Genomic DNA, 57,671 nt, shown 5'->3' with positions numbered 1-57,671 from the left:
TGTGAACCCCCTCGTGATCCCATAGCCAAGCCGCGGGGTCACTCCTTTCAGCACCTGCCGGAACGTTCCGGCTAGGCGAAGTGGAGACAATCATGGACATGCTGCTGGCCTACGGAGGCATCGCCGCCTTCATGGCCCTGATCATCTGGGTCATGGAGCGGATGCGACGCCCAGATACCACGTTCAGCGACTACGCGACAGCGGGGCGTTCCTTTAACGCTACGTACGGAACGATGGCGTTTGTGAACACCTGGCTGCCGGGAACGGTGTTCATCTCGTTCGCTGGACTGGCCGCCAGCGGCGGTGTGATCGGCTTCTACCTCGTCGTGTACTCCATGGTGGCCATCGGCCTGATGTTCCTGCTGTCGCGCCCGGTGCATGACTGGGGCAAGAAGTTCGACCTGAGGACTCAGGCTGATCTGCTGGGAATGCGCTACGACTCCCGTGCCGTGCGGGTTGTGGCATCAGTGATCGGTATCGTCGCCACCATGCCGTGGATCGTCCTGGGCATGCAGTCGCTTGGACTGGTCTTCTCCTACTTGTCCTTCGGGCGGGTCGGACCGCTGCTGGCAGTGATCATCAGTGTCGGTGTCATCGCGTTCCGCCAGATCTGGACCGTCAAGTACGGCATGCGGGGCGTAATGATCAGCGATCTCGTGCAGGGAATCTTCGCCTACTTCATCGGAACCGTGATCGCGCTCGGCATGCTCACGTGGCTGCTGACCAGCGGACACGGCTTCGGCGATGTCCCGCCCGGGCACTTCAGCCTGCCTGGCCCTGGCAGTGAGCTCGGCCCCCTGTACGCCCTGTCGATCGTCCTGACCGGAGCCGCCGGCAGCTGGTGCTGGCCCGACATCTTCGTCCGGTTGTTCACCGCGAACAGCGTGAAGACGATCCGACGCACGGCCCTGCAGGCCGCACCCATCGTCTTCGTCTTCAGCACGGCGGTCTGCATGGTGGCGTTCCTCGCCAGCAGCGTCAAGGAGGTAGCCGCAGCACCCGACGACGTCTGGTTCATCCTTGCTGAGCGGGGCGGCCTGGTGGTGCTGACCCTCGCAGCAATCTGCGTGGTCGCCGCGACCCTCGGGAACGTCGGAGCGAACCTTCAGGCTCTGGGAGCCCAGACCGCCAACGACTTCATCGGAGTGGTCCAGCACCGGCGCATCGAGAATCCCGCCCTCGGGCGCTGGTCGGTGGCGGTCATCACCATCCTCTGCGCTGTTGCTGCGTTCTTCACCGCTTCGACCACCGGCCTGATCACCTGGGCGCTCGTCTCCTACCAGGGCATCGTTCAGCTCGCCCCGGCCCTGTTCTTCGGCATCTTCTGGAAGCGGGGCACCGCGAACGCGGCGGTCGCCGCGATGGCCAGCGGTTTCATCACCGCAGCCGTGCTGCAAGTGGTGTATCCGGTCTCGATTCTGTGGCTGGGGGGCATCACCTCCGGGGTCGCGGCACTCGTTGTGAACGTCGCCGTCTACGTCCTCGTCTCGTTGGCCAAGCCCCAGTCGCCTGCGGAGCGCGAGCGGGTAGAGGAGCTGTGGAAGGTGCACCAGGGTCAGACTGAGAGGACGCTCGAGCATGTCTGAGCCCATCACCTCGGGCGGCCGTGTGGCTGCGGCCGCCCGGAATCGGGGCACAACCGAAGCCCAATGCAGCTTCGGTGACCATGCGGAAGCCTCCAAAGAAGCGATCAGCGAACGCCTCCAACTGGCAGAAGGACTGGATGCAGTTACCGCCGACGTGCCGTGGGACTTGCCCCGAGCCGCTGGACCACTCGCACGCGTGCCATTCGCGGTCAAAGACAACATCGACCTCGCGGGCCTTCCCACGACAGCCGGCACCAGGTTTCTGGACCGCAACGTGCCACTCCAAAGCGCCCCGGTGGTACGCCGGCTGGTCGAGGCCGGGGCGGTCGCTGTAGCCAAGACGAACATGCATGAGCTGGCCCTGGGCGTCACCAGCAACAACGCCACCTTCGGGCCGGTCCGAAATCCCGCCTGTAGGGACCGGAGCGCTGGAGGATCCAGCGGCGGCAGCGCCGCCGCAGTGGCGGCCGGCGCCGTACCGTTCGCTCTCGGTACCGATACCGGCGGTTCATCCCGCATCCCGGCCTCCTTCTGCGGGATCGTCGGCTTCCGCCCCTCGACCGGCCGCTACCCCACCCAAGGGGTCGTCCGAGTCTCATGGACCCGGGACACCGTCGGGATCCTGGCTCAGTCTGTCCGCGATGTCCTCGTGGTCGACCACGCGATCCGTGGTGACGACAGCCACGATGCCAGAGCGTCCCCACGCCGACTCGGCGTCCCACTGGAACTGTGGCAGGACCTCGACCCCGTGGTCGAGCAGCAGGCGCGCGCGGCGCTGGAGGCCTTGGCCCGCCGCGGCATAGTGATGGTGCCCATCGAGCTCGGCGCACTCCGGGATGATGCGTTCGAAGCTGGCATTGCCATCCTGAACTACGAGAAGGCCCGCCTCCTTCCCGCGTACCTCAACCGGGTGCTGGAGCCAGGCAGCGGCCAACTCGACCTGGCGGGAGTCGCCGACCTGATTGCTTCGCCGGATGTCCGTGATCTCGTGTCCGATGCGGCGCAGTCACCCGTCTCTCCCGCCGAGTACCGGCGCGCGATGGGCATTTGCAAAGACCTCCGCTCACGCTTTAAGCGCGCCTTTGCGGCTACCGATATCGAAGCCTTGCTGTACCCCACTGTGGTCACCACCGCGCCAGTAATCGGCGAGGACCGCATACTCATGCACAACGGCAACAACAGGGATCTTCTTTCCACCATCGTCGCGAACACAACCCCCTCCACGCTCTTGGGCACACCATCCATTTCCATACCCATCCCGCCCTCAACTGCAGGGCTGCCGGTCGGAATGTCGCTGGAAGCCCTGCCAGGACGGGACGTTGAGCTGCTACGCACTGCGCTGTCGGTAGAGGCACTGCTCGCTGCGGAGGAAGCGCCGTAAGAATGGGGTGACCTCCAGAGTGTTTCCTTTGGATACCCCCAGCCCAATAAGGTGATCGCCTGCGCGAGGGGCACCCGAGCCGGCAAGGTGGGCCCTCATTCCCGGTGGCGCCAGGCACAAGCTCCTGGCATAGCGGCTTCGTAGACCTGGGCATGCAGGCGCGCGGCCTGTCCTGCGAAAGTGCCAACCTCGGTCCCAGCCACATAGCCGCGGGCTGCTGGGACGACACCAACTCCACGGTCAGCAACCCGCGCGGCTCAATCGGTCGACAACGAGGCCGCCGCACTCACACACAGGAGCATGGGGCCGAAGTCCGGTCGGGAACTATGTCACGAGCCTGGACACGGCGGTGCTTCACTCCCAGCGTGCCAGGCTGATGCCGAACTGTCGGCCCCGGCGGATGTACCAACACCTTGGTACTGCGCCGGGGCACCTGAACCGAGTTGGGGACGGGGCAGCGCGATTCCGAGGGCCGGGAGCCTTACCCCTGTATGAGCTCCCGGACCTCCCCCCTCGAATCCCTCCCCGTCCCCGGCTCACTCAAGCCTGCAACCATGCACCACCACGAGCGGAGAACCTACGGATACCGACCCAGTAGCTCGCCCGTGAGGTCTGCTGATCCTCTTCGAACGTACACAAGGACGCGGAAGTGCGCTTCTACCGACGCCTATGGGTGCACTGCGCCAGGGCCTCCGAAAAGCCAGTAACCGAACGGCGTCATCGACGCACGCCCTACCGCAACCGGACTAGCCCCGACGCCACCACGCCTACAAGCTCAGTAACACCATGAAGTAGGGGCCCTCCTGGACGTCGTGTCCGGAGCCGGAGTCGGCGCTCGGCTCGGTGCGAGAACCGTATCGGACGGGCTGTGGGAGCGCCTGGAGCCGCTTTTGCCCTGACGGGAGGGCTGCCTCCGCTCTCCGGTGCGCAAGCCGCTTCCGGCCTGGGAGGTGCTGAGCGGCATCCCTACGTGCTGCACGCCGGGATCCAGTGGGAGGGCCTGCCACGGGAGTCGGGCTTCGGGCATGACCTGCTGGCGCCGGCCGTGGGGCTGGAACGAGGCGGGGGTGTGGCTGCGGCGGCAGGGGGTCCTGCTCGCGGAGCTGAACGCGGCTTCCCGGCTGGTCTGGTCCAGGTGTGTGGTGAACTCTTCGCGCGTCAGGTCGTTACTGAGCTTGTAGGCGTGGTGTCGTCAGGGCCGGAGTCCGGTTGCGGTAAGGCATCCGTCAATGACGTCGCTGCGGTATTGGATCTGGCGAAGGCCGTGGCGTAGGACGCGGACGAGGTGGTCAGGTTCGGTGAAAGCCGTGTTGGCCTGGGAGCTTCGTCGTAGCAGGGACCAGATGCCCTCAACGGGGTTGAGATCGGGAGCATAGGGCGGCAGGTGGAAGGCGGTGATCCAGTCGTGTTCGGCGATGAAGTCGCGCATCCCGGCGGCGCGGTGGGTGTTGAGGTTGTCCCATACGAGTACGAGCGGGGCGCCGAGCTGCTGGTGGGCCACGATCAGCAGGTCGCGATAGTCGGTCCAGGCGAAGCTTCGCCGCTCTTTGGTCTTGTGGTCCTTGTGGAACATGGGCCGATAGATCAAGCGGGACCTCTCACCGTGCTTGTAGCAGCACAGGGCTGCCAGGGAGACCCTGCGGCTGGGAACGGCCACGGACCCGGACGACCGGCGTGCGACCGCGACGGGCCCAGGTGCGGCTGGTCGGCGGCGTCATCGAGAAGCCGGCCTCGTCCTCGAAGACGATGAAGGCCCCGAGCGCCGCCGCGGTCGTCACGCTCGGTCGCACGGCGGGCCGGGACCTGGTGGCTCCAGCCGTGCCGACGCAGCATCTGAGCGATACCGGACAGCGTGAAACTCTTGTGGAACCTGCGCCCGATGAGCGTCTTGATTCGCGCCAGGGTCCAGGTCTGGTCCGCCCAGCCATGCGCGACCGGCCCCTTGCCCAACTCCTCCTCCAGCACCGAGAACAGTGCCTCGCTCAGCTTCGGCCTGGATGCTGGACCTCTCGAGCGCAGGGCTTGCTGGCCGCGGTTCTCCCACGACCGGCGCCATCGCTGCACCGACCGGACGCTGACCCGTAACTCCTTTGCGATCACAGCATTGCCCTGCCCGTCGGCGAACATCTCGCCCGCTCGCATACGGATGCGCTCGCGAAACCCCTGCCGCTCAGCGGTCAAACCGCCACCCTGCGGATACCTCATACTTCCGGCCTACCGCGACGATCACCACTTGTCAGCCCTGACGACACCACGCCTACAAGCTCAGTAGAAGCGGGGATCGCGACGGCTGCGTCACCAGCAGCCCTGGGCCGGGCACGACTATCGCGTCACCTGATCACCGACGCGCACGGCACCCAGCTCAAGGTCCCGCTGACCGGCGGGAGCCGCAGCGACAGCACCCAGCTGCTGCCACCGCTCGACGCCATCTCTCCGGTCCGCGGCTTCGGCCGTCCGCGCCGGAGAACACTCGCTGTTCCCCCACCACGGCTACGACCACGACATCTACCGCGACCAGGTCCGCGCCCGTGGCATCGTGCCGGCCATCGCCCGCCGAGGTATCCGACACGGCCCGGACTGGGCATCTACCGCTGGGCCTTGTGGCCCGCCTTCGATTGGCTCGACGGATGACGCCTCCGAATCCGCTGGGAGCGGAGCCGACATCTACGAGTCCTTCCTCAAACTGGCCTGCAGCCTGATCACTCGCCAAGACTCAACTGATTGTGCAAGCCGCCTTAAGCTCCACCGGTCTCTCAGCAAGGGGACTCCCAGCTTGCGTTGAGGATGGACCGCTTCTGCAGCCCTGGAGCTCCCGCCCCGCGCGGGGGTCGACTCCGGCTTGACCGCCACCCCTTGGAACGGAAGCCCTTCCTTCAGCTGCGCCAGCGGTATCGCATCAACGGCGTATGGGCCGGTTCAGGTGCCGGCGGCGCCGATGACTCTCCATGTGGTGCCTTGTCCGAAGGATCCCCTTGACATGGTGACCTACGGGTGGCCAATATTGCCGGAACGTTCCGACACGGCATGGCCCCCGGCTTCAGCGGCGGCGTCACTGATTGCCTGACAGACCGCACGGGTGCATTGGGCACCGGGCGAGTCATACGAATCAACATCGTTTTCAAGCACTGATGAGGCACCTTTCCGTGTCGTTCGCCAAGGGTCCCGTGACAGAAGATGTGGAGAGCTCTCATGACTGAAGACGCCATGGATTCGCCGCCGTCGGCCGAGGTTTCGAAGTATCGGCTGAATCGGCGCCAGATGCTGAAGGCCGGGCTGGGAGTCGGGGCGGTGACGGTGCTCGGGGGCGCTCTCACCGCGTGTGGCAACGACGACGACCCGACTGGCTCGGGCGACATCAAGATCGGGTTCTTGTCGGCGTTCACCGGCACAGCGACGATTTTCGGCGAGACGCAGTTCCGCTGCTTCGAGCTTGCGGTCAACCAGATCAACGCAGCTGGCGGCATCGGCGGACGCAAGATATCGGTGGTCAAGGAGGACGACGCGACGAGTCCGAGCACCACGATCGCGAAGGCGAACAAGCTGGCCCTGCAGGACAGGGTCGTCGCGTGCGTCGGTCTGATTACCAGCCTGGAGCGGGAGGCTGCGCTGACGGTGCTACCGAAGCGCAAGGTACCCCTGCTCTACACGACCTACTACGAGGGGGCCGCCGCGGGTGCCAAGGCCTGCGATGAATACCTCGTGGCCACCGGACAGGTCCCGAACCAGCAGATCGAGCCGCTCGTGCCATGGCTGACCAAAAACGTGGGCAAGACCTATGCGGTCATCGGCTCGGACTACATTTGGCCGCGGGGGACTACGGAGGTCCTGGAGAAGCTCGTGGCCGTCCAAGGCGGCAAGGTCTTGTCGAAGGATTTCTACGCGTTCGGCACCAACGACTTCGGTCCCTTCTTCAAGAAGCTCCAGACGACGAAGCCCGACATCTGCTGGGTCACTCTCGCCGGCGGCGATTTCACTACATTCGTCAAGCAGTGGGAACAGTTCAAGCCGAAGGGCGTGCGGCTGGTGGCGATCGGGTTCGACGACCTGTATGCCCAGCAGAATCCTGGGCTCGGCGTCGGGGCGATCACGTCGCAGTCGTACTTCATGTCGATCGACCGCAAGCAGAACCAGGAGTTCCTCGCCGCCTACAAGAAGGCGTACGGAGGAGGACCAGTCAACGCGATAGCCGAAGCGGCCTACAGCGCGGTGTACCTGCTGAAGGGTGCCATCGATGCGGCCGGCGGCTCGACTGTTCCCCAGAAGTGGCTGCCGATGCTCGCGAAGGCCAAATTCGAGGCGCCTAGCGGTTCCATCGCCCTCGATCCGGCCAACCAGCACACCATTTCCAGCAACTACATCGCTGAAGTCCAGGCCGGTGGAAAGATCAAAATCATCACCAGCCAGGAGCGCGTCACCCCCCTCGTGCCCGGCTGCAGCCTCACCGCATAGCGCCCAGCGATGTCGGGGGCAGCGGCGGTCCGGGTAAACGGTCTTGCGTGGGAGTTCCGGTGTCCGATGTGAGACGGCGCATCATGCTGGCGATCGGCCGTCCCCGCCAGACCATCGGCGTTGACCGGTCTACGGACCGGTCAACGCCGAACAGGGCGCTCGGGTTGGCTAATGAACAGCGGACGACCCGACGCAAGAGGATCGGCCCCAACATCACAGGCGCCGCAAAAAAGGAACGAATCAAATATGGGCATACTCTCTTCCATTGTCCTGAACAGCGTGTATCTGGTCAGTATTCTCGCCCTGGTTGCACTTGGGCTGGGGGTGATCTATGGCCTGCTGGGCGTCATCAACATGGCCCATGGCGAACTCGTCGCGATTGGCGCCTACACGGCAGTTCTCCTTACGGAACTAGGTGTGCCGTACTGGGGTGCTCTACCGGTGGCGTGTTGCGTGGGCTTGGTGATCGGGATGCTGCTTGAGTGGACGTTGATCAGCCGACTCACCAAGCGTCCTCTTGACGCGATCTTGATTACGCTTGGCCTCGGGTTCGTTATTCAGGAGCTTCTGCGGCTGACTTTCGGCGTCGGCCCGAGATCGGTTGCCCCCCCGGTGCAGGGAACGGTAGATGTCTTCGGCTACACCTATCCGGTCTTTCGGCTGGTCGTGATCAGTATCGCTATTGTTACGATCTGTGCTGTGCTTGCGTACTTTTCTCGCGGCGCGTTCGGCACAGTCGTCCGAGCGATCCTGCAGAACCGCGAGTCCGCACTGACAAGCGGTGTTGATGCTGGCCGGTACAACCGCCTTGCGTTCGGCATAGGTGCCGCTATCGCCGCACTCGCCGGCTGCCTTATTGCACCTAGCGCCATCGTGCTGCCGCAGATGGGGACGTTCTACATCGGACCGGCATTCATTGCGGTCATCATCGGTGGGTCGGGACGACTGTTGGGCGCGATCGTGGGTGCGCTCTTCATGGGTGCATTTGAGACGGTCATGGTCGAGTACATTCCGCAGACCGTCGCCCGCGCTGGCGTGCTCGTGCTGGCCATCCTGCTCATCCGTCTTCGACCCGGCGGGCTCGTGTCCGAACCTAAGGTGCGTGTGGCATGAGGGCGTTGGGTGTGTTGACAAAATGGACGAGCCCAAAGACAGCAGCGAGCCGCAAGAAGGGCATGGTGCAGGCACTTGTCGGAATTGCTGTTCTGTCCGTCGGTCTGACTGTCCTGCCGCCGCTCATTGGTGCGTTCAACCTCATCCTGGCGACCCAGATTGTCGCCTATGCGTTGGTCGCAGTCAGCCTCCAGCTACTCTGGGGTCGGGCAGGACAGTTGAGCTTCGGTCAGGCCGCCTTCTTCGGAATCGGGGCCTATGCCTACGGGTATGTCAGCAGTCGAGACAGCGCGGGAGGTTGGCTGGCCATCTCACTCGCCGTATTGATTCCAGGCCTCATCGCCTTGTTGGTGGGCTACTTCCTGTTCTTCGGCGGAATCCGCGGCGCCTACTTCAGCATCGTCACGCTGGCGTTCGCGCTCATCACCTACCAGATCGCCATCTCCTGGCAGTCCGTCACCGGAGGCGACTCCGGACTGGCTGGTGTCAATGGCTTGGTTCTCCAATTCGGTGCATTCGCGATCGACTTCAGTACCGGGCACGGCGCCTACTATCTGGCGATGATCTCCCTCCTGCTCGGGCTGGCGATCGCGACAGCCGTACGATTCAGTTCATTCGGGCTGGTGTTGGAGGCCATTCGGGAAGACGAAAACCGAGCGAAACTCCTGGGCTACAACACGTCCCTGTACCTGATGGGAACCCTCGCTCTGTCCGCCGCACTGGCAGGGCTGGCCGGAGGCACGTTTGCAGCGGTTAGTTTCATCGCAGCGCCGGACATGGTCGGAGCCCTGTTGTCGCTCGAAATTCTCGCCTGGGTCGCCATCGGAGGCCGCAACTATGTTGCGGGAGCGCTCATCGGGGCGGCTTTCATGCGGGTCCTGAACGACCAGGTCTCCACCGTCTTTCAGACATCGTGGCCCCTCATTGTAGGACTCGTCTTCATTGCCGTCGTCCTCTTCTTCCCCATCGGGATCGCCGGCGGTATCAACAATGTGTGGCGTCGGATGACCTACTTGACCAAGCCGGAGGCGAGATGACTGCGGCACTATCGTCACTGAAACTGGATTCGGTGACGGTCCAGTTCGGTGGCCTGAAGGTACTCAACCAGCTGTCCCTCGAATTCGGTGACTCACCCATCAGCTCGCTAATCGGCCCCAACGGGGCGGGAAAGACTACGGTCTTCAACGCCTTCAGTGGAATAGTCAAGCCCTCGACGGGGCGACTTCTTTTCGAGGGCCGCGATATCACGGGATCATCTCCGGTCGCGATCGCCCGCCTGGGCATCGTCCGGAAGCTTCAGGTCCCCACAGTATTTCCTGGACTGAGCGTCAGCGACAACCTCAAGATCGCTGCGCAGGCACCTCGCCGAAGCCACGAGGCCAGCGGTGGCGGCGGGTGGAAGATCGACGATGTCACTGACTTGCTCCATCTTTCAGCCAAGAGAGGGAAGATTGCTGGTGAGCTCTCGCACGGAGAACGCCAATGGCTCGAGATCGGCATGGCGTTCGTGGGCAGACCGAAGGTCCTGCTGCTCGATGAACCTGCCGCCGGCCTCGGACCGGACGAGTCAGAACACACAGCGCGGCTGATTAAGGAGATTTCTCATCTCTGCCCGGCCGTGGTCATCGAGCACGACATGAACTTCATCCGTAGCCTCGGGGGCCGTGTCATCGTGCTCCACCAAGGCGCAGTGCTCCGGCAGGGGACCATGGAAGAGATCGAAAGCGACCCGGTCGTGCGGGATATCTATCTCGGAAGGCACTCCAATGCTTGATGTCCAGCATCTCGTCTCCGGATACGACAAGAGCAGAGTGCTCAACGGCATGGACTTGAGCATCAAAGGGGGCGAGCGAGTCGTGGTGCTCGGCCGGAACGGCATGGGAAAGACAACCCTGGCCAAGACGATCGTGGGGCTGCTACCCACCGCGTCCGGTTCGGTGTGTCTCAACGAAACGAACATCAGCTCCTGGCCGGCCTATCGCCGGACTTGGGCGGGTATCGGGTACGTGCCGCAGGGCAGAGGACTCTTCCCCCGCCTGACGGTGGACGAAAACCTCCGGATGGGGCTATACGGCATCCGGCCCAGGCCGAAGGTGATTCCCGACGACGTGTTCAACTACTTCCCCATCCTGCGTGAGCGTCGTCAGCAGGCAGCAGGGACCCTCTCCGGAGGTGAGCAACAGCAACTCTCGATCGCTCGGGCGCTTGTTGGCCAACCCTCGGTCCTGATCCTCGACGAACCTTCCGAAGGCATCCAGCCTAATCTCGTCGCCGGGATCGCTGACCGATTGAAGTCACTGGCTATCGACAACGGGATCGCCATTCTGCTCATCGAACAGAACCTCGATGCGGCCATGCGGTTCGCTGAGCGTTGCTTGTTCATGGAGAAGGGGTCGATAGTCCACTCCTGCGATTCCGCCGAACTGGCAGACACGGCGCAAGTGAGTCGGTTTCTCGGTGTCTAGAGCCTTCAGAGATTCTTGAACGCTGGCGATCAGCCTGCTGCGCCGGGTCGGGCTTCCGGCAAGGGCCCACCCGCCGTCGCGCCCGGCGAGGATCGCAGAGCAGGCAACTACCTTTATCGATCCGTCACTCGGGCGGCAACGATGAGCGCCGACCCGGTCTGACACTGGCTGATGGCACCGGCCAGTGGCAGGGTCCAGGCGATACGGAGACCCGGTGCGCACGGCAGCACCTGTCGGGTCCCGGGCCTTGTCGCCCCGGAGGCGGCGGAAAGGATATGGATGCTCATGTCCAACCAGTGCCGCCAATCGTATTGCTGGAATGCGCTCTCTCGGAGACTCCGAGCTCCAGGTGAGTGGTTGGTGCCGACCGTCCTCTGTCCGATGCGGAAGACCGAGTGCCTGGTGGATCAGCGGAGGGCCTGCGGCGCCTCTCGACTGCGGGTTGGCCGCCGTGTGGACGGCGCACGGCGGCCGGCCCGCGCCTTCGGTGGTGAAACGGATCGCCTACTGATGCCGGGCAGCGTGACCGACGTGAGCCGATGGTGCGTCACCGCAGGCCCGGCGGCCCGCCCGCCGAGACCGGAATGACGTGGTTGGGGGCCGCCCGGGCGCCGTCCCATCCGCCCTTTGACGGGGCCTTGGACAACAGCAGCGGTTGCGCCCGCTCCGGTGGCGAGGCCGGTAACGTCAAGCGGTGTTTGAGTAGTTGTGGAATCCCTGGCCTGCCTTCCGGCCGGTGTGCCCCGCCTGGACCATCCGCGACAGCAGCGGGGGAGGGGCGTGCAGAGGTTGCCTGAACTCGGCGTACAGCGACTCGGCAACCGCCAGGGTTGTGTCGAGACCGATGTGATCGGCCATCGTTGCCGCCGCCCGCCGGCTTGACCACGGTGGGACTGAGGCATCTCTGCTGCTCGCCCCCGCCAGCAGCCGCCTTCGCCACGCTCGCGCTGGGCTCCGCGCTCGCCCTGCTGACGTATCCGCACGTCCTCATGGCCAGCTTCGCCGCGAGCGGACCTGCCACTCTGCGCCGGGCGTCTGTGACCCTGCCTGGAGGCCGTGCTCGTTCTTGTTCGGCATTGCGGCGATAGCCGCTGGAATACGTACTCCAGCAGGGGGCGTCGGCTCTAGTAGGACTCCGTTAGGTCTGTCTTGATCTTGGTGGCCTCTTGTTGGGCAGGGGGCGGTGACAGGTGGTGCAGGTGCCGGTCCAGCAGTTCAGCAGGTCCTGGATGGTGTCGAGGATCTGGTAGAGGGTGAGTCCGCTGTATCGGCTTTTGGGGCCAGGCGCTGTTCGGTGAGGAACGCGTGGGCGGCGGTGACCAGGGTGACGTGGTGGTGCCAGCCGTTCCAGGAACGGCCCTCGAAGTGGTCCAGGCCGAGGCCGTGCTTGAGTTCCCGGTAGTCGTGCTCGATGCGCCAGCGGATCTTTGCGAGGCGGACCAGCTCGGCGAGGGAGTGTGTGTCGGGCAGATTGGACAGCCAGTAATCGGTGGGTGCCTCGGCGCCCGCGGGCCATTCGACCAGCAGCGTCACCTCGGGCAGGACGCCGTCCCAGCTGCCTGGGTCTGCGGCGGCGGCCCGGGCGAGGCGGCGGGATTTGATGCCGGCCGGCCGTACCTGCAGGGCCAGGAAATGCGAGCGCATCCGGCCTCGAGAGCCCTCCCGCCAGGTCACCTCGGTGAAAGCCTGTCGCCCGTGGCCGGCCGCGAGCGAGGCGACCGGGGACGGCTTGTCGCGGTAACGGGGCTGCGGCTTGCGTCCGTTGCCGGACCAGGGCGGGACCGCAGGCACCGCATCGTGCGGGTGAGCGGTCACATCTGAGCGGACCGCCACCACGTAGCCGATGCCCCGACGCTCCAGCCCGTCACGGAAGTCGGCGTTCTGCCCGTAGCCGGCGTCGGCCACCAGCACCGGCGGGACGAGGCCCCATTCGGCCAGCTCGTCGATGCTGTCCAGGGCCAGGCGCCACTTCTCCCGGTGCCCGATCTCCTCCGGGATCCCCGTCTTGCGCCGACGGACGGAATCCGCCGCCCATTCCTCAGGCACGAACAGACGCCACTGCAGCGGACACGACGCCGTGTCGGAGACCGCGTGCACGCTCACCGCGACCTGGCAGTTCGCCTGCTTGCCGAGCGCTCCGCAGTACTGGGGCGCGACCGCCACCGACATCCGGCCGTCCTTGGGGAACGACACGTCATCGATCGCCCAGGCGTCCGGGCCGACCTGCGTCACCATCCGCTGCGCGATCCGCCGACGCACCGGCACCGGATCCCACGTCGACTGGTTCACGAACTGCTGCAGGTTCTGCTCATTGCCGTCCGGCAGCCGCTCCGCCATCGGCTGGATCGACTTACGCCGCCCGTCCAGCATCAGACCCCGCAGATAGCAGTCACTCTTGGCCCGCTGGTCCTTCCGCGGTACCGAGGCGAACACATCAGCCACGAATAACGCCAACTTCGCCCGAGCACGGTTCACTTCATGTGCATCCACACCCCTACACATGCCCCCGACTAGGACCGACAGACGGACGTAACGGAGTCCTACTAGGGAAGGCGATCGCCCCGCGCGGGTGCTGGAGCGAGCCTGGTCGGCTGGAGCGACCTTAGGAAGACCTCTTGACTTCCGGTGTGAGGCGGGGAACGCTGGATATGTGCCGGAACGTTCCGACATCTGAGGGTCCGGTTCGAGAGGTCGCTTCGCTAGATCTAGCACCTCCCGCAGACGAGCAGATGTCATCAGAACAAGGATTTCCTGGTCCTGCTGGAACGTTCCGGCGCGAGGATCGGAGCTACGGATGGATATGCTGATCGCCTATGGGGGCGTCACCGCCTTCATGGTGCTGATCATTTGGGCCATGGAGCGGACCCGCCATCGAGACAGGACGTTCAGCGAGTACGCCACGGCCGGACGCTCGTTTGGGCCCCACTACGGAACGATGGCGTTCGTGAACACCTGGATGCCTGGCACGGTGTTCATCTCGTTCGCGGGGCTTGCTGCCGGCAGGGGCATCATCGGCTTCTACCTCGTCGTCTATTCCATGGCCGCCGTGGCCCTGATGTACCTGCTATCGCGGCCCGTTCATGACTGGGGCAAAAAGTTCGACCTTCGAACGCAGGCTGACCTTCTCGGGTTGCGGTACGGGTCTCGGGCTGTCCGTGTGGTCGCCTCGCTCATCGGGATCGTTGCCACGCTTCCCTGGGTCATCCTCGGTATGCAGTCACTCGGCCTGGTCTTCTCCTACCTGTCCTTCGGCCATATTGGCCCATTCTTGGCCGTGGTGATCAGCGTCGGTGTGATCGCGTTCCGGCAGATCTGGACCGTTAAGTACGGAATGCACGGCGTCATGATTAGTGACATGGTGCAGGGCATCTTCGCTTATCTGCTCGGCACCCTGATTGCGACCGGCATGATCGTGTGGCTACTGACCCAGGGCCACGGCTTCGGTGAGGTCTCCGCCGGCCACTACACACTGCCTGGCCCGAACAGTGAACTTGGCCCTCTGTACGCGCTCTCCATCGTGCTCACGGGCGCCGCGGGTAGCTGGTGCTGGCCGGACATCTTCGTCCGCCTGTTCACCGCCAACAGCGTCAGGACCATCCGCCGGACCGCCCTCCAGGCGACACCCATCATCTTCGTCTTCGGCAGTGCAATTTGCCTGGTGGCGTTCCTCGCCTCCAGCCTCCCCGAGGTTGCCGCCGCACCGGACAAGGTCTGGTTCATTGTCGCCGAACGCGGTGGCCTCGTGCTGGTCACGCTGGCTGCGATCTGCGTGGTCGGTGCGACGCTGGGGAACGTCGGGGCAAACCTGCAGGCCATGGGCGCCCAAGCCGCAAACGACTTCGTGGGGGTAATCCAGAACCGACGCATCGACAACCCTGCCGTGGGGCGCTGGGCCGTGGCGATCATCACCGTCGCTTGCGCAGTCGGGGCCTTCTTCACAGCCAGCATCACCTCCGGCCTCATCGCCCTGGCGCTGGTCTCCTATCAGGGCATCGTTCAACTGGCCCCAACCCTTTTCTTCGGCATCTTCTGGAAACGAGGAACCGCCTCCGCTGCGCTCGCTGCGATGACGAGCGGCTTCCTCACCGCAGCGGTACTGCAGGTGCTGTATCCGGTGTCCATCCCGTGGCTCGGGGGCCTGACCTCCGGGGTCGCCGCCCTCGCCGTGAACGTGGGCGCATACCTTGCCGTCACGCTGGCCAAACCGCACGCTCCGGCGGAGCAGGCACGGATCGACCAGTTGTGGCGAGTCCATCGGGCAGAGGGCCCAACTTCAATGGAGGAGGTGCATGTCTGAATGCGCCGTCTCCTTGAGGTGGCCAGCAGCATCCGCGGCCTCGCTGGCGACGCTACTCGAGTGGGCTCGCCACCTTGGCGCGTACATTGCGTCCGACTCCGGCTCGCGAACCACACGCCTGCCAACAGCCACGCCGCATGCACCCGTTCTTCGGCGCTTCGGCGACGCACCGTGCCGTCTCCCACACATCTTCGTGAGTAACGAATGCCTCGAAGACAGCGCCGCGCGGAGGGCACTACCACCAGGCCACGGTCATAGCGCGATCGGCCGCAGCCGCGGTCTCACGTCGGCCGAATTGGTCTTCAACACAACCACTGCTGGTCGATGGCCAGACGGCCGCCCTCCATCACGCCACCAACGTGCCGCTGACTCGCGCGCCTATCATCTGGCACGAGATGCGCGCCTAGGCCGTGTTTTAGAAGTCGCTGATCTGCCTGGTTGGCTGTCCGGAGAGGTTGCGGGCGGCCATCCAGATGGTGAGGTCGCTCGCGATCCGGTCGATGCTGGTTTCGGTGGTGACCTCGTGCTCGTGGCGGGTGCTGTCGCGGCGGACGACCTCGTAGCCGCCTTCGTCCAGGACGGCGACTGAGGCGAACCAGGCTGGGTCGTCCTCGTCGGGCTGGATGACGACGAAGGTGTTGTCCGTGTCGTTGAGGTCGTCGATCAGCATGAACAGTGCGTCTTCGGACGGGTCGTCGATGTGGTCGCCGTTCTCGCTGTCGGCGCAGTGGTACCGAGCCCCCATCGGACTGTCTCCCCTCAACATGCTGGGCTGTGACCGCCGTTCAGCATGGCATGCGGGGCCGACACCGTCGTCAGGTCACAGCCATTCGTTGATGGCGGCGATATGGACGGTGGCCTCGAAGCGAACGGCGAGCTTGTCGAACCGCATGGCCACCGCCCGATTGCGCTTGAGCCGGTTGATACCGCATTCGACCGCGTGCCGGGCCTTGTAATCCTCGTGATCGAAGACCGGGGGACGCCCGCCATTCGTCCCACGGCGCTTGCGGTGGCCTGCCTGGTCGGCCGGTTCCGGGATGGTGCAGCGGATCCCGCGCCGGCGGAGATAGGCACGGTTGGTGCGCGAGGAATAGGCCTTGTCGCCCCGCACCCGCAGCGGCCGACTGCGGGGACGCCCGAGCCCCAGCCGGGGTACCCGGATGGCTTCCAGGACAGCCACGAACTGTGGGCTGTCACCGCGCTGCCCGGCGGTGACCAGAAGCGATAACGGCCGCTGGCCCTGTTCACAGGCCAGATGAATCTTGGTGGTCCAGCCACCCCGGGACCGGCCCAGGCCGTGGTCGTCGGGCTCTGCCCGTATCCCGCCCGGCGGTTCCTTCTGGGCCTGCCCGTCCCGGCGGGCACCGGCCGCATGCTGATGAGCCCGGCAGATCGTGGAGTCGACGTTCACTTCCCACGTGATCAGCCCGGCCGCATCGGCCCGAGCCTGCAACCCGGTCAGTACCACCGACCAGACACCATCGCGCTGCCAGCGGCGAAAGAGCCCATAGACCGTCTGCCACGGCCCGTACTCCACAGGCAGATCCCGCCAAGGGGCACCAGTCCGCACCCGCCACCGGATCCCGTCGATCAACCTCCGCCGACACGCTGAAGGTCTGCCCACCCCCGCGACCGGCAACAACGGTTCCAACACTGCCCACTGGCCATCCGAGAGATCCCCACGCCCCACACCGAGAGCATCACGGCATGCGGAGTGGCTGGGAGCTCAGTTCTAAAACACGCCCTAGCTGTATTGATCACGAGCGTTGTTAACAGTCGTGGGTCTTGATCATGGCGAAGACCTCCGGTGTGGTGGAGGTGTCTAGGCTCCACACCACACACGGAGGTCTTCGTGTCCCACCGTAATGCCCGGCTGACTGTCTTCGGGAGGCGGCTCCTGGTCGAACGTGCCCTGGCTGGCAGTCCGGTTGCTCATGTGGCGGCCGAGATGGGGATCTCGCGGCCGACCGCTCACAAGTGGATGCGCCGGTGGCGGACGGAGGGCGATGCGGGTCTGCACGACCGCTCCAGCCGGCCGCACACGACCCCGCACCGCACAGCGCCCGAGGTGGAGGCCCGTGTCTGCGAGCTGCGGCAGGCCCGCAAGCTGGGCCCGGCCCGCATCGGCCCCATCCTCGGGCTGCCCGCCTCCACCGTGCACCGCATCCTGACCCGGCACGGCCTGCACCGGCTGGCCTGGCTGGACCGGCCGACCGGCGAGCCCATCCGGCGCTACGAACGAGCCCGGCCGGGTGAGCTGGTCCATGTCGACATCAAGAAGCTCGGCAACATCCCCGACGGCGGGGGGTGGCGCACGGTCGGCAGGGCGGCCGGTGACCGCAACCGGCAGGCCACCACCGACCAGCGCAAGAGCTGCAGGCCGGTGATCGGCTACAGCTACATCCACTCCGCCGTCGACGACCACTCCCGCCTGGCCTACAGCGAGATCCTGACCGACGAGCGCAAGGAGACCGCCGTGGCCTTCTGGCAGCGGGCACACGCCTTCTTCACCGGCCACGGCATCACCGTCGAACGCGTGCTGACCGACAACGGCGCCTGCTACAAGTCGTTTCTCTGGCGGGACACCCTGTCCGCAGCAGGGATCGCGCACAAGCGCATCCGGCCCTACCGGCCGCAGACCAATGGCAAGGTCGAACGCTTCAACCGCACCCTGCTCGACGAATGGGCCTACCTGCGGCCCTACACCAGCAACACCGAACGGGCCGCGGCCCTGGCAGACTTCCTCCACACCTACAACCACCACCGCTGCCACACCGCACTCGAAGGCAAGCCACCCATCAGCCGCGTAAACAACCCTGCAGGCCAATACACCTAGCCCGTGGCCTGGCCGTCCTTGGCCGCACCCTGCGGTGAGTGGACCGGCGCGATCATCACGCGATAACCACCGGAGGAGCTGGTCCCTGTGCCCCACGGGCTGAGATTACGTCGATCAAACCTGCCGTGCGTGCCTCGCGCCACGGGGAGGCCGACTCGCTGCTCGCACACCCGCCCGAATCGTGCCGCATCGTCACCACAGACGAGATGATGGCGCCAGATCCCCAGCGATGGGCCCAGCCTGCCCTCGAAGTCAGCGAGTTGGCCTGCCTGCAGTACACCTCGGGTGCTCCACGAGCACGCCGCTCGGCGTCACGGTCATCCGCCGCGTTCTCCGTCGCCGACGATGGCGAGGAGCACCTGGTTGTGGTGAATGAGCTCGCGCGGGTCACGGTTCGGGCTCGTCGACCCGGAAGAGGTCATCGAGGCGGTCCGACGGGGGTTCGTTCAAGAGCACCAGGTCGGGCCGGATGTGATCGTCCTGCTGCGCCCCGGTCAGCTTCCGCTGACCTCTAGTGGCAAGCTCCGCCAGCAGCACTGCAAGAAGCTTTACCTGACCGGCGATCTGCCCGGTGTCAACACCGTCTGGACGAACGAGCCCAGTTGGGGACAGCAGAACCGCCACCGTCTGCGAGTACCCCATGTCCCGCGAGGCCTTCGTCGAAAGGCTGGTCCTGCGGGTGGCCGAACTCAAGCGGCTTGATCCGACCGCCATCGCGGTGGATGCGCCGTTCGGCAGTTTCGGCCGCGACTCACCATCGCGGACCATCCCGGCACGGGCTGCACCGCTGCCGTAGAAGTGGCACCTATGCTGCGCGTCGGCGCCGCGTACATTGCGGACCATGCGGAGGGTCGGCTGCGATGACAGGAAAGCCAGCGAAATCTGCCGTCAACCGAATCACTGACGCGACCGGCGCCAGACGTGGTGAGTGAGGGCGATCCATACCACATCGCTTCCTCGTTCCTGTCGGTCTGTGCAAGAGTTGCTGGCGTCCGCCCGCGCCCTGCTGCCCACCACAGAGGCGCCGTACGTCACCTCACAGCTCGAGGTACCGGTGCCGGGGCCAGGCAAGGAGCTCGCCGGCGCCCGCGAATGACGCTCGTCAAGTACTGGACGGACTGCGCTGGTAAGTAGGGGAGTTCACTGGCGAGGTGCGTACGACCGCTACTGCGAACGTCACCGCCGCAACCACCCCAACGCTCCTGTCCCCACCCGCCCTGTGGTACATGGCGTGCTTCCCGGACAGTCGCGGCGTCTGCAATGTTCCACTCAGGCGTGTTCTGTCTTGCCGGAAGGTTCCGGCTGCGAGTAGCCTTGGTATAGCCGGAAGGTTCCGGCAAGGGAAATGGGTAAATGGGAGAAATGTTCGTGAACCGCAGGGCGACTCACGGCATCGGTTGGGGGAATGTCGTGGGCAACGAAAGCCTGGCCGACCTGCTCAAAAAGGAGTGGCGGTTCACTCGGCTGGCCGAACATGCCGCCAATGTGAAGGCGGAGGCGTACGAACAGGCGAAGGCTGGCAGGCTGGACTTCTCGGCCGAGCCGCCGCGGCGGCTGACCTGGGCCACCGAGCCGACCGAGATCCTGGACTGGTCGAACCCGCCGTTCGCCAAGTGGTTCGCCGACGGCACGCTGCCTGGGCAGCCGTGTCGAGGCGGGCCACGGCGACCGCGTCGCCATCCACTTCGAGGGCGAGCCGGGCGATCACCGGGCCCTCACCTACGCCGAGCTCAAGGACGAGGCATCCAGGGTGGCCAACGCCCTGACGGAGCTGGGCGTCACCAAGGGCGACCGGGCGGCCGTGTATCTGCCCGTGATCCCCGAGGCCGTCATCTTGATGCTGGCCTGCGCCGGGATCGGCGCTGGGCACCACACGCCGGAGGCGTTCGACGTCGAGCACCCGCTCTTCATCAGTGTGTCAGGTGCAGTACCCAGTGCAGTACCCCCTCTCCGCGCCATGGCTCGGCGGTCTCACGTCAGGGGTCGCCGCGCTGATCGTCAATAGCGTCGTCGGCGTGGCAACGGCCCCTCTGGTGCCTCACAGCACTGCCGAACGCGCCCGTGTCGACGGCCTCTTCACCGGCTCGACGACCGCAGGACCGATCGATGCACCTCGCCTGCTCCCCCTCCCGGCTTCCTTATCACAGGGCCTACGAGTCGCGTCGCGGTGACGGAAATCCCGCTTCTTCACGGAAATCAAACAGATCGAGGTGCCTCAATGCGGTTCCCTGAAAGACAGCTCGCCCTCAGGAATGTGGCGGTCGCCTCATCGATGGTGCTGCTGACTGCCGCCTGCGGGCCGAGTAGCGCCGACGACACGGGTTCAGGCTCAAATGGGCCGATTATCGTCGGCAGCATCCTCGACGCCACCGGGCCGCTCAACGTCTACGGCAAGCCTAAGATTGACGCTACCAACCTCGCGATCAAAGACATCAACGCCCACGGTGGTGTGCTTGGCCGAAAGCTCAAGCTCATCAGTTATGACTCGCAGTCCGACAACGCCAAGTACGTCCAGTACGCCAACAAGCTCACCCTTGAGGACAATGTCTCCGTCATCATGGGCGGCATCACCAGCGCCTCTCGTGAAGCGATCCGGCCCATCGTGGACCGCGCAAAAACGCTCTACTTCTACAACACTATTTACGAAGGCGGCGTCTGCGACAGGAACGTCTTCAGCACCGGCGCGGTTCCGTCCCAGCAGCTAGCGCCGCTGATCCCGTTCGCCGCCAAGAACTACGGCAAGAAGATCTACATAGTGGCGGCCGACTACAACTTCGGGGAGATCTCGGCCGACTGGGCCAAAAGGTACGCGGCGGAAGCCGACGCCTTGGTCGTCGGCCTGGACTTCGTCAAGCTGGAGAGTGCGGGTTTTGGCGCGGTGATTAACCGCCTCCAGGCCGCCAAGCCCGACGTCGTGGTTTCCCTGCTTGTCGGCGGCAACCATTACGCCTTCTACCGGGACTTCGCCTCGACCGGGCTCAACAAGAGCATGAAGATCGTCTCGTCGACGTTCGGTGTCGAAAATATGGTGCTGGCACCAAGGGAAAGCAAGGGCACCACGGTCGCCTACCCATACTTCCAGGAGCTCGACTCGCCGGCCAGCGCTGCCTTCCTTCGGGCCTGGCGGGAGGAGTACGGCAAGAACTACCAATACGTGCCCGACATTGCGGTGCTGGAGTGGAACGGCTGGCACCTTTGGGCCGCAGCGGTGAACAAGGCCAAAAGCCTCGACCGGGACAAGGTCATCGCTTCCCTCGAATCCGGACTATCGATCAATTCGCCGAGCGGAAAGGTCACAATGAACGGCGGCTCGCACCACGTGTCGCAGAACATCAGCATCGCCGAAGCCAATGGCAAGCACGGATACAAGGTCCTCACCACCGCGGCCGACGTGGCCCCAGCGTACGAGAACTCGGTGTGCGATCTGCGGAAGAACCCGACGACGAACGAGCAGTTCACTCCGTAGGCGTCGCGAACCATACAAAACGGCACCGGTCGGCCGTCCGCGCTCACCCGCGGAACTCTTGTGCGTCGCGGTCGCCCAGGCACTACTCAGCTTCACCTCTAGGCATTAGCTGCGCTGGCGCGCAAGCACCTGGCCGACCTGTCCCCTTCCCGGGCCACTGGCTACAACAAGCGGCTGCGGGCCGCGACATCGCCACATCCTCGCGATCCGTCGCATCACACATGAATGCGGGGCGCACGGACTTGACAGCTCTGGAGAACTCGAGCATGAACCGCAAGACTTTGGTGCTGCCGGCCGTCGCTGGTCTGCTCACCCCCGTCCTCGCTGCCTGCGGCGGGTCCAGCAGCGATGACGCCATCGTCGTCGGTACCACCGACCGGTTCACCGTCTCCAGCGACGCCCCCGCACCCGTCGACCCGGCGTACGCGTACGACGTGGGAACCTGGAACATCCTCCGGCAGACCGTGCAGACGCTGATGGTCCAGCCGCACGGTAACGGCGAGCCCGAACCAGAGGCCGCCGAGAGCTGTGGCTTCACCGACACCGGCAACGAGCGCTACGTGTGCAAGCTGCGCAAGGGTCTGTACTTCTCCAACGGTGACCCCGTGACCGCGGCCGATGTGAAGTTCTCCATCGACCGTGCCCGCGCCCTCAAGGCCGACAGCGGCATCTTCGCGCTGCTGTCCACCATCGACATCGTTGAGACGCAGGGCGACACGGTGATCTTCCACCTGAAGACCGCGGACGCCACCTTCCCGTTCAAGCTGTCGACGCCGGTCGCCGGCATCGTCAACCCCAAGAACTACCAAAAGAGCAAGCTGCGCGAGGGCTTCGAGGTCGAGGGCTCCGGGCCGTACACGATGCAGGCCGAGGTCAAGGGCAACGAGCTGGTGAAGGCCACCTTCACCAAGAACCCCAACTACAAGGGGCTGCTGACGCCGAAGAACGAGACCGTGGTGTTGGAGTCCTTCAAGGACGCCGACGCCATGGGCGCCGCGCTCGACAAGGGTGACATCGACGTCATGACCCGCACGATGTCACCCGACCAGATCCGCAAGCTCCAGAACAACAGCGACAGCAACGTGAACCTGATCGAGATGCCGGGGCTCGAGATCCGTTACCTCGGCTTCAACACGGACGCCCCGTCGGTAAAGAGCAAGGCCGTCCGTCAGGCAATGGCACAGATCATCGACCGCGGCGAGCTGGTCTCCAAGGTGTACGCCACCGAGGCCCAGCCCCTGTACTCGCTCGTCCCGGCCACCATCACCGGCCACTCCAACTCGTTCTTCAACAAGTACGGCGAACCGAGCGTCAGCAAGGCCAAGTCGCTGCTCGCCAAGGCCAACATCACCACCCCGGTGAAGCTCACGCTGCACTACACGACCGACCACTATGGTCCGGCCACCAAGGAAGAGTTCGACCTGCTGAAGCAGCAGTTGAACGACAGCGGCCTGTTCGACGTCAGCATCAAGGGCGACACCTGGGACAAGTTCGTCCCGGCCCAGAAGGCGGGCAAGTACGACGTCTTCGGCATGGGCTGGTTCCCGGACTTCCCCGACGCAGACAACTACCTCGCGCCGTTCCTCGACAAGGACAACTTCCTCCACTCGCCGTACTTGAACGGCGAGATCATCAACACCCTGATCCCGGAGTCCCGGCGCGAGGCCGATCGCATCAACGCGAAGGAGAGCCTCACCAGGATCCAGGACATCGTGTCCGACGACGTCCCCATGCTGCCGCTGTGGCAGGGCAAGCAGTACATTGCCGCCCGGGGCGACATCACGGGCGCCGAGTGGGCGGTCAATTCCTCCTCCACCCTTCAGTTGCGGGAGCTTGGCCGCGGCGTGCGCAGCTGACCGGCCATGTCTGAAGACCCCCGGGTATCCGCGCGGGGGCCTGTGCCCAGTTCGGGGTTCGATGCGGGAGCTTCCGCACGGCACCCGGAACACCTGGAATTCGGGGCCAATGAGAGAGACTGAAGCCGTACCTGGTGCGCACCCCGTCCGGGATGAGCGCCCGGGGGCCGAACGTCGGCACCGCGGCGACTGCGCTGCGGCACCGCTCCCGAGAACGACACACGGACTGCGTAGGAGCTGCCGCGACGGCGATGCTGGACGGGCTCGGCGGGGATCGTCCGGCTGTGAGCGACTGCCCGGCCGCCGAATCCCGGCCGGACGGCCCGCATGAGGGCGCGCTTCGGGCCGCGATGGGTGGCCCGGCGGATGACGGAAGTCTTAGGTCAGAAGCGGGCGTGGGCGGTGATGTCCGTGCCGAACTCCTCGATCATCGCTGGGGTCACGGTCGGGCGGCACTGGGCGATGGCCGCCAGATAGTCCTCGGTGTCCGCGCCGGGCGCCCCGCGCTCGCCCGTACCGATCGTCTCCAGGTCCCGCTCGAAGGCGGTCTGGGCGGCGATCCGGGCCGCGTGCTCGATGTCGGCGGGGGTGAACAGTTCGCTGGCGGCGACGAGGACCGACACATCCGCATCGGGCCGGCCGTCGGTGTAGCGGGACCAGATGGCGGCGCGCGCGGCCGTGTCGGGGGTGCCGATCGGGATCAGATAGTCGAATCTGCCGGGCCGCAGGAACGCCGGGTCGAGCGAGCGGATGGAGTTGGTGGCGCAGACGAGCAGCCGCTCGTCCCTCTCCCGGAAGCCGGGGATGAGCTTGAGCAGTTCATTGGTCACTCCGTGCATTCCGCCGCTCTGCGCGGGCTCGGTGCGCACCGGGGCGATCTCCTCGACCTCGTCGATGAAGACGAGGACGCGCTCCAGCTCGGCGATCCGGGCGAAGGCACTGCGCAGGGCGGCCGCCAGATTGCCCTCGTCGGCGAGCCGGGAGGGGAGCAGCTCGACGAAGGGCCAGCCGAGCTTGGAGGCGATGCCTCGCGCGAAGGTCGTCTTGCCGGTGCCGGGTGGGCCGAACAGCGCGATGGCCCGCGGCGGCCGGACCCCGTGCCGGGCGGCACGCTCGGGCTCCGCGAGCGGCAGCACGACGCGCCGCTCGATGAGGTCCTTCTCCGCCTCCATGCCCGCGACCTTGGCCCACAGGTCGTTCGGCAGGAAGCGTCCGCCGAGATCGTCCAGGAGGCCGGCGGCCGGGCCGTGGAGCGGCTCGACCTTCTCGAAGTAGGCCACGGCGGGCTGTCGGTTGTAGCCCGCGTTGAGCAGCCCCTCGCCGAGCAGCTCCTCCTCGGGCAGCACATAGGCGATACGGCCCACCCGGGCGGCGAGAAGCCGGCGCTCCAGTTCCACCAGGAGGGCGCTGGCCAGGCCCCGGCCGCGCCAGGCGGAGGAGATGGCGATACGCATCACCCAGGCACGCTCACCGGCCACGGTGGCGAGCGCCGCGCCGATCGGGACGCCCTGGTGGACGGCGACGACGGCGGGCTGCTGGGAGGTGAGCGCGCCGATGCACTCGGCGAGCGAGAAGACCGACTCCTGGCCGAGTTCGGCCGTGGTGTCGATCAGGTGGACCACTGCCGCGAGATCGCTCTCTCGGTAGTCGTGGATGAGCCAGTTCACCGGTACCGCCCCTCGTTCGTGCCGCTCCGGTGAGGCTAGGGGCGGCCGTGCGGCGGGTCCTGCTCCATATTGAACAACCCGGCGCCGCAACTGTGACGTTTGGTCGGCTTCAACTGGATGGCGACGCGAGCAGGGCCTCACGCCCCCGCGATCAGACGGTCGACCGCCGCCGTGCCCGAGCTGTAGCCGGGTGCCATCGGCTGAGACAGCTCCGCGGTCACCGGCGCGGCGCGCTGCTCGCGGGCCGAGACGAGCCCCCGCGCCAGCGCCAGTCGCCTCGCCCGGCGGGCCTCCCATCGCTGCCAGCGCGCCACCGGGCAGGACCCGGTTCGTCTGCCCTGGCCAGGTGCTGACGATCACCTGGCGGGGAAGTCATGATGTGTCGACACTGGCCTCTTGAACGGACGGCTGCATGTGAGCACTACCCCAACCGAACTCCTCACCGGGCGTACGCCGGGCCGTACTTGGACGGTGCGGCTGACCGGCCACGCCGACCGGACAGCAACCGTCTCCTGCTCCACGGGGGCCTGCACCATGCCACCGCGGTCCCGGGACGTCGCCGGACTGCGCCGCTTCGCCGCCCTGCACGCCGCCTCCCATGCCAAAGCCGCTCGTGTGCGGGAGAGGGCCTCCTGCCAGTGCTGGGCACAGAGTTGCGCGGCACATGAGGGCATGCGCGTTCACTGCTCCGGCAGCACCGTGCTCGTCCTGCGACACGACCCGGCCGTCGCATGCGTGTGGCACCTCGCCGAAGTCTGCGCCGCCTGCGCGAGAGTCATGGCCCATAGCCGCGTCGTCGGCCTGCCGGCATCCACCGCCCGGCCGGACACAGCGGCACCGGAGCGGCGACCAGAGCGCAGTGATGGGGCCGGGCAGCCCGCGCCGACACCCGCCGCAGCACCTGCTCCGGTGGCGGTCGGGTTCTCCTCCCCCACCCCCAGCGGCGGAGACGAGGCTCCGCGCCGTGCTCCGGGGCAGGCCAGGCGCGGACAGCGACGCGGCGCTCCGCGCGGCGGTCAACGCCGCTGACACCCAGAAGGGCCCAGGAGTGACGTGACTTCCGGGCCCTGTCGCTGGTGCGCGGGTTGAACGAGGCGCGGTCAGGAGGCTGCCGCGGTTGCCTCCCCGGCTGGCTCGGACGCGGCGGGTGCCGCATCAGGCTTGGCCGTGTAGTAGACGGTCGATCCCTGCTTGACCCGGTCGACGCGGCTTCGGGCCACCAGACGCTCGGTGGTGGTGCGCACGAGGTTGTCGTTGACGTTCCGGCCGGGGTTCGCGTCGGCGAGGGCCTTCGCGATCTCGCGTGCAGTGCGCGGCTCGCTCTGGCTGCTGAGGTGGGCATGGATCAGTTCGGTCAGCGCCGGCCCCTTGTCCGCACCGGTATTGGCTGCCTTCGCCCCGCCCGTTGTGGCCACGGTCTTCTTCGCGGCCACCGTCGTCGTGGCCGCATCCTTCTTCCCGCCAGCCTTCTTCGGCGCTACTGCGTCAGCGGTCTTCTTCGCGGCAGCCTTGTTCGCAACTGCAGCGGTCTTCTTCGCGGCGCGGCGGGGTGCGGGCACCGCGCCGGCGGTGTCGCCCAGGGCGGCGCTCACGCTCTCCAGCAGGGCGTGATCGGTCTCCAGGGTGGCGAGTTGGGCCTGCAAGGTTTCGATCTCCGCACGGATGCGGTCCTGCTCGGCGGTGTTCTCCGCGAGGTCGGCGGCAACCTTGCCGGCGTATGCGGCCTTGAGGGTGATGTTCTCTTGCGCGGTCATGTGAGGGCTCCCTGGTGTGCGCGGGGTGTTGGGTGGGGACTCTAGATCACATGTCTGTGCAGGTGCGAGGGTTCGGGCAACCCATCACCCCTGCAGACAGGTGATGCGCGTGTGGGCCCGGTGGTGCCACCCGGATATGTACAGCCGTGCCCCGGCGGACGCTCCGGCGCAGTACACAGACTCCCCAAGTCAGCTTGCAGTTGGGGTTCTTCACGGACTTCGCCACCGACGGCGTCCTCCTGCGCGAGAGAGGCGACAGCTGCGAAGGATCCCGGCTTTTCGTCATCGCCGAGGACGTAGGCCCGGCCCCAGGCCGTCGCGCTGTCGTCTCCTGGAATCAGCAGACGTGATCCCAACCACCCGGTGTGCCATGCTCAGAGACGGCGCTTTCCACGAATCGCGACCAGCCTCCGCAGCTTGACCTGGGCGGCCGGCAGGTCATCCAGCATCTACCGGGCGGATTCCTCGCCAGAGACATGTGGACCGCGACGTCGTAGTTGGCGATCTATTCGGCCAGGCCACGCGGACTCACTCCGTGCACGTTCTTCCGGTCGGGATCGGCTCCGGCCTCCAGCAGCACGCGAATCCGCACCACCGCTTGCAGGGGCAGGATCACGCTCCCGTTCACCCCGTCGGCGCAGCAACTTGGGCTGGGTTCCCGCCCATGTCCACGGGGCCATGCCACGTCCGGGTGGTCCCAGGACGGTGACCAACGAGCAGGTGGCCGCGGTGGTCACCCAGACGCTGGAATCCACTCCGAAGAACGCGACGCACTGGTCGACACGTCTGTGTCGGCCATGCGGGAAACGATCTCATCCGTGACCGACATCATCGCCTGCCAGCCGCCCGGGACGCGTTTCAGCGCCGGCCTGGGTCGCGGAGGTTGATGTCACAGGCAGCTGAGAGGATCGTCTGCATGCCCCTGCCGCCCCCCGCCGATCTGACTTCGCTGGTCCTGCGTACCGGCTTCGGTGACGACGGGTCCTGGGACGAGGTTCGAGCCGCGCTCGACGCTGCGGACCGATATCCCCACGCCACCTACGTCAGCGATCCGCGTTTCATCGGGGTGAGCGTCCAAGGGCTGATCGACGAGGAGGCCGCTGCGGATGATGATGACCAGATCGTCCACGTGTTCCTCGCTGACGCAACTACCATGGCGGACCCGGCGCACCCGCTCCTAGCCGTGGACCTGACGGAAGAGCCCGGGCGGACGTTCCGGGTTCCCGCTCAGTGGTTTCCCGACGTGTCGGCCAACCTCAGCATCGCCAACATGGGCTTCGCCGAGTTCGCCGACGCCGCTGACGACTCAGGGACGTTCCTCGGCTTCGGTGATGACTGATGCCTTGCCAGCAAGGCTGCCGCAGGTCAGCCCGCCTGTCTGCCGCGCTATGCCGCTTCGGCTGCCAGCGTGCCAGGCTAATAGTTGGGTCTTCTCCCTCAAGCGAATACTCCTCGCCACGTGATAGGCATCGTGGAAGTATCAGGTGCTTCGAATCCAACTGGCGATGCCACCGAGTGCCTGGAGGGACGGCTCATCTCAGCGCAACAACCACCGACCCCACGAACCATGGTGCTCGGTTTCGTCAGTGCACTCGACACCGCTAGCGCAACGCTGCGGGAGGCCCTGCCTCAAATGGAGCGTCTGGCGGACATGCTCGTGCTCGCGCGCTCGGGGCGGATCAGTCGCAGGGGCCAGGCTGGCGGCTACGAGTACGCGGTACACGGCGCGGGATGTCGGCTGATTGCATCAGACGGGGTCGAGATCGACGTGGACTTCGTCGACGGTGCCGAGGCATTCGACCTCTGGCGGCTTCGTCGATACGGGCAGAGCCTGTCGACACCCACTAACCCTCCGCCCGAGGAGCTCCTCGCGGCGATCAGCAACCTCAACGATCTACTGACTGAGGTGCGGCCGGGCTGGTTCGCGGTGTCCGATCGCTCTGGGACCACTGTCATCCAGGGCTGACCCAGCCATCCGACGCCCGGGGGTTTAGTGCCCTCCCAGCGGTGCACGGGCATAGGTCTCGCCCGAGGCCACCGCAGGGGAGTAGAGGATGATCCTCGGCTCGAGCGAGTCAGCGACCTTCAGTGGGCACCGTTACCGTCGTCGCATGACCACGCCCACCTCTGACAGTTCGGATTCCGCCTGGCTTCGGCAGGTCACGATCGCCTCAGCACCCGCTGGCCCGGCTCATGGGGAGCAGCAGTTGCAGCTGCTGCGCGATGTCGCTGGTTATGACCCCGCCTCGAGCACGTGGACCACGTTCCTCGGCATTTTCGACGCCCGGGCCCTGCACACCCTTCAATGCCTGTACGACGCCGCCTGGCGCTTCGGCACCCGGGTGTATCTCGAGCCCGTGGCGGTCCCCGCCTCTTGGACGGGACCGTCGTTCACCGGCCCGGAACTCGCCGCCCTGGCCGCCCTCACGCGCCGATGCCGGGCGTCCCCTCGGACAGCTGCCCCTCGCATAGCCCGCTGGGCCGCGCCCGGGAGAGCCGACGGCGGCCGACAGCTCGGTCGGTGGGCCGCTGCTGTGGCCCGCTGGCGAGGAGTGGCCGGTGTGCGTTCAGCCCCATGCCCGTTCGTGGGGCGTACTGCCCGACCACGCCCGCCGCAGGCGGCGCATTCTGGAAGCGGCGTGGCGGCGGCCGCGCCCCGGGGGGAACGGCGGCGGACTGACCTACGTCGGCGGTGAGAAGGCCGAGCTGGACGCCATGAAGGAGGGGCTGCACGAGCCGGAGTTGCCGGAGGACGCACCGCTGCCGCTGATGGCTCTGGCCCAGTTCTACGCCCACGACGTACCGGACTTGGCGCACTTCACGCCGCCTGGCACCGATCTGCTCCAAGTGCTGTGGTGCCCCTTCGATAACCATACGGACGAAGACGCCCCGGCGGTGCAACTGCGCTGGCGCCGCGCTGCGGAGATCGGCGAGGTGCTGCTCGTACAGCCGGAGCCGAGGGTGGTGGAGTACGAGGAGTACGTGCCCGAGCCTTGTGTGCTCCATCCGGAACAGATTGTCGAGTGCCCCTACCAGGACTACCTGCCCAGCGAACTCAACGCCCGGATCCAGGCATGGGAGCAGGACTCCGGGGACGGGCACGCCACCTACCAGTACGAACTGTCCATCGCCAATGGATGGAAGATCGGCGGCTGGGACACCTGGCATCTGACCGACCTGTGCCGGGTGTACTGCGACTGCGGCGAGGAGATGCGGCTCCTGCTGACCATCGATTCCCGCGAGTGGGAGGGCGGCCACAGCTGGAAGCCGCTGGAAGAGCCAGCCGACGACCCTGATCTGCCGCTCTTCCCGCTGGCTCATATGCCGACCCAGGTCACGGTGGGCCGTTGCGGTTCGTACCGAGCCTTCGTCTGCCCCGCCGACCCCCGCCACCCGCACCGGATGAGCCTTCAGTAGCCGCCCGTCCGGAGTTCACGCCACCGATGGGATGTCGGCGCCGCCCGATCGGGAACGGTGTCAAGGGGCTCACCACGACCGGCCCGGCCATGCCACGTCGTGGAACAGCCAGCATGCCTGGCTATGCCGCCTCCTGTGACCAGCACGAAGAGAGCACGAGCGATCGTGGCCGAGAGCCTGTGGTGATCGCAATAGCCGGCGCTGCCGTTACACCCGTCGGCTACCCAGGCGCGGTACTCCGCCTGGGCGGGGACGTTCAATGGCTGCGCAGGCGCGGTTCATCGCATCCCGTGCCCGAAGCATGCGGCGGTTGGTCCGCTGTCGAGCCCTGCTTCCCCGCCGACATCAACGGCTGACACCAACAGCAACGGATCAAGGCGGTACGAAGCGAACCTGCGCTGACCGCCGACAAGGAGCCTTCCGCGAGTAACCACGTTGGGGAATGCCTTCCGACCGGCCTGATATGGGCGAGGCCACCGGTTCAAGTCCTGCGGCCGGCCGGGGGCCCTCAGCCTGACGGTAGGGGATTGTGGCTTGACTCGACCATTTGAGCCTCCACCAACCTCAGCCCACTCCGCGTGCGATCGGCATGCCGCCCGAGTACCTTGAGCTGTCAGCCGAGGGGGAATCGTGAAGTACGCAGTCGTCGAACAGCAGGGCCAGGGAACCTACTGGCACGACCCCAGCCCATACGTTGCCAAGCTCCCCGAATTCCTGCCAGCACTCCCACCTGGAGCACGTGCCTTCGCCTCGCATCCGGAGCACTACGACTTTTCCGCACCTCGCTGCGTGAAGGACCTGAGGCCCCGGGCACTGCCTCCCACTGCCGATTCCCCAGAACAGTACGAGATCCGCTTCACCTGGCCAGGGTGTCGGGATGACGTGCTCACGATTCGGTACAGCGGGGTCAGAAGCGTTGAGGTCGCAGATGACAACGGGGGTCCGATCGAGCTGTCGGACTTCAACACCGTGCGCCTGGACGAAGTCCTGCCACATGAGGCCGGATGCAGTCACGAGCTGAGGCTGACGACCGGCACAGTGCGCATCGTGTGCGCGGACCTCACGGCTGAGTGGGCGCCCAGCGCCAACACCTGAGGCGTGCCCACAAGGTGGCAGGACTGACAACCCTCCTTGGGACAGCGCTCGTTGGGCCCTTTGCAGGGTGCAGTCTGGTCCGAGCGCGTCGATGAGGGCCGCGCGAAGTGGCCGGTCGCGGGGGTCCTGGCCAATGGGGGCGGCCAGCAGTGCAGCGTCTCGTACGACCCCTGTACGCAGCGGTGTCGGCGGGGCACGGCGGTCGGGTCCTGCACTGTCCCGTCCTCCTGGACGGACCAGGAGGCCGTCAGCCTGTGCAAGAGGGTCGTCCCCTCCGGGTACCTGGTAACGGGCCTCCAGTCGTCAGGACCGTCCCCCATGTCGACCCACATGCAGTTCTGTTCGTGCCGCCAGCCCCCTGACGCTCGTCGGCAGCCCGGCCAACGGTCGGGACTCACTCCGTCATAAGGCAAGCGTGAGGGATACGGGTATTGAGTGCGTGGGAGCGGTTCATGAAGAGACATTTGGGATGTTGAGTACCCAGGACGGCCAGCTGCGGTGTCGATTGGGCCTGCTCCCGGTCGATGGCCTGGGCGACGTCGACGATGCTCAAGTGCGCTGGCGCTCCTGGGATGCCTCTCTCAAGAACGTTGAGAAGCGCCCTGGTGAAGGATCCGCCTGCGGCTGGCTGTGAGTCATCGTACTCAAACGCGTATCCGAGCCTGCTGGAAGATGCGAGCGCGTAGACGTTCCGGGCCCGGGGGAGCGTGTCCAGGATGGAGCCGCTGTACGAGCTGTCAACGATGATCACGACGGCTCGTGCCCTGGTCGACATCACTTGAGCGAGGTCGTCGAACTTCAGAGAGGACCACGGTCGGTCCCGTTGGCTGTCCGTCATGGCCAGCATGTACCGCCCGTCTTCGTCCTTGAGGCCGATCCCGGAGAAGTAGAACAGCAGCACGTCTTCTGCGTTCCTCGCCGCGTCGCTGAGCGGGCCGAGGAGATGTTCCGGCCTCGGTGGATCAATGATCGAGTAACAGTTCGCGGCAGGGATGCCGCAGATCGTTGCGTTGGTGAGAGCAGCACCCATTTTTGCCACGTCAGTCACACTGCCGGGCAACTGCGCGAACTGCGCCTCCCGGTAGTTGGCGACGCCTACGAGCACGGCCTGGGACCGGCTGAGATCGAGCTTTGGGATCTGCTTCGCCTTACCAGGCGTGAAGGAGGCGTTCCTGACCAGAGCCAGCACGGCGGCGTTGTTGTGGTTGACCTGCTGCGGAAGCGGCCAGTCGGTCTTCCTCGTGCGGCGCAGGACCTCTCCGTAGAGATCGGACATGGGAAGCAGCTCGTCCGCGTCCTCGATTCCCTCGCGCATAACCTGCACGAGCAGTCCGGTGAAGGCCGTGTAGTCCTCGCCGATCGGAGCCTTCGCCTTCTTCGTCTTCGACGTGGCGGTCATGACATAGATCCCGTCTACCGCCAGCTCATCGGCGATTGACGAGCCCTCTTCACCCATGACATCCATCGAGGCCCGTCCGCTGTAACAGCAGTCGAGGAGGAGGATCTTCGTGGCTGCGGCACTCTCTTTGATCGTCCTCGCAAGGTATGCGAAGGGAAGAGCCGACCACGGCCTCTCGGTATCGCTGCGCGTGGTGGTCAAGTGCAGTGCGTTGTCGGGTCCCATCAGCAGCCCGTGTCCCGCGAAGTAGACCAGAAGAACGTCCGTGGCCTCCTGGGAAGACCGGACTATCGGGTCCATTACCTCGTCGATGGATTCCGGATCGAGCACCCGCGCAACGTGTGCCCCGTCGAATCCGCTCAGCACACTGTCGGTCAAGACTGAGCTCAGTGCCGCAATGTTCTGCCCGACTCCTGGCAGCTCGGGGAGGCGGTCTGAGGCATAGCGCTGGCAGCCGACGAGGACCGCCCGTGAAGCGGCGAAATCCGGGAGCCTGCTCGCACTCACGACTGATCGAGCTCACGGAGGATGCGCAGCGCGACTTGTTCCGGATCGGCAAGCTTAAACGCGACGATCTCAATCTCACGATCGTCCGTCCGAACCCGGATCGTGGTCTCACGTCCGCGGGTCCCAAGCCATGCCGCGACAGCTCCGACGACGGCGGTCATCAGCCCCGCCGGCTGCAGGACGAGCGCAATCGCGTCGGTCACCGGTCCCATCTCGGCCGGGTCCGGTGTCGCTTCCACCGTCGCGACGGTCGGCACGGACTCGTCGTCGCGAAGCCAGTCGGCAAGCGACCGAATCTGCGCCCCGTCCTCGTCGCCGACGATCCCCAGAAGAACCTTCACGCTTCCTCTTTTCATCCATCGCGAGCTTGAGACTCATGATTCAGCAAGCACGTCACATCCGCTGTGATTCCGGCCAGATGGGACGTCCCATGGCGTCGGCAGCGCGATCGAGTACCGCCACCACGCCAGCCGAGAAGGACAGTCAAGTCAAGGTCACAGCGTGGATCCTCGCGGAGATCGAGCAGGCGCAGCGCTTGGCCGACGCGCTCGGCTCAACCGCCCCCGTATGCGTCAAGATCGACCAGAACGGACTGGGACACGGCGCTGTCGGCATGCTCAAGGCCTGGGCCGAGAACGGCCGCCACCAGGCGCAGATCGTCGGCGTCATGGTGAATCACCCGGCCACGACGACCCGGGCGCCGTCATGCGGCCCTTCAAGAAGCGCGACGAGATGTGGCTCGCCACCCGCGCACTCGACCTCGTGGCGTGCAGCCGCCAGCTACGCGGGAGGCGCGAAAGGGGTCCCGTCGGACGTAGAGTGACCGTCCCGCAGCGCCCACGGTGGCGGGACAGGAGCCCAATCCGCTCCGCGGTGAGCCAGCCACCATCGTCCGATGGCGTGGAATTTCTCCTCGAACCCACGATCCCAGCAGAGGACCCCGGTAATGGGCGCCCGCAGGCGAGTGCGGCGACCAGTGGCCTCGTAAATCACGACCGCCCGCACCCCCATGGAAGACTCGGTGTGGACGCCTTGCACATCGGACCATGGGATGGTCCGTCGGCGCAGATTGTGCACGACGGCTGCCAACGGCGTGAGGGTTACCCCATGGCGCGGAAACACGATCATCGCCAACAATGGCATGGCGATCCACACCCAAAACGGGTTGGCAGGCCCAGCACTGAACGGCTCGCCTCGCACCCAGTCCATGACCTCGATGACCTCGATAACGACACCGAGGACAGCAAAGGGCACAAAGGGCAGCGCGCGCTGGAAGGGGCTCAGCCCGTAGCGGATGCGCTCCGGCAGCGAGGCCTCGGCCCGTGCTCGCATCACCAATCCCCACCCCACTGCACCGTGCAGCCGCGGCTGCACATGATCGCCGCTGCAGCATGTCGGAGCAGAGCCGCGCTGTCCAGATCCCCCGCGTACCTGGCACTACTGCGCCGAATGGCGGCTGGCGACTGGTAGCCGGTCAGCAGCAGGATCGGTCCCTTGTTCGTGAGGCTGAGTGATCGCTCCAAGGCCGGGCAGATTTCGACGCTGGGGTTCTCGGTGGCTACCCGTGTGTTCGCGGACGACGAGCTGAGGCGGCTGCGCGGCTTTCCGGAGTTCAACAAGGAAGAGCTGATCCGGTTCGTCATCCTGACGTCGGCGGACGTGGGGTTCATCGACCCGGGCCGCGGCCGTAGTCCGAAGGACCGGCTGGGGCGGGCGGTCCAGCTGTGCAACAGCCCTGGTCGGGTTCGTCCCGGACGGCGTCGCCTCGGCGCCACCGGCCGCTGTGGCAGTTCACCCTCGCCAACTCCCACCACACCATCCGGACCCGCGCGTTGCACTGCTCTCTGCGCTGGCGCTTCTACGGCCGTGAGCTCGCGGTCTCCGAGCGGAACCCGTGGCCGAGTTCCGGGCGCCGAGGCGCCCGAGACCGATCCCGACCCCACCCCGGTGGAGGAGGCGTCCGGTTCGCACGGGCCAACGGCAACCGGGAACCGTCACCGGAGTGCGCCGCAGCTGTCGATTCGGGGGAGTGCCGTCCTTTGGAAAGCGAGTGACTGTTCCGGGATGCCTTGTCTAACCAGGCGGTGTGGAGGTTACCTAGCCTCGGCGTTTCGGTTGGGGTGATGAGGCATCGCTGATCGTCAGCTGTCGGGTGGGCGAGGTGTTTTCGCTGCTTGGGCATGGTGGAGCCCCGGCGCGGTGGTCGGTTTCTCCGGGGTCCTTCGGGTTGTGGGCGGTCAGGGGTTTGCCGGTCAGGTGGCGGGACGGGGCAGTGCGGCGAGGCGGTGGAAGGCCGTTGCCAGCTCATGGCTCCAGGGCCAGGTCGCCGATATCCGCAATCGCAGGCGTCGGCCGCCGCGGGTGAGGCGTGCGGCGACGTGCAGCAGCCGATAGCGGAGCTTCTTCGGTTCGGCGGTGGCCAGCTCCCCGTCCAGGAGGAGGACGCGCATCCAGGCCAGCAGGTCGATCGCCGCGAGGCTGAGTTCGAGCCAGACGGTATTGACGCCGAAGTCGCGAGAGGGGAAGCGGCCGAAGCCGGTGGTCTTGCCGCACCGGATGTGGTCCTCGACGGCGGCATGCCCGCGGTGGCGGACCTCCAGGAACTGGGCGGAACCGCCACCGGAGTATGGGGTGTCGGTGAGGAGCACCTGATGCCGCAGGCCCTCCCCCTGCTGCTCACCAGCCGCCCCGCCGAATACGCCGCCGCGGTCGCCGAAACCGACGTACTGACCTCCGCCGCCGCGATCGAACTCACCGACCTCACACTCGACGACCTGGCCAACTACCTCCCTCGCACCACTCGCAAGCCCGGCCGCGCGGACCCCGCCGCGAACGCCTGGGACCCTGTACTGACCACACTGCGCGAGCAGCCGCCGGACCAGCCCGCATCTCCGCTCGCCGCAATCCTGGCCAACCCGCTGATGGTCGCGCTCGCCCGCACCATTTACAGCGACATTCCCGAACACGACCCGGCCGAGCTCCTCGACACCGCGCGATTCGGCAGCTCGCAGGAGCTGGAAGACCACCTCCTGGACCACTTCATCCCCACCGTCTACCGCCGCCGACCTCCGCAGGCTCCAGGCGCCCGGCCTCGCCCCGCCTTCGACCCGGAGCGCGCCCGACACTGGCTCGGCTACCTCGCTCACCACCTCAACCGGCTCGAAACCCCCGACCTGGCCTGGTGGCGACTCGGCAGCGGACTGCGCCGCTCCACCCGCACCCTGGTCACCGCACTGGTGACAGGACTGGCCATCGGCCTCGTCGACTGCGCCTCCTCCACCGCCGCAGGCAACCCGTTCCCGATCGTGGACGGGACGATTGTCGGACTCCTTTCCGGGCTCATGTTCGGGCTCGTGCACTGGCTCACGTTCGCGGTCAAGGACAAACCGCTGACACCGTCCGTCGTACGCCTGCAAAACCGCCGTAGGCCAGGGACCATCCAGTGGAAGACCGGCCCTCGACTGGTCATCGGGATGCTGGGCGGGTTGGTCTTCGGCTCCGGCTACGGATCCGTGGTCGGCGGGGTGACCAACAAGCTCGTCTGGAAGGCCGGGCTCTCGACCGCGCTGCACGACTGGCTGGTCGACGCGATCGTCTTCGGCCTCGTCTTCAGCGGCGGCGCCGGACTCACCTTCTGTCTCGTCGGCCTGCTGGAAAGCCCCCTCGACATCCGCTCCGCCGACGACCCACGAAGCCTCCTGAGTACCAACCGCTCCACCGTGACTACCCAACTACTCGTCTGGGCAGCGACCTTCGGGGCGGTGGTCGGATTCGGATCCGGAGCCGTCGTCGACCTCCTGCAGGAGCCAGTGGGTCCCCTCGTCTGGAGCCCCAGGGCCGGACTCGTACTCGGCACCATCAGCGGCCTCGGCAGCGCTCTCGGATACGCGCTCACCATGACCGCCTGGGGCCAGTGGCTCGTACTCTCCCGGATCTGGCTGCCCCTGACCGGACGCCTGCCCTGGGCCGTCGTCACCTTCCTCGACGACGCCTGCCAGCGAGGTGTGTTGCGCCAGGTGGGGGCGGTCTACCAATTCCGCCACGCTCGACTCCAGGGTCTTCTTGCAGGGCAATACAAATTTCCAGTGCAATTCGAAAAATATCGGAATGAGGAGGATGTGGAGAAAGATGGGTTGCCCTTCCTTAAAAGAATGCCCTCTTGGGTAATTCTGTCCGCTGTGGTCGCACTACTCTTGTTCCTCTCCTGGGTGGGTACTCGCGACATACTTGGAAAACTCCAAACTTCCGGTAATCTCGGTCCCTCTGATGCTCCTATAGTCGTCACCACAATCGTCTCTCTGTTTACCGCTATCGGCGCCTTGGTAGGAGGGACGCTTACGGGGATCTCGAAATACGTGCAGGCTCGAGGGCAGGCTGACGCAGAGCGGACACGGGCGGATGCAGACATGCTCCGCGCGCAAGCTGAAATAATTCGAGCTAAGGCGGGCTCGCTTCCGCTGGAAACTCGACTGGACGGAGAAGCTCTGCCACGTCAGCCAGACTCCTCAGAGTGAGCGTCGTGCAGGCAGCGGGGGTGCCGGTAACGCGACAGCCACCCGACAGTCGCTAGTAGCACCGCCTCCGGCACCCTGACCCTCTCGAAGTCCCACCCGATCTGGGCGCAGGCCAGGCGGGTCACCTTGAACGCTTCGGCATCTTCGGCTCGATCCGATTGTCCGCCCGGACATCGACGACTACGGCCGAGCCGTCGGCGCGCGTGCGGAGTAGTCCGGGGCGTGCCGGCGCTCTCGCGGGGATGGTCCCGAGCGCGTACTCGTTGAGCCCGTACATCTCCGCTGCTCCCCGCACCCGCGGGGATGGTCCCTGCCTCCTTACGCGGCCGCTCATCGTGCGCAACTGCTCCCCGCTCTCGCGCGGATGGTCCCGTGCCCGCCAGAACGGCAAGGGCGGCATCATCTGCTCCCCGCACCCGCGGGTCCCTCCTGCAGGCCGCCGTCGACCTTGCCCTGCGGAACGCCACGTAGTTCCCCATCAGCAGCGTCAGCTTCCCCGTTCAAAAGTTCGAGCACGGCGACGGGTGCCGTCCGTGCTCTCGCCGCTGTGACTGCTCCACGGCAGCCTCCGTATCGTGGCGTCATGACGGACGAGGAAGAGCCGAGGCTCTATGTGAACCGCTGGGGCGACACGTCGGATCCGGCCCCAGGTCGACGTGGGTCCTACAGGGACATCTGCTCGTGCTTCGACCAGGCCAGGCCTCATCCGCAAGCCCGAGTTGGCTTCCACGCCGAGCAGCAGGACACCTCTGCTCCGGGCTGGCAGCACCTGCTGGAGCTGGTCGACGAGGCCGCCGCCGACGAGCGCGAAGAGTTCCGCCCCCTGATCGAGCTGAGCCCGGAAGAGCGGCGGCAGGTCATAACCCTGCCGCCGAGCATCGCCAGGCTCACGGCGGTCAGGCACCTCGTGCTCTACGGCAGCAACCTGGTCCGGATCCCGCCCGAGATCGGGGCCATGACCAGCCTGGAGGAGTTCAGCCCCTACACCTCCTACCGGCTGCACTGGTTCCCTTACGAGATCACCCGATGCCGGAAGCTGACCCGCAGCACGGTGAGCACGCGCGCGTTGTTCGGCAACTACAAGATGCGACCGCCCTTCCCAAAGCTTCAGCCCTCCCCAGGCCCCGTCGCGGACCTCGATCCGGGAAGCCTGGACCCCCGGCGCTGGGGCTTCGCCACCATCCACAGCTGCAGCGTCTGCGACGGCCCGATTGAACAGAGCGGACTCCATCAGGTGTGGATCTCACTTCGTGTGGCCACTGACGTAATGCCGCTGCTGGTCAACGCCTGCTCATCCGCCTGTGTCACCGCGCTGCCTGACGGCGCCCGCGACTACATCGCTACACCGCATAAGGGCGGCCGAGTCGACCAGCCAGCGTCCGACTGGGACTGACGAACCGAACACCCCCTCGTCCGCCGGCCGCCGGAGAAACGACCACAGCCGCGTGACTGAGGCTCGAACGTCTGGGCGGGGAAGCTGACGCTGTCGATGGGGAATTACGTGACCGCCGACATGCCCCGTATCCTGCTCCCCGCACCCGCGGGGATGGTCCCCTCAAGGTGCTGCTGCTCGTCCAGAGCGTGCTCTGCTCCCCGCACCCGCGGGGATGGTCCCCCGCCGGGGAGCGGCGTCCCGTCCTCCTTGCGCTGCTCCCCGCACCCGTGGGGATGGTCCCTCCCAGGTAGTGATCGTGGACCCGGAGACGGCCTGCTCCCCGCACCCGCGGGGATGGTCCCGGCTTGGTCGGCGTGCCGTCGAGGCTGATCGACTGCTCCCCGCCACCTGCGGGGATGCCGACCTTCTCGCGCGTCACGGCCTTCTGTTCCCCGCACCTGCGGGGATGGTCCCGAGCTGGTTCCCCGGCGACTTCGCCCAGACCGCTGCTCCCCGCACCTGTTGGTCCCCGTCGCCGTAGTCACGCATGCCAACCCCGAGACTGCTCCCCGCACCTGCGGGGATTGTCCCAGCCGGCAGCCGTGATGCTCTGCCCAAGGGTCGACAGTAAAGAGAAGGCAAAGCGTCGCGGACGGTGTCTGAATCGGCGTTCCCGCCTGACTTGGTCCAGGTGAAGGGAGTTTTCCCGTACCCACCAGGAGGCCGCCGTGAACAGCATCCCCGTTTCCCGTAAGACCGCCGGGAGTCCGGCATGAACGCCGAACTGCCTAGCGCGCAACTGTTCTTCGACGCCGCGCACTGGATCGCTCGCTCCTCTCCCTACCTGGCTGCTCTCGTGCTGATCGCCGGTGTTATCTGGGCCCGGCGGGAGCGAAAGCGCGCCCGGCTCGTCCAGGAAGCCCTCTTCGACCGCGTAACGGTCGAGGTCGTCCCGACGTCCACTTTCGACCCGGGCGAGGGTGAGATCGGCCGCTGGGGTCGCCAGCTGGGGCGGGTGCACCACGCTGCTGGCGGAGTTCCGGCTCGCGGGTCTGCGGCCCGGCTGCGCTATAGCGCCGAAGACGGCAAGATGCGCTGCTTCCTTGAGGGCCCGGCCGCCGCGGCTGCGGTCCTTGCCATGCCGGGCTTCGCAGAGGTTGAGGTGCGTGCGCACCGCGCCCGGAAGAATGTCCAGCCGGTCCGCTTCCCGGTACCCGTTCAGCGGGAGGTAGCGAGGTGACCGCGACCGCCGATTTCGACTTCTCCAAGTCTACCGACGACGACGCTGGACATCGGACTGTCCGCCGCTACGTGGAGCGCGTTGAGCTGGTCCTGGCGTTGCCCGATCAGAAGCCGCTCGCCTCCCTCGGCCTGACACCCGACCCCCTTCAGCAACTGGCGGCTGCCTTGTCCTCGGTGCGCTCCGATGCCGGAGAGCGGGCCGACGTCGTGATCGACCTGGTCCCCATCCGCGAGCGCCGGCTCGCCAGCCGCCGGCGCCGGCTCCTCGCGCAGTCCAAGCGCCGCGGCCCCTCCGCGTACGGCGAGCGGCTGACCGGCGGGGTGTGGGGATCGGTCAGCGCAGCCTGGTCCGGCGGCAACACCGGCGGACACTCGTCCCGCCAGGACCGGCTGCCCAGGATGACCGACATCCGTGACGGTGTCGGCAAGTTCGCCCCGGCGGCTGGCGCCGTCTTCGCTGTGCAGCTCCTGCTCAGGACCGAGGCAGGGCATCCGCAGGCCGCCCTGGCACGGATGAACCAGCTGCTCGCCGCCTTCTCCGCCACCAGCGGGGAGAACTACCTCAAGCCCTGTCGGCCGCGCACCCGCTGGACCATCGCTTCCTTCGAAAAGCGGTTCGCCACTAGCGAGTTCCGCCCCCGCAAGCGGCAGTGGATGACTGTTCCCGAGCTCGCCGGTTTCCTCAAGCCTCCCACCGTCAGGTGCGTCGCCTCCAGCGTGGTGCGCTCCGGCGGCCTGGTGCCGCCAGCGCCGGCAGACCTGCCCGTCTACACCGGCCAGCCGGATCTGGTGCCGCTCGGCGCGGTCACCTACCCCGACGGGCGCGAGCGGATCGGCGCAGCCCGAGTACGCGATCTCTTGTTCGGCCTGCAGCTGGGCAAGTCCGGCCACGGCAAGACCGAGGCGGCACTGGTGCAGTGCATCGCCCTCGCGCACTCCGGCTTCGGCGTCTGGTTCCTGGACCCGCATGGCGAGGCGTGGGCACGCGCCAAGCCGTACCTGACCCACCCGCAGGTCGCCTCCCGCGTCTGGGAGATCAACCTCGCCAAGGCCGAGCCGGACCAGCGGGTCGTCTCCTGGAATCCGCTGTCCATGGAGGGCCGCAGCCTCAGCGACGTCCAGGACGTGGTGCGCTCGGTCGTCGAAGGCATCGCGGCCGCTCAGGACTGGGGCGACAGCGCGCCCCGCGCCCGTACGATCGTCGCCCGCTCCGCCCAGGCCCTGGCGCTGCTCAACCTGCAGGCCGTGCAGGCGGGCCGACCGGATGCGCAGTGCACGCTCTTCCAGCTGCGGTCGTGGCTGACGGATGAGGACTGGCGCGAGGCTCTGCTGCCCAAGCTGCCGCAGCGGGTGCGCGATTACTGGACGAAGACGTTCCCGTCACTGGCCAAGGACGCGGTGCCGACCGTCACCTATGTCATGGACCGTCTGGACACCTCGCAGTCGTTGCAGGCGTTCTTTGGCAGCCCGCGGTCCGCGTACGACATTCGTACGGCCATGGACACCAGCCGCGTGGTGTTCGTCTGCCCGTCCGGTTCCGAGAGCGACGCGCTGGTCAGCTGCCTGCTCATTCACGACCTGCACCGTGCTGGCCTCTCCCGTCAGGACACTCCGCGCGAGAAGCGGCGCACGTTCTGGGCCTGGGGCGATGAGCTCACCGCCCTGGACGCCTCCAGCAAGGGCTTCCTCGCCGCGATCGCTGAGCAGCTGCGTAAGTACGAGGTCAGGTTCATTGGGATGACGCAGATGGCGCTGCGGCTGTCCGCGATTACCCGGCAGGCGCTGCTGCAGAACCAGTCTCTGCTCTCCACTTGCGCGGCCGACTACGACGAAGCGGCGTTCGTCGCCCGGCGCTGGAACGGGCACGTCACGCCGGAGACCATCACTGAGCTCCCGAAATACAACTACGTGATGTCGATCAGCCTGAACGGCAGGCCCAGCAGGCCGTTCCGGGTGCGTGGTCTGCCTGTCGAGGAAATCTTCGCCCACTACGACAACCCGGCTGGTGTGCCCAAGCTGGACGCGGCGATCGACACCAACCTCAAGCGCCGGGCCGTCGGCGAGATTCTTGCTGAGCTTGAGGCCCTGGACGCCGTGATCCTCGCCCATTTCACCGGCCGCGGCCCCGGCTCGGGTGCTGCCGACGGTGACCCGACCACTCTCATCGACTAGAGCGGAGAGCCCCGTGCCGTACCCGCACACCGGCCCCACGGGCCTCGGCCAGATCGCCCAGCAGGCCGTCCAGGTCCTCTACCAGCACCGTCTGGTCTCCACCCGGCAGCTGCACCAGCTCATCACCCCGCACCACACACGCACCGAGTACCTGCGCCGCCAGCTCCACACCCTGCGCACGGCAGGCCTCGCCGAAACGGTCGGCCGCCGCTCCTCTGGGCAGACCGAGCTCCTGTGGTGGCTGACCGAGAAGGGCGCCCAGGCCGTCGAATCGGTCGGACTGCTGCCCCAGCGCCCGTACCGCATGAGCCCTGAGGCCGCCATTGGCCCGCTGCAGGAGCACACCCTGGCCACCGTCGAAACCGGCCTGGCCTTTGTCGACTGGGCCCGCCGCCTCGGCCACGAATGCGGCCCACTCGACTGGTCCCCGGAAACCGCGCACTACTACCGCGACGACAGCCGGCCCGGCGAGGACCTCACCCTCATCCCCGACGCAGTCCTCAGCTACGTCCACAGCGACAAGCTCGCCAAGCAGCGCACGCTGCTCACGTTCTTCATCGAGGTCGACCGCACCCAGATGACGATCGCGCGTCTCGCCCAGAAGCTCCACGCCTACGCCGCCTACGAGCAGTTCACCCCACAGATCACCACCGCCCGCGGCGCCCGCACCGTACGGCGGACCGCGTCCGCCCGGGCGTGGCGCAGCCGCTACGCCGTCTTCCCCCGCCTGCTCCTGGTGCTCACCGGCGCCTCCGAGTCCCGCCTGGAGCGCAGAATCGCCGACCTGCGCAGCCTCGCGGCCAGCGACCCCATGCTCGCCGCGACTGCCCTACGAGCCGGCGTCACCACCCTCGGCCAGCTGCGCGAGCAGGGCCCCTTCGCCCCGATCTTCACACGCGTCCTCGGCTCCGTCGATCGCACCGACGCCTGGCTGCGCCCGCAAGCCGTCGCCGCCTGACCGCCCCTCCCGGAAGGAACCTCCCGTGCTCTTCAGCTTCTTCAGTCGGCTCAGGAAGGCAGCCCCCGCCCTCGCCGTCGCAGAGATGCCACGCAGCATGGGCGGGCAGGCATACGGAGGTTGGGGATGGCGCAGCGGCGGAAGACACGTACCAGACCGCGACGCACGGAACGGTACGGTGGAGTAGGACGCCGACGGGTGCCAGTGGGTGACTGATCATCGGGTGCCCAAGCACGCGCAGACGTGCGCTCGCTGAGCTCGTCTTGGACCTCGGCTTTCGAACGGCGAGTCGCACAGGGTCACTCACCTGGTCATTCGTGGGACAGTCGTCGCCGCGTTCGTGGGGACCTCAGTGGGGCCAGCCTTGTCGATTGAGTTCTGCACCAAGTGGCGATCCGCGTGAACGTGCTCCAACCTGGGGACTCCTTCGGATGCCCGAACACCAGAAGTCCACCACCGAGCGGGCCTTTGGCATTCCCCCACGCGCGATGAACTGCATCTGAAAGCCTGATCCGATGCGCACCCTTACCACCGCGGCCGCACTCGCCGCCACCGCTGTTCTCGCCCTCACCGCCTGCGAGGACAGCACGTCCCCCGGTTCCACGTCCAGCGCCAGTGGATTGCCGACTGCCGCAACCTCGACAGGCGACAGCAAAGCCAGCAGTGACACCGCAACGCTCCCAAACCTCGTGGGCAAGGGCCTCCAGTCCGCGCAGGACGAGGCGCAGGTCGCTGGTTTCTACGCCCTCACATCGCACGACGCCGTCGGACGCGGCCGGAACCAAATCCTGGAATCCCAGGTCCCGGCATGAGTGGACTCCTCGAGGTGCGCACGGGCCTCGTCCAGGCGGCCGGCCATGTGGTCGGCGAAGCCGAGGTGCCGTAGGACGTAGGACTTCGTCAGCCGGTCGCTGGACCGTTTCGAGGTCGAGTGCACGCTCGAAGGCGGGCACGGCGGTCTCGGCGTCGTCGCGGATCACCTGGTGGAAGGCGCCGACCCAGAACACTGCCTCGCCCTCGCCCGCACGTCGCCGAGCCGCCTGTACAGCTCCCCTGCGTCCGCGAATAGGCCGCGTCCACTCATGGTCGAGCACTCTGGGCGTCGCCAAGAACCCCACCAGGGTCGTGATCGGGGTGTGCGAGGCCGATGATCTCGTCGCGGCCGTTCCGGTTCACGGTCACTTGGCCGCCGCTGGCGGAGGGTCTTTGGACCACTATCGGCGCGCTCATTCGTCCACGGGGATCTAGGACAGTGCTGTCGGGCGCCGTGGTGGTGGCACCGCTCGGAGAAGTTCCCACAGTGGCCGTCCGCTGGCGGCCCATTCTCCGAGCAGGTTGCGGTCGACCAGGTGGAGCTTCTGCGACTTGGCCAGTGGGGGACAGCCGGAGGTGAAGCGGCCGTTCGTCACGAGGACCACAACGTCTGCCCCGTGGAGCTGGCGGGCGGTGCCGTTGAGGACATGCAGGTCGGGGGTTCCCACCGGTGAGCCGGCCAGGCCGTTGCGGCGGTGCTTGCACTGGATGACCCAGCGCCGCCCGAATGGGTCGGTGGCCTTCACATCTGCTCCGTTGTCGCCTGCCCCGCCGACCTGTGCCGCATCAGCGCAGCCGTCCCGCTTCATCAGGTCTCGTATGGCGTGCTCGAATTCCCGATGATGGCGCGCGTCCAGCTCACTTATCGCGTATCGCAGGCCGCGAGCCCGGACCTGCTCCCACTGCGCCCGCTGCTGGCGCTGGTACAACCATCCGCCCACCACGGCCGCGCCGAGGACGAGAGCCACCAGGAGCACCCAGGGGTGGTCGTCGATCCACTTGACGACTGCGACGAACAGCGCGATGGCCGCGATAGTAACCTGGCTATAGGCGACGGCCTGTGCCTCTACCTGCTGCTTTCGCCTGCTCCTACGGGACGTGCGGCGCCGCGCCGGCGGCCGGCGCCGGGTCACTGCCCGTTCCCGCTGGTCTCGAACCGGATCGGGTACGACACGGACCGTTGTGGCATGGGCTTCCGCTCCACCTTGGGGAAGCGGATCGGGTATGTCACCGACTTCTGTGGACGAGGCTTCACCGCCCGGTCGCCGTCCGCGAACGTGATCGGGTACGTAGCTGTCTTCTGCGGCCTGGGTGCCTGGCCGCTCCCCGTGCCGGTGCTGATGTCGCCGTTGCCTATGCCGACGATCGCGACCGCGGCCACGGCTAACATCGCCATCTCGTGGCGCGCTCCTGCTGCCCATCGATAGTGCCCACGGACGTAGGTCCCGTCCGTCTTCGTGTAGGGCTGGATGTACGGCACTGCTGCCTCCCCCTCATGGTCTGGTCACCGAACGGCCCATGAAAGCAGGGGGTACTGACACTTGGTCAGAGGGCGATCACCTCAGGTGATGCGGGTGGTGCGTATGCGGCAGGAGAGGCCACCTGCGTGGCGGGACATCCCGGTTCGAGCCACCCAGCACTGGAGATTGTCACGTCATTGCACTGCACCGCGAGCTGCCGCCGGCCGAGTTCGTTCGGGCTGTCATGGACCACCCAGGCGCTTAGAAGGCGCTTGGATGCTCAAGTCAGCAAGGGTGTGTGACCTGCACGATCACGCCAAACGCGCCGCTGATCCGGCTTGCTTCGACACGCATTCGACAGACAGTGCAACGGGGCCCTATGGCTGCGGTCGTTGCGTCTTGCGCCTGCTGCGCCGATCGTCGTGCATCCGCCCTCCCGTACGGGCGAGCTCCGGGTCACCCGTTCGGCCCCGTCATGGGCTTGGCCCCGAGGCAAACGAGTTCATCCGGCGTGCTGGCGGGTCGAAGCCTGCGACACGTGCGACCCTCGATTCGCGTAGCGAATGCGCTCGATGAAGGACCGTTTTCGGTATCGAGAACCTGATTGCGAGATAGCCGATGGCGGTCGGAAAGCGAGCATTGGTGAGCGAGGAGGCGTGGGTATGAGGGTGCGGGGCAGTTCCGGGCCATTGCGAGTGCAGGCCATCGCCGGGACTCATGTGGTGGTATTGGGGTTCGACCACGATCGAGCTGCGATGAATGGCGTGCTCGGTTTCGGGGTCGAGCGGTTCGATCACACCGAAGGCGAGCATCGTTGGCTCGACAACCGCGTCCGGTTTCCACAGGCGAGGCGACGGTGGGGGTCGAATTGGAACCCGTTCCAGACCTTCGCCTGGGGTGACTACCGTGCCAAGCCAGGGCACGACTACACCTACCGCGTGCACACCATGACCGGGACTCCGGGGGAGGATCTCACCTCGGTCTCGACGGTCGAGCTGCGGGTGCAGACCGAGGAGCCGGGCGTGCACGGTGTCTGGTTCAACCGTGGCGTGTATGCCTCGCAGGCCTACGCCGAACGCTTCAGGAACCTCCACCCCCGCGAGGTCGCCAACCGTGAGGCCTGGCGATGGCTGTCGCGCGGTCTCGAGGAGGCGCTGCTCGCTTTCATCGGCACCGCCGCCGGCGGCCACGGGCAGCTCCACGCTGCGCTGTATGAGTTCGAGTACCTGCCCGTGCTCGAGGCGTTCCGCGTGGCCGCAGACACGGGTGTGGACGTCCAGCTCGTCGTGTTCGACCACGCGGACAACCGCAAAGCGGTGGCCGACGCCGGCATCGAGGACCTGGTCGTAGCCTGGCGGGCCCGGGCCCAGATCCCGCACAACAAGTTTGTGATCGCGAGCCGCGACGGTGCGCCCCGGGCCGTCTGGACCGGGTCGACCAACGTCACTGAGAACGGGATCTTCGGTCAGTCGAACGTCGGACACACCGTCACCGAGCCGACCGTCGCCCAGGAGTACCTCGATTACTGGGAGCAGCTCGTCGCAGACCCCACCCCTGGCACCCTCAATAACTGGGTGGACGCGAACAACCCGATGCCCGATCCCTGGCCCGCGGGAATCTCGGTTGTGTTCAGCCCGCACACGCGGACTACGGCGCAAGACCGCTACGCCGATCTCTTCGGGTCGGCCCAGGACCTGGTGTGCATCACGTTTCCGTTCAACCTCGATCCTCGATTCGCCAACCAGCTCCCGGGTGACCACGCCGCGCTCCGTTGGCTGCTGTTCGAGAACGCCAACATCGCTGACGCGCACCGGAACTTGGTCACCGATCCCGACACCGAGCTCGTGGCCTGCGGCCTCGTCGAAGAGGGCGGCCTCGCCGGCTGGGCGGCCGAGCACGACAACCCGTTCTCCAACAACATCGAGTACCTGCACACGAAGTACCTGCTGATCGACCCGCTCGGCGACGATCCGATCGTGGTCACCGGCTCAGCCAACTTCAGCAACCCCTCCGCGAACAAGAACGACGAGAACATGCTGGTGATCCGCGGCGACCACGGCCTTGCCGAGATCTACTTCACCGAGTTCTTCCGCCTGTTCAACCACCACCGCTTCCGCGACTCGCTCCGCCTGGCCGCGCACCAGCCCACGCCCGGCCCCGAGTCCGGAGTCGAAGCGCCGGTGACGCTCGCCCACCGCGACTGGTGGGACAAGTACTACGACGAACCAGCGCGGGACCACCAACGCCGGCTGCTGGCCGACTCCCTCTAGGCTTCGGCCCGGCTTGCCGCACCATTCGCCGGTCACCGGGAAGACGACGCCGTCAGTCGTCCGACTTGCTGTACCCCTCCAGGGCCCAGACGACCTTGGGAATCACGGGCGATGCCAAGCGTTTTGGGGCTCTGATCAGGCGGAACGGCCCGCGGGACTTGCGCGCTAGGTGTATTGACCTTCAGCGTTGTTTACGCGGCTGATCGGTGGCTTGCCTTCGAGTGCGGTGTGGCAGCGGTGGTGGTTGTAGGTGTGGAGGAAGTCTGCCAGTGCCGCGGTCCGTTCGGTGTTGCTGGTGTAGGGCCGCAGGTAGGCCCATTCGTCGAGCAGGGTGCGGTTGAAGCGTTCGACCTTGCCATTGGTCTGCGGCCGGTAGGGCCGGATGCGTTTGTGCGCGATCCCTGCTGCGGACAGGGTGTCCCGCCAGAGAAACGACTTGTAGCAGGCGCCGTTGTCGGTCAGCACGCGTTCGACGGTGATGCCGTGGCCGGTGAAGAAGGCGTGTGCCCGCTGCCAGAAGGCCACGGCGGTCTCCTTGCGCTCGTCGGTCAGGATCTCGCTGTAGGCCAGGCGGGAGTGGTCGTCGACGGCGGAGTGGATGTAGCTGTAGCCGATCACCGGCCTGCAGCTCTTGCGCTGGTCGGTGGTGGCCTGCCGGTTGCGGTCGCCGGCCGCCCTGCCGACCGTGCGCCACCCTCCGCCGTCGGGGATGTTGCCGAGCTTCTTGATGTCGACATGGACCAGCTCACCCGGCCGGGCTCGTTCGTAGCGGCGGATGGGCTCGCCGGTCGGCCGGTCCAGCCAGGCCAGCCGGTGCAGGCCGTGCCGGGTCAGGATGCGGTGCACGGTGGAGGCGGGCAGCCCGAGGATGGGGCCGATGCGGGCCGGGCCCAGCTTGCGGGCCTGCCGCAGCTCGCAGACACGGGCCTCCACCTCGGGCGCTGTGCGGTGCGGGGTCGTGTGCGGCCGGCTGGAGCGGTCGTGCAGACCCGCATCGCCATCCGTCCGCCACCGGCGCATCCACTTGTGAGCGGTCGGCCGCGAGACACCCATCTCGGCCGCCACATGAGCAACCGGACTGCCAGCCAGGGCACGTTCGACCAGGAGCCGCCTCCCAAAGACAGTCAGCCGGGACTACGGTGGGACACGAAGACCTCCGTGTGTGGTGTGGAGCCTAGACACCTCCACCACACCGGAGGTCTTCGCCATGATCAAGACCCACCACTGTTAACAACGCTCGTGCCTTTTTCCTCCGATTCGCCCGCGATGGCGGCACGGACCTGGCAGCCTATGAGCGGCAACGAAAGGACCTGAGATGCCCATTCTCTTCTTCGCCGCCGCTGGTGCCCTCTTTGGAGGCGGAGCCGGCGGAGGGTGGTACCTGTGGAGGCGTGGTCTGCAGGAAGCGGCCAAGCGGCTGCAGCATCAGGACGCCGAGGCCGCGAAGCAGGCGCTTAGAGATGCCATCGATCTTGCTGACCTGCGTAGCAAGGCGCAAGAGGCAGGCTTGGACCCGGATGAGGTCGTTGCCGGATACGAGAAGTTGCGAGACTCACAGTTGTCTCCTGAGGACGTACTCAAGAGGCTGGACCAGGCTGCCATCACCGGCTGAACAACTTTGCCACGCCGTACGGATCTCCCGCATCCGCAGTCCCTGAGTGGCGGTTGCTCACGCGACGAGCAGGCTCATCTGGGCCCGGCGGTCTCTTTAGCCAGCGGGCTGAAACCCAGAGGGTGTCTGCACACGGCTCCGGAGGGCTCTTCGTCGGATAGCGAAAGCGCTGGTCACGGCTTCGGGGGCGTCGTCTCTCGGTTTACCCGTCCACAGGTAGTCCGCAGCTGTGAGACACGAGGCTACGGCGTGGACGGGTACAAGGAAGCGGGCCGGGGGTGCGTGACCACGGCTTGGTCATCGTGAGTCGGCGGTCCACCGCCTCACAGATGCGGAGACATCGCTTGGCTGGCAGTAAAAGCCCTGGAGCCGTTCTGTGAGGCCGCCGGCATCGAAGAGCAGGTCTCCGCGGCCTCGGAGTGCTTCGGCGCCTGCCCGCCCGAGGATCGTCATGGAGTCCTGGGCGGCCTGCACCTTGAGCGCGACACGGGCTGTCAGGTTGGCCTTGATGTCTCCCGTGATGACCTGCACGCTTGGTCGTTGCGTCGCCAGTACTAGGTAGATGCCGAGCGCTCGAGCCATCTGGGCGAACCGCTTGATGTTCTGCAGGAACTGCTGGCGTGCAGCTCGCGGCAGGGAGTCGGCTAGGTCTGCGAACTCGTCGACCAGGACGACCATCTGTTGGAGGTCCTGGGACTGACCGCCCGCTGCGTAGAAGTCGAGAGCGTTGAACACCTCTGCGTCGCGGAGGATGGCACGGCGCTTTTGCAGTTCTTCCTCAAGGGTGGATGTGAGGATTTCGACTGCTTCGTGAGGATCCGTGATGATGCGTTTGTTCAGCAGGTGTGGCAGGCATTGGAAGGGCTCGAAATCTACGTGCTTTGGGTCAATGATCAGCAGACTCAAGTCCCGCGGCGCGCGGACGCGAATCAGTGAGCACAGGAGTGCCTGCAGCAGCACGCTCTTGCCGCTGCCTGTCGCTCCTGCGACCAGCAGGTGCGGCAGCCGTGCAAGGTCTGCCACACGTACTTCGCCGTCGGGGGCCACGCCCACCAAGAAGGGCAGTGCTCCCGGCTGAGACGGTGCGTCTAGGGCGTGCTCGTAGTCGACGTACCTGACAGTTTCAGGCTTGGACCTCGGGACGTCGAGGGTCACGTAGTAGGGCTCTTGGTCGATGAGTACGCCTTCGGCTACGCCCGCTTCTCTTCCTAGGTCGAGGGCGCGTCCTTGAAGCGCTGCGAGAGTCTGCTTGCCCAGCAAGCGGGTCCGCAACCGGATCACTCCAGGTCCGGCCTGGGCGAGATCGGGACGGAAGGGTTCGACCGCCAAGCCGTATTTCGCAGCGGCAGCATCCATCTCCCCTGCTACTCGCGCGATTTCCTCTTCGACGGTGGAGTCGGATGTGAACCGGGGCGTGCCGGACAAGTTTGAGATTTGTTGCGTTGGCTCTGGGGGTGCCTCCTTGGCCGGGCCGTCGGCTTCGTCTGAGATGTTGGGGCCAGTGTGCGAGGCCGGTCCGTCTTCGATAGGTGCGGGGAGCTCAGGGCCGCTGGGCGGTGCCGGTGGTTGCTGCGGGCCCTTCTTTTCCCGCGGCGGGGGCGGATAGGAGGAAGGCCAGGAGGGCCGCGTCCAGTCGTCGGGGACGCTGATGCCGTGTCCTCGGGCGAGGGCAGCCACTGCAGGTCGGCCGAGTCGGAAGTAGTCGAAGGGGAGGCCAGCTCCAGGGAGGGCACCCTGCCACGTGGCAGAGGTGTTCTGTCCCTCGACACTGATGAGAGCGCCCCTGCGGGGCGAGTCCCCCATCGTGTAGCTGAGGTCGAGGGAGAAGTCTCCGTCATACAGCGCGCGCAAGGCGGACTCTACTTCCGATGCGGGGATGTGTTCGCCGAGGCCGAATGCATTAGCTCGTGCGGTTGCAGACCGCAGCAGGTCGCTGAGGTCGCGAGCCCGGTATGGGCGTCCTGGGCCGCCCGTGTTGAAGATGCGTTCAAGCCATTGGACGGTTCGTTCCAGCTGAGTGCGGGCGTCGTCAAGGCCGGGGACGCCAGCCGAACGGTACTTGACTTCGATCAGCCGGGCGCTGATGCGCAGGTGATCCGCGCTGCCAAGCGGAAGCCAAACCTGCAGGAGATCGTCGCAAGCCGGTGCCGGCGGGCGGGGCAGACCTCTCCTGGGCAGTGCGGCAAACAGCTCGTCGAGAGGGACGAGCAGCCCTGCGGTGCGCACCCCGCCGTCTGCCAGCAGCCCGAGGGTTCTGTCACCGCTGTCGAGGAGCGCTACGGCAGCGATGGTCCCGACTCGCTCGGCCACATTGGCCGCACTGGCTCTGAGCAGGTCCAGAGACCACCTGCCGCTGGCCCCATTCAGCAGTCTGAGGAACTCGTCCAAGGCTGCCCCGGGTGGCTCCCCTATTCCGGTCAGTGCGCGGGCCACGGCTTGGCGGTATGGCTCGGTGCGCTTGGTCGCTGTGATGGCGTCGAGGCCAGGCGCTCCGGGGTCGGGTTCTTCGTGGTGGACGAGGTATTTGGCGCTGGAGCTTCCGACATGGCCGTTGAACGCCTCCAGGCCCAGAAGTTGGTCCAGGTGCACAACCCAGACGCTGCGGTCGTACACCGCGGCCATGAAGTCGCGCTCGACACGGGTTGTAGGCATGCTGGTCACCCCGGGCCGCATCAGGCCTCCGGACATGCCGCCCACTAGCTCCAACCCGCGTTGCATGAGGTTGAGCAGTACCTCGGCCGACGTCGGTTGGTCGGGCACGGTTACGGGCGTGGCGAAAGTCCCCCAGGAGAAGCTGCTCTCATTGGTCCCCGGATGAGCTAGCCGGGTGGGACTTGTAGCAATGCCCCGGGCCCACGTCGAAGGGGCGCGGTCATTCATATCCACCTGAGTGGGGGTGCGCTGCAGGTTGCTGCGCATAACGAATGTCAGGTGCGTGAATCCGTCTGCTTCGTCCGGTTTGACCAGGGTGATCCGAACGCGGGTACGGATGCATGTATCGAGTTCACTGCCATTGGCCAGCAGCGATTCCAGCCCGGGGCGCTGAACTGTTTTGTCGCTTACAAGGACGACATCCAGGTCAGGCTTGAGAGCCAGTGGTTCTTGCGGCGCGAGCTGTCCCCTGAAGAATTCACGCAGAGCCTGGTGGACTTGTCTTCCGTCACCCGGTTCCACGAAGGTGACAGAGATGCGCTGGCCCGGATGCCTGTAGTCGGGATACACCGTAAGGAAATGCTCGAGGCGGCGGCTGATGTGACGGTGGTCCGGGTCTGGTTGGACGTTCCCTGCTGGTGCCGCCTTGTAACGGCGCCACAGTAGGGGAGCCAATGTGGAGCACTCGTACCAGCTCCGGTCGACCGCTAGGACGGGCATGAGATGCCGCTGGGTGACTGCGCGAAGGTCGTCCGCGAGTACTTCGCTTGCTCTCGGCCGCCATTCTTCCAGCGTGTCCGACATCGCCAGCGCGAATGCCACGGTGACCGGGTTGGTTGGGGCGAGAAGGATTTCATCTGGCGTAGCACCGAAGACCGCGTCGCAGAGGGCAAGCCTGCTGTGCTCAGGCTGGATCTGCGAATCGCGCGGGAGCTGGTTCAGTATGGCGGCGAAGGCCGCGGTGTAGGCTTCCGCGCTTTCGCGATGGTCTCCTGCGACGACAGCGTGGACGCTTCCTTGGCCGCGAAGAGCTTCGAAGAACGCATGCCGGGCAGTGAGGAAGTTGCGGTAGGCCTCCGCGGGCAGAGCCGAAGTGTCGAGGCGTTCCAAGCGTGCGGCAGACAACGCGACAGAACCGTCAGCCGATACCGAGTCGATGCTGTAGGCAAGCCATTCGGGGTGACCGAGGATGGCGGATTCGAGGGCCAGGCCCTCCAAGGCGGGCGTGAGCCGCTGCGAAGCCAGCGGATAGTGGTCGGTTCCCACCTTCAGGCGGCCGACACCGTAACCAGTGGCACCCACGGCGGCCGTTCCGGCTGCCTTGGCTGCGTGCAGCGCCGCATGTGCAACGCTGGGCTGCGCAGGCAGCGATACCGAGGTTCCCAGCGCGCCGTCGAGCTCGTCATCGCTGCCCTCGTCCTCGAATTCCTCCTCATTCTCGGCTTGGCCGCCAGCGCGCCCCGTGTTTTCGTCCTCGGGCATGTCTGCGGGCCACTCATCGTTCGCTTCTCCAGGCACGTCGGCGTTCTCGCTGTAAAGCGGAATCGGGTGCCTGTCCGTGTAGAGGGAGCACTGCGCGATCCAGGAGCCTTCAGGGCCTGGCTCTTCCAAGTCGCACGCGCCGACAGGTGTGCCTCCGGAGCGGACGGCGAGCACGGCTGGGACGCCCTCGTATCGAAAGGCGGCGCTTGCCGACTCGATTTGGAGGTTTTTCTCGACGGGGAACCATTCGCCGTTGCCGGTGTACACGGCTACGGGTAGCTGGTCGCCACCTGGTGCGTGCACGACACCGAACGCCCATGTGGCGCCGGGCTCCACCGTCACGTGCACGAGCCGCTGCTCGCCGTCCACGTGACATGAGGAAACCGTGCCGTTGTGCCACTCCACCCGGCTTCTCGCGGCAGAGCCGGGCTCTCCAGCCAGCCGTACGGAAAACGTACCGCCGCCGGGCAGCCATACGACCGCTGTGCTGCTGCTGGTGACAACTGCACGGCCGCCGTCGATGCGGAGCGGGCGGGCAATTCCGAGTGGTGTTCTGGATGGCCGGCGCTCTGGAAGCTGGTCGAGCGGAATCTTGGACCAGTCCAGGCCTCCGTATGCGTCCCTGGCGGCGAGTACGACTTGGAGGGCAGGATGCTCTGGGTCCCTGGCCCAGCGACCCATTTCGGCGCGGAGATCCTTGTCCGGGGCGGTCCACTCCTCCAGACGCATCCGCCAGTCGATGTTCCGCTTGAGTCTGGCCGGATCCGCCGCATCCTGATGCCGGTCTGGGAGGTAGCAACCGAGCTGGTGCAAGGCGGCGCCAGCAGCGATCACGTCGTTGCACCTGGCCAGTAGGACAGCGGCCCCAGCGGTCTGCGGAACAGAGGGTAGAACGCGGTTCTCCTCGGCTGTCTCCACGGCTTGGCGGATGAGCCGCTCGGCGGCGGCTCCGCGGGCCGCTAGCTTGCACAAGCCGGTTGGCGACAGCGCTTCTTCGTTGGCCAAGTCCCGGCTCGCGGTGGTGACGGTATCGATGGGAGTATCCGACAGAATGAGAAGTACGCGTGTCCGTCCCCGCGTATCCAGCTGCACGTATTCGTCGCGCAACCAGGCGGCGAAGCCGTCGCTGCCTGCATTCTCTGATTCAGCACCTACGAGGTAGGGGATGATCAGCGGCAGAGGAGAAGAGCCGTCGGCCCCTGGTGTCGGCAGCGCTTCAATGCTCCTGACAGTCACAGATACCGGAGCTTGGAATGTGAGTGCGGGTCCGCTCGAGCTATGCCTCATCAAAGCTCGGTGCAGCTCTTGCGGGCTAACTCCCACAGCTGCGCTCACGTGCCATCGCGTGTCCTGTGTCTGCTTGGCAGCGAGCTCTCTCACGGCCTGAGCGGCGACTTCAGCCGACAGCTCCCGGATGTCGCGGGGTTCATCGGTTGTAGCGGACATAGGTTGCCTCCCCGGCGTCGCTGTAGCGGATAAGAAGGCCGAGCCGTTCTAGGGACTGGGTGAGCCGCTCCTGTTCCGGGGCATCCTGCGGTTGCAGCCCGTACTCAGCCAGGCCGGAGAGGAACAACTCAAAAGCCACAGGCTCGTCCCGGCAGATCAGGCGGACCAGCAGCGTGAGCAAGTCCTCGTCGACTTCATAGAACGTCATGGACGTGCCGTTGCGGCTCAGCAAGCCGCCCACCTGGTGGAGCATTAGTTGGTTGACTACGTCCCGGGACTGCTTGCGCAAGTCTGAGCGACGCAGTCGGGTCACGTCCTCCCTCAGAGCGAGCAGGCCGATGCGGCCACCGCGGACGTCGGCAGCCTGCAGAAGCTCGTCCAGTGATGGAGGCGGCATGCCTTTGGTCCGCCTGGTTGTTTGGGCCCAGTGGGCGTGATGGTGCAGGACAGTGACTGCGGCGGCACCAGCGTTGAAGCGTCGGCGCAGGTCAGCGTCGTGTGCCAGGCTGTCTGCGAGCTGTTCCAAGTCCGGCCTGTGCGCTGGCGGACCACCGAGGGACTCCCACACCCGCGCAGCTAGGTTCGCGGTGATGAGGGTGGCAGGGAGGGAGAGCAGGTGCTTGCCATCGACCCTCTGCCATGACGTGTGGCAGCCATCACGGCGTGAGACGGGCCGGTAGCCACCTGTGCCGGTCCTGAACATGAGCTGCCCGGCCAGAGGGCAGTTTTCAAGCCCTTCACACTTGTACGTGGCACCAGGGCTGGGTAGTTCATGGGCAGCAGCGACGGCACGGTCCAGGCGCGCGCTCTGCACGACGGCGACACGGTACATAAGGAGACTGGCGTGCAGACTGATCAGTACCGTGACCCAGCGGACGAAGTCAGGACGTGGGAGCTTTGTCGCTAGAAGTGTTCTGAGGTCGGTTTGGAACCGATCGAGTTGGGGCTGGCAGAACGAACCGTATGCGAAGTCTTCCTGGAGGCGCTCGCGGTTCCGTTCGACGAGCACGCTAGCCAGTGCCTTCTGGCCCTGTATGCCGCTGAGCTGGCGGGCTGCCTGGAGCAGCACACTGTCTAGCCGGGTGACTTGAGAGTCATCGTTCAGCTTGTCCAAGAGCTCCTGCAGCAGCGCCTCGTCGGTCTCGTTTCCCTTCCAGCAGAGGAACGGCAAGAGGTCGCCGGCGAACATCCGGTATCCGGTGGACGCCTTCGGCGTGGGGATGCCTCCCACGATGGATGTCTTGGTGTGGCTGAATCCGTAGGGGAGGTCCGTCTGCAGCGGCAGGAGGAACGGGGCTTTGTCGCGGGTGTAGTAGCGCTCCCGCAGGGCGCCGGCGAGCGCCTCCTGCCCGTCGGGGTCGCTCACCGGAAGGAGGTGCGGTAGCTTCTCGCGGAGCTCTGCGTCCAGTGCCGGCCCTTGCTGTCCCGAAGGCCGGGTTTCCTGCAGCATCCGCCACAGAAGGCGGTCGCGGGAGTCGCCGCGGGGAACGCTGGGCAATATGCCGGCAATGCCGAACAAAGCGCTGTCCTCACCGACCAGCCTGTCCGGGAGGTGCATTGGCCGACCATCAACGCGCAGCACTCCTTGGTCCCAGGACAGAGGCACCCCGGTGTCTTGGGATACGGCCGCAAGGGCATCCAGAACGCGGCCGGGATTTGCGTGCAGGGGGGTCGTCTTCATGTCAGCTGACCTCATAGACGTTGAGTGAATTGCCACCCCGCGTGCGGACGTTTGCTGCACACCAGTGCCGTCCGGCATCTGTGTCACTGATGAGCAGGGCGTTTGCAGGATTCAGCGACAGATCGAGAACGGCGGACTCGACGGCACGACGCAGGCCGTGGAAGCGCTCGAGATCGTTAGTACCAGGAAGTGTGCCCCCGGCAGCTGCTTGCAGTAGCCGCCATATGGGCAGGGTGATTTCCAGGTGGTGTCCGCCCAGGCGTACGGGAAGGGCGAGTGGCCGGTAACGCAGGAGACCCGCGCCGACTGGGTTGTCGTCCTTATGCGGATCAGCTGTGATCTCCAGGAGGCCCTGAGAGCTCAGGTTGGCCCCAACCAGTACGCCGTACTTGCGGCTTTGGCCCGGTTTGTCGACGGGGAGGAATGTATCAGCCCCGACCTTCCGTCCGAAGCCGCGAGCCAGTCCGATGGCAAGGGTCTCCATGATCCTCACGTCGGCCGCAGGGTCGGGGGGGCCGTCGAAGGCCGAGAGCGCCGCGCGGAAGTCCTCATCCGGGCTGGGGCCGGGTGTCAGCTCGGCCGCGAGCCAGCGGGCGCGAGCCCGGTATCTGCCGGTGAGCCCTGGGCCTGCGGCAGCATGTGTGGCAACCGTCCGCACTGCTAGCCGCTTTGTGCGGTCTGCTCCTCCTAGAAGAGTGAGAAGCCG

The 57,671-nt window shown here is 66.2% G+C and carries 43 protein-coding genes and 5 pseudogenes (1 of these 48 only partly in view); 30 read left to right on the top strand and 18 right to left on the bottom strand.

From position 1 onward, the window contains the following. Nucleotides 1-92 precede the first annotated feature (92 nt). The 3 genes and pseudogenes from OG905_RS00705 to OG905_RS00695 form a co-directional block, all read left to right on the top strand. Nucleotides 93-1,586: a sodium:solute symporter family protein gene (locus tag OG905_RS00705; protein ID WP_328665451.1), complete on the top strand. Its 1,494-nt coding sequence runs from the start codon at nt 93-95 to the stop codon at nt 1,584-1,586. Beyond that, on the top strand, nt 1,579-2,967 hold the full coding sequence (locus OG905_RS00700; protein ID WP_328665449.1) for an amidase family protein: 1,389 nt from the start codon (nt 1,579-1,581) through the stop codon (nt 2,965-2,967). The genes OG905_RS00705 and OG905_RS00700 overlap by 8 nt, the downstream gene beginning before the upstream one ends. An 803-nt stretch (nt 2,968-3,770) precedes the next feature. Beyond that, a pseudogene (locus tag OG905_RS00695) lies at nt 3,771-4,124 on the top strand (transposase); the annotation flags it as partial. Nucleotides 4,125-4,159: 35 nt separating this feature from the next. Here the strand turns inward: OG905_RS00695 and OG905_RS38975 are convergent. Next, nucleotides 4,160-5,172 (bottom strand): annotated as a pseudogene (locus OG905_RS38975) (IS630 family transposase). A 48-nt stretch (nt 5,173-5,220) separates the two neighbouring features. Here OG905_RS38975 and OG905_RS00680 point away from each other — a divergent pair. From OG905_RS00680 to OG905_RS00655, 6 genes and pseudogenes are all read left to right on the top strand, one after another. Continuing rightward, nucleotides 5,221-5,749: pseudogene (locus tag OG905_RS00680) on the top strand (hypothetical protein); the annotation flags it as partial. A 407-nt stretch (nt 5,750-6,156) separates the two neighbouring features. After that, a complete protein-coding gene (locus tag OG905_RS00675; protein WP_328665447.1) occupies nt 6,157-7,416 on the top strand; it encodes a substrate-binding protein in 1,260 nt (419 codons plus the stop codon). A 246-nt stretch (nt 7,417-7,662) separates the two neighbouring features. After that, nucleotides 7,663-8,529, top strand: a complete 867-nt coding sequence (locus tag OG905_RS00670; RefSeq protein WP_328665445.1) for a branched-chain amino acid ABC transporter permease — start codon at nt 7,663-7,665, stop codon at nt 8,527-8,529. After that, a complete protein-coding gene (locus tag OG905_RS00665) occupies nt 8,526-9,566 on the top strand; it encodes a branched-chain amino acid ABC transporter permease (protein WP_328665443.1) in 1,041 nt (346 codons plus the stop codon). Before OG905_RS00670 ends, OG905_RS00665 begins: the two co-directional genes overlap by 4 nt. A 32-nt stretch (nt 9,567-9,598) precedes the next feature. Then, the gene (locus OG905_RS00660; protein ID WP_328665441.1) at nt 9,599-10,303 is read left to right on the top strand and encodes an ATP-binding cassette domain-containing protein; all 705 of its coding nucleotides are present in this window, start codon (nt 9,599-9,601) and stop codon (nt 10,301-10,303) included. Continuing rightward, entirely contained in the window at nt 10,296-10,994 is a 699-nt protein-coding gene (locus tag OG905_RS00655; protein WP_328665439.1) for an ABC transporter ATP-binding protein, read from the top strand. The genes OG905_RS00660 and OG905_RS00655 overlap by 8 nt, the downstream gene beginning before the upstream one ends. A gap of 687 nt (nt 10,995-11,681) precedes the next feature. On the opposite strand, the pseudogene OG905_RS00650 reads toward OG905_RS00655, so the two are convergent. Together OG905_RS00650 and OG905_RS00640 are read right to left on the bottom strand one after the other, a co-directional pair. After that, a pseudogene (locus tag OG905_RS00650) lies at nt 11,682-11,852 on the bottom strand (3-hydroxyacyl-CoA dehydrogenase family protein); the annotation flags it as partial. 357 nt (nt 11,853-12,209) lie between these two features. After that, a complete protein-coding gene (locus OG905_RS00640; RefSeq protein WP_328665437.1) occupies nt 12,210-13,484 on the bottom strand; it encodes an IS701 family transposase in 1,275 nt (424 codons plus the stop codon). 304 nt (nt 13,485-13,788) lie between these two features. Here OG905_RS00640 and OG905_RS00635 point away from each other — a divergent pair, with 304 nt between their 5' ends. Next, on the top strand, nt 13,789-15,291 hold the full coding sequence (locus OG905_RS00635) for a sodium:solute symporter family protein (protein WP_328665433.1): 1,503 nt from the start codon (nt 13,789-13,791) through the stop codon (nt 15,289-15,291). A gap of 415 nt (nt 15,292-15,706) precedes the next feature. Here OG905_RS00635 and OG905_RS00630 read toward each other — a convergent pair whose 3' ends face one another. After that, the gene (locus OG905_RS00630) at nt 15,707-16,036 is read right to left on the bottom strand and encodes a hypothetical protein (RefSeq protein WP_328665431.1); all 330 of its coding nucleotides are present in this window, start codon (nt 16,034-16,036) and stop codon (nt 15,707-15,709) included. A gap of 75 nt (nt 16,037-16,111) precedes the next feature. After that, nucleotides 16,112-16,981 (bottom strand): IS5 family transposase, encoded by an 870-nt coding sequence (locus OG905_RS00625; protein WP_328665430.1) that lies wholly within the window; start codon nt 16,979-16,981, stop codon nt 16,112-16,114. 162 nt (nt 16,982-17,143) lie between these two features. Here OG905_RS00625 and OG905_RS00620 point away from each other — a divergent pair, with 162 nt between their 5' ends. Beyond that, nucleotides 17,144-18,127 carry an IS481 family transposase gene (locus OG905_RS00620; RefSeq protein WP_328665428.1) on the top strand — a complete coding sequence of 328 codons (984 nt, stop codon included), beginning with the start codon at nt 17,144-17,146 and terminating at the stop codon, nt 18,125-18,127. Between the two features lie 387 nt (nt 18,128-18,514). Here OG905_RS00620 and OG905_RS00615 read toward each other — a convergent pair whose 3' ends face one another. Next, nucleotides 18,515-18,970 (bottom strand): hypothetical protein, encoded by a 456-nt coding sequence (locus OG905_RS00615; RefSeq protein WP_328665426.1) that lies wholly within the window; start codon nt 18,968-18,970, stop codon nt 18,515-18,517. A 130-nt stretch (nt 18,971-19,100) separates the two neighbouring features. Here OG905_RS00615 and OG905_RS00610 point away from each other — a divergent pair, with 130 nt between their 5' ends. The 5 genes and pseudogenes from OG905_RS00610 (at nt 19,101) to OG905_RS00590 (ending at nt 23,449) form a co-directional block, all read left to right on the top strand. Continuing rightward, the gene (locus OG905_RS00610) at nt 19,101-19,223 is read left to right on the top strand and encodes a hypothetical protein (RefSeq protein ID WP_328665424.1); all 123 of its coding nucleotides are present in this window, start codon (nt 19,101-19,103) and stop codon (nt 19,221-19,223) included. A 27-nt stretch (nt 19,224-19,250) separates the two neighbouring features. Next, nucleotides 19,251-19,439 carry a CstA-like transporter-associated (seleno)protein gene (locus tag OG905_RS00605; RefSeq protein WP_328681970.1) on the top strand — a complete coding sequence of 63 codons (189 nt, stop codon included), beginning with the start codon at nt 19,251-19,253 and terminating at the stop codon, nt 19,437-19,439. Nucleotides 19,440-19,537: 98 nt separating this feature from the next. Beyond that, nucleotides 19,538-19,997, top strand: a pseudogene (locus tag OG905_RS00600) (AMP-binding protein); the annotation flags it as partial. Nucleotides 19,998-20,345: 348 nt separating this feature from the next. Then, a complete protein-coding gene (locus tag OG905_RS00595; RefSeq protein WP_328665422.1) occupies nt 20,346-21,593 on the top strand; it encodes an urea ABC transporter substrate-binding protein in 1,248 nt (415 codons plus the stop codon). A gap of 266 nt (nt 21,594-21,859) precedes the next feature. Beyond that, entirely contained in the window at nt 21,860-23,449 is a 1,590-nt protein-coding gene (locus OG905_RS00590; protein ID WP_328665420.1) for an ABC transporter substrate-binding protein, read from the top strand. Nucleotides 23,450-23,832: 383 nt separating this feature from the next. Here OG905_RS00590 and OG905_RS00585 read toward each other — a convergent pair whose 3' ends face one another. The 3 genes from OG905_RS00585 to OG905_RS00575 form a co-directional block, all read right to left on the bottom strand. Then, on the bottom strand, nt 23,833-25,116 hold the full coding sequence (locus tag OG905_RS00585) for an ATP-binding protein (protein ID WP_328665418.1): 1,284 nt from the start codon (nt 25,114-25,116) through the stop codon (nt 23,833-23,835). 137 nt (nt 25,117-25,253) lie between these two features. Then, nucleotides 25,254-25,430, bottom strand: coding sequence for a hypothetical protein (locus OG905_RS00580; protein WP_328665415.1), 177 nt, complete (start codon nt 25,428-25,430; stop codon nt 25,254-25,256). Nucleotides 25,431-26,216: 786 nt separating this feature from the next. After that, nucleotides 26,217-26,870, bottom strand: a complete 654-nt coding sequence (locus OG905_RS00575; RefSeq protein WP_328665413.1) for a hypothetical protein — start codon at nt 26,868-26,870, stop codon at nt 26,217-26,219. A gap of 916 nt (nt 26,871-27,786) precedes the next feature. Here OG905_RS00575 and OG905_RS00570 point away from each other — a divergent pair. The 4 genes from OG905_RS00570 (at nt 27,787) to OG905_RS00555 (ending at nt 31,382) form a co-directional block, all read left to right on the top strand. Beyond that, nucleotides 27,787-28,209, top strand: a complete 423-nt coding sequence (locus tag OG905_RS00570; RefSeq protein WP_328665411.1) for a DUF6924 domain-containing protein — start codon at nt 27,787-27,789, stop codon at nt 28,207-28,209. 228 nt (nt 28,210-28,437) lie between these two features. Then, on the top strand, nt 28,438-28,836 hold the full coding sequence (locus OG905_RS00565) for a DUF6896 domain-containing protein (protein WP_328665409.1): 399 nt from the start codon (nt 28,438-28,440) through the stop codon (nt 28,834-28,836). A gap of 593 nt (nt 28,837-29,429) precedes the next feature. Continuing rightward, a complete protein-coding gene (locus tag OG905_RS00560) occupies nt 29,430-30,287 on the top strand; it encodes a hypothetical protein (protein WP_328665407.1) in 858 nt (285 codons plus the stop codon). A gap of 630 nt (nt 30,288-30,917) precedes the next feature. After that, nucleotides 30,918-31,382 carry a hypothetical protein gene (locus OG905_RS00555; RefSeq protein WP_328665405.1) on the top strand — a complete coding sequence of 155 codons (465 nt, stop codon included), beginning with the start codon at nt 30,918-30,920 and terminating at the stop codon, nt 31,380-31,382. A 394-nt stretch (nt 31,383-31,776) separates the two neighbouring features. Here OG905_RS00555 and OG905_RS00550 read toward each other — a convergent pair whose 3' ends face one another. Further along, on the bottom strand, nt 31,777-33,288 hold the full coding sequence (locus OG905_RS00550; RefSeq protein ID WP_328665403.1) for a caspase, EACC1-associated type: 1,512 nt from the start codon (nt 33,286-33,288) through the stop codon (nt 31,777-31,779). Then, complete coding sequence (locus OG905_RS00545) at nt 33,285-33,629, bottom strand: effector-associated constant component EACC1 (RefSeq protein WP_328665401.1); 345 nt, start codon at nt 33,627-33,629, stop codon at nt 33,285-33,287. Before OG905_RS00545 ends, OG905_RS00550 begins: the two co-directional genes overlap by 4 nt. Before the next feature lie 35 nt (nt 33,630-33,664). Between OG905_RS00545 and OG905_RS00540 the strand changes: the two genes are divergently transcribed. Both OG905_RS00540 and OG905_RS38970 read left to right on the top strand, forming a co-directional pair. Further along, on the top strand, nt 33,665-34,111 hold the full coding sequence (locus OG905_RS00540) for a hypothetical protein (protein WP_328665400.1): 447 nt from the start codon (nt 33,665-33,667) through the stop codon (nt 34,109-34,111). A gap of 677 nt (nt 34,112-34,788) precedes the next feature. After that, complete coding sequence (locus OG905_RS38970; protein WP_443043873.1) at nt 34,789-35,412, top strand: DUF4158 domain-containing protein; 624 nt, start codon at nt 34,789-34,791, stop codon at nt 35,410-35,412. Nucleotides 35,413-35,540: 128 nt separating this feature from the next. On the opposite strand, the gene OG905_RS00535 is transcribed toward OG905_RS38970, so the two are convergent. Further along, a complete protein-coding gene (locus OG905_RS00535; protein ID WP_443043872.1) occupies nt 35,541-35,936 on the bottom strand; it encodes a transposase in 396 nt (131 codons plus the stop codon). A 3-nt stretch (nt 35,937-35,939) separates the two neighbouring features. Between OG905_RS00535 and OG905_RS00530 the strand changes: the two genes are divergently transcribed. From OG905_RS00530 to OG905_RS00505, 6 genes are all read left to right on the top strand, one after another. Beyond that, nucleotides 35,940-37,802, top strand: coding sequence for a hypothetical protein (locus tag OG905_RS00530; RefSeq protein WP_328682835.1), 1,863 nt, complete (start codon nt 35,940-35,942; stop codon nt 37,800-37,802). A 583-nt stretch (nt 37,803-38,385) separates the two neighbouring features. Further along, nucleotides 38,386-39,195 carry a leucine-rich repeat domain-containing protein gene (locus tag OG905_RS00525; RefSeq protein ID WP_328665399.1) on the top strand — a complete coding sequence of 270 codons (810 nt, stop codon included), beginning with the start codon at nt 38,386-38,388 and terminating at the stop codon, nt 39,193-39,195. 754 nt (nt 39,196-39,949) lie between these two features. Continuing rightward, entirely contained in the window at nt 39,950-40,417 is a 468-nt protein-coding gene (locus tag OG905_RS00520) for a hypothetical protein (RefSeq protein ID WP_328665397.1), read from the top strand. Beyond that, the gene (locus OG905_RS00515) at nt 40,414-42,591 is read left to right on the top strand and encodes an ATP/GTP-binding protein (protein WP_328665394.1); all 2,178 of its coding nucleotides are present in this window, start codon (nt 40,414-40,416) and stop codon (nt 42,589-42,591) included. The genes OG905_RS00520 and OG905_RS00515 overlap by 4 nt, the downstream gene beginning before the upstream one ends. A 13-nt stretch (nt 42,592-42,604) precedes the next feature. After that, on the top strand, nt 42,605-43,549 hold the full coding sequence (locus tag OG905_RS00510; RefSeq protein ID WP_328665393.1) for a replication-relaxation family protein: 945 nt from the start codon (nt 42,605-42,607) through the stop codon (nt 43,547-43,549). A 515-nt stretch (nt 43,550-44,064) separates the two neighbouring features. Beyond that, nucleotides 44,065-44,361, top strand: a complete 297-nt coding sequence (locus OG905_RS00505; protein WP_328665390.1) for a hypothetical protein — start codon at nt 44,065-44,067, stop codon at nt 44,359-44,361. A gap of 432 nt (nt 44,362-44,793) precedes the next feature. On the opposite strand, the gene OG905_RS00500 is transcribed toward OG905_RS00505, so the two are convergent. Both OG905_RS00500 and OG905_RS00495 read right to left on the bottom strand, forming a co-directional pair. Further along, nucleotides 44,794-45,495 (bottom strand): restriction endonuclease, encoded by a 702-nt coding sequence (locus tag OG905_RS00500; protein WP_328665388.1) that lies wholly within the window; start codon nt 45,493-45,495, stop codon nt 44,794-44,796. Then, a complete protein-coding gene (locus OG905_RS00495) occupies nt 45,492-45,758 on the bottom strand; it encodes a hypothetical protein (protein ID WP_328665386.1) in 267 nt (88 codons plus the stop codon). The genes OG905_RS00500 and OG905_RS00495 overlap by 4 nt, the downstream gene beginning before the upstream one ends. Nucleotides 45,759-46,769: 1,011 nt before the next feature. Between OG905_RS00495 and OG905_RS00490 the strand changes: the two genes are divergently transcribed. Then, complete coding sequence (locus OG905_RS00490) at nt 46,770-48,092, top strand: phospholipase D-like domain-containing protein (RefSeq protein WP_328681969.1); 1,323 nt, start codon at nt 46,770-46,772, stop codon at nt 48,090-48,092. Nucleotides 48,093-48,257: 165 nt separating this feature from the next. On the opposite strand, the gene OG905_RS00485 is transcribed toward OG905_RS00490, so the two are convergent. Then, entirely contained in the window at nt 48,258-49,220 is a 963-nt protein-coding gene (locus OG905_RS00485; protein WP_328681968.1) for an IS481 family transposase, read from the bottom strand. Between the two features lie 187 nt (nt 49,221-49,407). On the opposite strand from OG905_RS00485, the gene OG905_RS00480 reads away from it, so the two are divergent. Next, nucleotides 49,408-49,704, top strand: a complete 297-nt coding sequence (locus OG905_RS00480) for a hypothetical protein (RefSeq protein ID WP_328665383.1) — start codon at nt 49,408-49,410, stop codon at nt 49,702-49,704. Between the two features lie 297 nt (nt 49,705-50,001). Here the strand turns inward: OG905_RS00480 and OG905_RS00475 are convergent, their stop codons facing one another. The 3 genes from OG905_RS00475 to OG905_RS00465 all read right to left on the bottom strand — a co-directional run. Beyond that, nucleotides 50,002-55,074 (bottom strand): FtsK/SpoIIIE domain-containing protein, encoded by a 5,073-nt coding sequence (locus OG905_RS00475; protein WP_328665382.1) that lies wholly within the window; start codon nt 55,072-55,074, stop codon nt 50,002-50,004. A gap of 190 nt (nt 55,075-55,264) precedes the next feature. Beyond that, a complete protein-coding gene (locus tag OG905_RS00470) occupies nt 55,265-56,965 on the bottom strand; it encodes a hypothetical protein (RefSeq protein WP_328665381.1) in 1,701 nt (566 codons plus the stop codon). A gap of 1 nt (nt 56,966) precedes the next feature. Next, a protein-coding gene (locus OG905_RS00465) for a hypothetical protein (RefSeq protein WP_328665380.1) crosses the window boundary here: on the bottom strand, nt 56,967-57,671 show its end. The gene runs 930 nt beyond the window's last position; 705 of the gene's 1,635 nt are visible here — the last part of the coding sequence; its start codon lies beyond the right edge, outside the window; its stop codon occupies nt 56,967-56,969.

This window comes from Streptomyces sp. NBC_00322 (genome assembly GCF_036147535.1).
Lineage (GTDB): Bacteria > Actinomycetota > Actinomycetes > Streptomycetales > Streptomycetaceae > Streptomyces.
This window is presented reverse-complemented; position numbering and strand designations above follow the sequence as displayed.

Bases quoted from the DNA above. Each gene is read 5' to 3' on its own strand.
- OG905_RS00595 (WP_328665422.1), top strand. From the start codon at position 20,346: ATGCGGTTCCCTGAAAGACAGCTCGCCCTCAGGAATGTGGCGGTCGCC.
- OG905_RS00675 (WP_328665447.1), top strand. From the start codon at position 6,157: ATGACTGAAGACGCCATGGATTCGCCGCCGTCGGCCGAGGTTTCGAAG.
- OG905_RS00665 (WP_328665443.1), top strand. From the start codon at position 8,526: ATGAGGGCGTTGGGTGTGTTGACAAAATGGACGAGCCCAAAGACAGCA.
- OG905_RS00630 (WP_328665431.1), bottom strand. From the start codon at position 16,036: ATGGGGGCTCGGTACCACTGCGCCGACAGCGAGAACGGCGACCACATC.
- OG905_RS00570 (WP_328665411.1), top strand. From the start codon at position 27,787: ATGCCCCTGCCGCCCCCCGCCGATCTGACTTCGCTGGTCCTGCGTACC.
- OG905_RS00525 (WP_328665399.1), top strand. From the start codon at position 38,386: ATGACGGACGAGGAAGAGCCGAGGCTCTATGTGAACCGCTGGGGCGAC.
- OG905_RS00470 (WP_328665381.1), bottom strand. From the start codon at position 56,965: ATGAAGACGACCCCCCTGCACGCAAATCCCGGCCGCGTTCTGGATGCC.
- OG905_RS00575 (WP_328665413.1), bottom strand. From the start codon at position 26,870: ATGACCGCGCAAGAGAACATCACCCTCAAGGCCGCATACGCCGGCAAG.
- OG905_RS00590 (WP_328665420.1), top strand. From the start codon at position 21,860: ATGAACCGCAAGACTTTGGTGCTGCCGGCCGTCGCTGGTCTGCTCACC.
- OG905_RS00655 (WP_328665439.1), top strand. From the start codon at position 10,296: ATGCTTGATGTCCAGCATCTCGTCTCCGGATACGACAAGAGCAGAGTG.
- OG905_RS00480 (WP_328665383.1), top strand. From the start codon at position 49,408: ATGCCCATTCTCTTCTTCGCCGCCGCTGGTGCCCTCTTTGGAGGCGGA.
- OG905_RS00670 (WP_328665445.1), top strand. From the start codon at position 7,663: ATGGGCATACTCTCTTCCATTGTCCTGAACAGCGTGTATCTGGTCAGT.
- OG905_RS00635 (WP_328665433.1), top strand. From the start codon at position 13,789: ATGGATATGCTGATCGCCTATGGGGGCGTCACCGCCTTCATGGTGCTG.
- OG905_RS00705 (WP_328665451.1), top strand. From the start codon at position 93: ATGGACATGCTGCTGGCCTACGGAGGCATCGCCGCCTTCATGGCCCTG.
- OG905_RS00530 (WP_328682835.1), top strand. From the start codon at position 35,940: ATGCCGCAGGCCCTCCCCCTGCTGCTCACCAGCCGCCCCGCCGAATAC.
- OG905_RS00505 (WP_328665390.1), top strand. From the start codon at position 44,065: ATGCGCACCCTTACCACCGCGGCCGCACTCGCCGCCACCGCTGTTCTC.
- OG905_RS00565 (WP_328665409.1), top strand. From the start codon at position 28,438: ATGGTGCTCGGTTTCGTCAGTGCACTCGACACCGCTAGCGCAACGCTG.
- OG905_RS00615 (WP_328665426.1), bottom strand. From the start codon at position 18,970: ATGGTCCGCAATGTACGCGGCGCCGACGCGCAGCATAGGTGCCACTTC.
- OG905_RS00540 (WP_328665400.1), top strand. From the start codon at position 33,665: ATGATTCAGCAAGCACGTCACATCCGCTGTGATTCCGGCCAGATGGGA.
- OG905_RS00495 (WP_328665386.1), bottom strand. From the start codon at position 45,758: ATGGCGATGTTAGCCGTGGCCGCGGTCGCGATCGTCGGCATAGGCAAC.
- OG905_RS00490 (WP_328681969.1), top strand. From the start codon at position 46,770: ATGACCGGGACTCCGGGGGAGGATCTCACCTCGGTCTCGACGGTCGAG.
- OG905_RS00520 (WP_328665397.1), top strand. From the start codon at position 39,950: ATGAACGCCGAACTGCCTAGCGCGCAACTGTTCTTCGACGCCGCGCAC.
- OG905_RS00700 (WP_328665449.1), top strand. From the start codon at position 1,579: ATGTCTGAGCCCATCACCTCGGGCGGCCGTGTGGCTGCGGCCGCCCGG.